This window comes from Candidatus Micropelagos thuwalensis (genome assembly GCF_000469155.1).
GTDB classification, from domain to species: Bacteria; Pseudomonadota; Alphaproteobacteria; order RS24; family RS24; genus Micropelagius; species Micropelagius thuwalensis.
In genome coordinates this window covers 690,902-736,154 of sequence record NZ_AWXE01000001.1, presented here as the reverse complement: position 1 = coordinate 736,154, position 45,253 = coordinate 690,902, and the positions used below count along the sequence as shown (strand labels likewise).

51 protein-coding genes and 1 tRNA gene (1 of these 52 only partly in view) are annotated in these 45,253 nt (G+C 42.7%); 28 read left to right on the top strand and 24 right to left on the bottom strand.

Features of this window, described 5'->3' with window-relative positions; all coding sequences use genetic code 11:
- From RS24_RS03550 to RS24_RS10050, 3 genes are all read left to right on the top strand, one after another.
- Positions 1–574, top strand: a 574-nt coding sequence (locus RS24_RS03550; protein WP_021776821.1) for a hypothetical protein, incomplete at its 5' end; no start/stop codon positions are given.
- Positions 575–599: 25 nt separating this feature from the next.
- On the top strand, positions 600–1,754 hold the full coding sequence (locus RS24_RS03545) for a mannose-1-phosphate guanylyltransferase (RefSeq protein ID WP_021776820.1): 1,155 nt from the start codon (positions 600–602) through the stop codon (positions 1,752–1,754).
- The gene (locus tag RS24_RS10050) at positions 1,700–2,020 is read left to right on the top strand and encodes a phosphomannose isomerase type II C-terminal cupin domain (RefSeq protein ID WP_021776819.1); all 321 of its coding nucleotides are present in this window, start codon (positions 1,700–1,702) and stop codon (positions 2,018–2,020) included. The genes RS24_RS03545 and RS24_RS10050 overlap by 55 nt, the downstream gene beginning before the upstream one ends.
- 58 nt (positions 2,021–2,078) lie before the next feature.
- Here the strand turns inward: RS24_RS10050 and fcl are convergent, their stop codons facing one another.
- Positions 2,079–3,017, bottom strand: coding sequence for a GDP-L-fucose synthase (gene fcl / locus RS24_RS03540; RefSeq protein WP_021776818.1), 939 nt, complete (start codon positions 3,015–3,017; stop codon positions 2,079–2,081).
- A gap of 83 nt (positions 3,018–3,100) precedes the next feature.
- On the opposite strand from fcl, the gene RS24_RS03535 reads away from it, so the two are divergent.
- Complete coding sequence (locus tag RS24_RS03535) at positions 3,101–3,451, top strand: VanZ family protein (protein WP_021776817.1); 351 nt, start codon at positions 3,101–3,103, stop codon at positions 3,449–3,451.
- A gap of 15 nt (positions 3,452–3,466) precedes the next feature.
- Here the strand turns inward: RS24_RS03535 and RS24_RS03530 are convergent, their stop codons facing one another.
- On the bottom strand, positions 3,467–4,528 hold the full coding sequence (locus tag RS24_RS03530) for an undecaprenyl-phosphate alpha-N-acetylglucosaminyl 1-phosphate transferase (RefSeq protein ID WP_021776816.1): 1,062 nt from the start codon (positions 4,526–4,528) through the stop codon (positions 3,467–3,469).
- Between the two features lie 124 nt (positions 4,529–4,652).
- Here RS24_RS03530 and RS24_RS03525 point away from each other — a divergent pair, with 124 nt between their 5' ends.
- The 9 genes from RS24_RS03525 (at position 4,653) to RS24_RS03490 (ending at position 12,355) form a co-directional block, all read left to right on the top strand.
- Complete coding sequence (locus RS24_RS03525; RefSeq protein ID WP_021776815.1) at positions 4,653–5,672, top strand: GDP-mannose 4,6-dehydratase; 1,020 nt, start codon at positions 4,653–4,655, stop codon at positions 5,670–5,672.
- A gap of 34 nt (positions 5,673–5,706) precedes the next feature.
- A complete protein-coding gene (locus RS24_RS03520; RefSeq protein WP_021776814.1) occupies positions 5,707–6,966 on the top strand; it encodes an MFS transporter in 1,260 nt (419 codons plus the stop codon).
- A 104-nt stretch (positions 6,967–7,070) separates the two neighbouring features.
- Entirely contained in the window at positions 7,071–7,196 is a 126-nt protein-coding gene (gene ykgO, locus RS24_RS03515) for a type B 50S ribosomal protein L36 (RefSeq protein ID WP_021776813.1), read from the top strand.
- A gap of 130 nt (positions 7,197–7,326) precedes the next feature.
- Positions 7,327–8,277 carry an alpha/beta fold hydrolase gene (locus tag RS24_RS03510; protein WP_204365697.1) on the top strand — a complete coding sequence of 317 codons (951 nt, stop codon included), beginning with the start codon at positions 7,327–7,329 and terminating at the stop codon, positions 8,275–8,277.
- Positions 8,277–9,101 carry an N-formylglutamate amidohydrolase gene (locus RS24_RS03505; RefSeq protein WP_021776811.1) on the top strand — a complete coding sequence of 275 codons (825 nt, stop codon included), beginning with the start codon at positions 8,277–8,279 and terminating at the stop codon, positions 9,099–9,101. Before RS24_RS03510 ends, RS24_RS03505 begins: the two co-directional genes overlap by 1 nt.
- 57 nt (positions 9,102–9,158) lie before the next feature.
- The gene (locus tag RS24_RS10145) at positions 9,159–9,311 is read left to right on the top strand and encodes an aa3-type cytochrome c oxidase subunit IV (protein ID WP_021776810.1); all 153 of its coding nucleotides are present in this window, start codon (positions 9,159–9,161) and stop codon (positions 9,309–9,311) included.
- 28 nt (positions 9,312–9,339) lie between these two features.
- Positions 9,340–10,614 carry a Re/Si-specific NAD(P)(+) transhydrogenase subunit alpha gene (locus tag RS24_RS03500; protein WP_021776809.1) on the top strand — a complete coding sequence of 425 codons (1,275 nt, stop codon included), beginning with the start codon at positions 9,340–9,342 and terminating at the stop codon, positions 10,612–10,614.
- A 5-nt stretch (positions 10,615–10,619) separates the two neighbouring features.
- Positions 10,620–10,931, top strand: coding sequence for a proton-translocating transhydrogenase family protein (locus tag RS24_RS03495; RefSeq protein ID WP_021776808.1), 312 nt, complete (start codon positions 10,620–10,622; stop codon positions 10,929–10,931).
- An 8-nt stretch (positions 10,932–10,939) separates the two neighbouring features.
- A complete protein-coding gene (locus RS24_RS03490; RefSeq protein WP_021776807.1) occupies positions 10,940–12,355 on the top strand; it encodes an NAD(P)(+) transhydrogenase (Re/Si-specific) subunit beta in 1,416 nt (471 codons plus the stop codon).
- A gap of 68 nt (positions 12,356–12,423) precedes the next feature.
- Here the strand turns inward: RS24_RS03490 and rpsU are convergent, their stop codons facing one another.
- Positions 12,424–12,648, bottom strand: coding sequence for a 30S ribosomal protein S21 (rpsU, locus tag RS24_RS03485; RefSeq protein ID WP_021776806.1), 225 nt, complete (start codon positions 12,646–12,648; stop codon positions 12,424–12,426).
- Between the two features lie 163 nt (positions 12,649–12,811).
- On the opposite strand from rpsU, the gene RS24_RS03480 reads away from it, so the two are divergent.
- Entirely contained in the window at positions 12,812–13,459 is a 648-nt protein-coding gene (locus RS24_RS03480) for a COQ9 family protein (RefSeq protein ID WP_021776805.1), read from the top strand.
- On the opposite strand, the gene RS24_RS03475 is transcribed toward RS24_RS03480, so the two are convergent.
- Complete coding sequence (locus tag RS24_RS03475; RefSeq protein WP_021776804.1) at positions 13,456–14,571, bottom strand: 5-(carboxyamino)imidazole ribonucleotide synthase; 1,116 nt, start codon at positions 14,569–14,571, stop codon at positions 13,456–13,458. The two genes, RS24_RS03480 and RS24_RS03475, sit on opposite strands and share 4 nt — an antisense overlap.
- On the bottom strand, positions 14,568–15,059 hold the full coding sequence (gene purE, locus RS24_RS03470) for a 5-(carboxyamino)imidazole ribonucleotide mutase (RefSeq protein WP_021776803.1): 492 nt from the start codon (positions 15,057–15,059) through the stop codon (positions 14,568–14,570). The genes RS24_RS03475 and purE overlap by 4 nt, the downstream gene beginning before the upstream one ends.
- A gap of 160 nt (positions 15,060–15,219) precedes the next feature.
- Here purE and RS24_RS09850 point away from each other — a divergent pair, with 160 nt between their 5' ends.
- Positions 15,220–15,384 carry a YdcH family protein gene (locus RS24_RS09850; RefSeq protein ID WP_021776802.1) on the top strand — a complete coding sequence of 55 codons (165 nt, stop codon included), beginning with the start codon at positions 15,220–15,222 and terminating at the stop codon, positions 15,382–15,384.
- Here the strand turns inward: RS24_RS09850 and RS24_RS03465 are convergent.
- On the bottom strand, positions 15,381–16,145 hold the full coding sequence (locus RS24_RS03465; RefSeq protein ID WP_038300641.1) for a DUF1013 domain-containing protein: 765 nt from the start codon (positions 16,143–16,145) through the stop codon (positions 15,381–15,383). The genes RS24_RS09850 and RS24_RS03465 overlap by 4 nt on opposite strands.
- 378 nt (positions 16,146–16,523) lie before the next feature.
- Between RS24_RS03465 and RS24_RS03460 the strand changes: the two genes are divergently transcribed.
- The 4 genes from RS24_RS03460 (at position 16,524) to RS24_RS03445 (ending at position 21,501) form a co-directional block, all read left to right on the top strand.
- A complete protein-coding gene (locus tag RS24_RS03460; protein WP_021776800.1) occupies positions 16,524–18,905 on the top strand; it encodes an ATP-binding protein in 2,382 nt (793 codons plus the stop codon).
- On the top strand, positions 18,905–19,810 hold the full coding sequence (locus RS24_RS03455) for a hypothetical protein (RefSeq protein ID WP_021776799.1): 906 nt from the start codon (positions 18,905–18,907) through the stop codon (positions 19,808–19,810). Before RS24_RS03460 ends, RS24_RS03455 begins: the two co-directional genes overlap by 1 nt.
- 17 nt (positions 19,811–19,827) lie before the next feature.
- Positions 19,828–20,970 (top strand): hypothetical protein, encoded by a 1,143-nt coding sequence (locus RS24_RS09680; protein ID WP_021776798.1) that lies wholly within the window; start codon positions 19,828–19,830, stop codon positions 20,968–20,970.
- Between the two features lie 339 nt (positions 20,971–21,309).
- Positions 21,310–21,501, top strand: coding sequence for a DUF1192 domain-containing protein (locus RS24_RS03445; protein WP_021776797.1), 192 nt, complete (start codon positions 21,310–21,312; stop codon positions 21,499–21,501).
- A gap of 21 nt (positions 21,502–21,522) precedes the next feature.
- On the opposite strand, the gene rpmE is transcribed toward RS24_RS03445, so the two are convergent.
- Positions 21,523–21,747, bottom strand: a complete 225-nt coding sequence (gene rpmE, locus RS24_RS03440; protein WP_021776796.1) for a 50S ribosomal protein L31 — start codon at positions 21,745–21,747, stop codon at positions 21,523–21,525.
- A 149-nt stretch (positions 21,748–21,896) separates the two neighbouring features.
- Between rpmE and RS24_RS03435 the strand changes: the two genes are divergently transcribed.
- A complete protein-coding gene (locus RS24_RS03435) occupies positions 21,897–23,726 on the top strand; it encodes an ABC transporter transmembrane domain-containing protein (protein WP_021776795.1) in 1,830 nt (609 codons plus the stop codon).
- Between the two features lie 8 nt (positions 23,727–23,734).
- Here the strand turns inward: RS24_RS03435 and RS24_RS03430 are convergent, their stop codons facing one another.
- From RS24_RS03430 to RS24_RS03405, 6 genes are all read right to left on the bottom strand, one after another.
- A complete protein-coding gene (locus tag RS24_RS03430; RefSeq protein WP_021776794.1) occupies positions 23,735–24,520 on the bottom strand; it encodes an inositol monophosphatase family protein in 786 nt (261 codons plus the stop codon).
- Positions 24,521–25,084 carry an elongation factor P gene (efp, locus tag RS24_RS03425; RefSeq protein WP_021776793.1) on the bottom strand — a complete coding sequence of 188 codons (564 nt, stop codon included), beginning with the start codon at positions 25,082–25,084 and terminating at the stop codon, positions 24,521–24,523. It abuts the gene before it with no gap.
- Between the two features lie 74 nt (positions 25,085–25,158).
- On the bottom strand, positions 25,159–25,806 hold the full coding sequence (gene thiE, locus RS24_RS03420; protein WP_021776792.1) for a thiamine phosphate synthase: 648 nt from the start codon (positions 25,804–25,806) through the stop codon (positions 25,159–25,161).
- A gap of 8 nt (positions 25,807–25,814) precedes the next feature.
- Positions 25,815–26,912: a chorismate synthase gene (gene aroC, locus RS24_RS03415; protein ID WP_021776791.1), complete on the bottom strand. Its 1,098-nt coding sequence runs from the start codon at positions 26,910–26,912 to the stop codon at positions 25,815–25,817.
- 52 nt (positions 26,913–26,964) lie between these two features.
- Positions 26,965–27,771 carry an enoyl-ACP reductase FabI gene (locus tag RS24_RS03410; protein WP_021776790.1) on the bottom strand — a complete coding sequence of 269 codons (807 nt, stop codon included), beginning with the start codon at positions 27,769–27,771 and terminating at the stop codon, positions 26,965–26,967.
- Between the two features lie 157 nt (positions 27,772–27,928).
- Positions 27,929–28,417 carry an RT0821/Lpp0805 family surface protein gene (locus RS24_RS03405; RefSeq protein ID WP_051295573.1) on the bottom strand — a complete coding sequence of 163 codons (489 nt, stop codon included), beginning with the start codon at positions 28,415–28,417 and terminating at the stop codon, positions 27,929–27,931.
- Positions 28,418–28,516: 99 nt separating this feature from the next.
- Here RS24_RS03405 and pdxH point away from each other — a divergent pair, with 99 nt between their 5' ends.
- Both pdxH and RS24_RS03395 read left to right on the top strand, forming a co-directional pair.
- Complete coding sequence (pdxH, locus tag RS24_RS03400) at positions 28,517–29,116, top strand: pyridoxamine 5'-phosphate oxidase (RefSeq protein WP_021776788.1); 600 nt, start codon at positions 28,517–28,519, stop codon at positions 29,114–29,116.
- A 131-nt stretch (positions 29,117–29,247) separates the two neighbouring features.
- Positions 29,248–30,885 (top strand): long-chain-fatty-acid--CoA ligase, encoded by a 1,638-nt coding sequence (locus RS24_RS03395; RefSeq protein ID WP_021776787.1) that lies wholly within the window; start codon positions 29,248–29,250, stop codon positions 30,883–30,885.
- A gap of 1 nt (position 30,886) precedes the next feature.
- Here RS24_RS03395 and RS24_RS03390 read toward each other — a convergent pair whose 3' ends face one another.
- Both RS24_RS03390 and RS24_RS03385 read right to left on the bottom strand, forming a co-directional pair.
- Positions 30,887–31,828 carry an MBL fold metallo-hydrolase gene (locus RS24_RS03390; protein WP_021776786.1) on the bottom strand — a complete coding sequence of 314 codons (942 nt, stop codon included), beginning with the start codon at positions 31,826–31,828 and terminating at the stop codon, positions 30,887–30,889.
- Positions 31,829–31,877: 49 nt separating this feature from the next.
- Entirely contained in the window at positions 31,878–32,372 is a 495-nt protein-coding gene (locus RS24_RS03385; protein ID WP_021776785.1) for a nuclear transport factor 2 family protein, read from the bottom strand.
- Between the two features lie 155 nt (positions 32,373–32,527).
- Here RS24_RS03385 and RS24_RS03380 point away from each other — a divergent pair, with 155 nt between their 5' ends.
- Both RS24_RS03380 and RS24_RS03375 read left to right on the top strand, forming a co-directional pair.
- Positions 32,528–33,628 (top strand): SMP-30/gluconolactonase/LRE family protein, encoded by a 1,101-nt coding sequence (locus RS24_RS03380; protein WP_038300636.1) that lies wholly within the window; start codon positions 32,528–32,530, stop codon positions 33,626–33,628.
- Between the two features lie 47 nt (positions 33,629–33,675).
- Positions 33,676–33,750 (top strand) — tRNA-Gln (locus RS24_RS03375).
- A gap of 137 nt (positions 33,751–33,887) precedes the next feature.
- On the opposite strand, the gene RS24_RS03370 is transcribed toward RS24_RS03375, so the two are convergent.
- From RS24_RS03370 to RS24_RS03350, 5 genes are all read right to left on the bottom strand, one after another.
- Complete coding sequence (locus tag RS24_RS03370) at positions 33,888–34,865, bottom strand: NAD(P)H-dependent flavin oxidoreductase (RefSeq protein ID WP_021776783.1); 978 nt, start codon at positions 34,863–34,865, stop codon at positions 33,888–33,890.
- A gap of 97 nt (positions 34,866–34,962) precedes the next feature.
- Entirely contained in the window at positions 34,963–36,198 is a 1,236-nt protein-coding gene (locus tag RS24_RS03365) for a serine hydrolase domain-containing protein (protein WP_021776782.1), read from the bottom strand.
- A 9-nt stretch (positions 36,199–36,207) separates the two neighbouring features.
- Positions 36,208–38,310 carry a S9 family peptidase gene (locus tag RS24_RS03360; RefSeq protein WP_021776781.1) on the bottom strand — a complete coding sequence of 701 codons (2,103 nt, stop codon included), beginning with the start codon at positions 38,308–38,310 and terminating at the stop codon, positions 36,208–36,210.
- A complete protein-coding gene (gene msrB, locus RS24_RS03355) occupies positions 38,303–38,731 on the bottom strand; it encodes a peptide-methionine (R)-S-oxide reductase MsrB (protein ID WP_021776780.1) in 429 nt (142 codons plus the stop codon). Before msrB ends, RS24_RS03360 begins: the two co-directional genes overlap by 8 nt.
- 142 nt (positions 38,732–38,873) lie before the next feature.
- Complete coding sequence (locus RS24_RS03350; RefSeq protein WP_021776779.1) at positions 38,874–39,290, bottom strand: SufE family protein; 417 nt, start codon at positions 39,288–39,290, stop codon at positions 38,874–38,876.
- 121 nt (positions 39,291–39,411) lie between these two features.
- Between RS24_RS03350 and RS24_RS03345 the strand changes: the two genes are divergently transcribed.
- The 4 genes from RS24_RS03345 to RS24_RS10095 are packed head-to-tail and all read left to right on the top strand — an operon-like array spanning position 39,412 to position 42,202.
- Positions 39,412–39,747: a DUF1491 family protein gene (locus RS24_RS03345; protein ID WP_021776778.1), complete on the top strand. Its 336-nt coding sequence runs from the start codon at positions 39,412–39,414 to the stop codon at positions 39,745–39,747.
- An 8-nt stretch (positions 39,748–39,755) separates the two neighbouring features.
- Positions 39,756–40,904 (top strand): mechanosensitive ion channel family protein, encoded by a 1,149-nt coding sequence (locus RS24_RS03340; RefSeq protein ID WP_021776777.1) that lies wholly within the window; start codon positions 39,756–39,758, stop codon positions 40,902–40,904.
- Between the two features lie 15 nt (positions 40,905–40,919).
- Positions 40,920–41,417: an FAD-dependent oxidoreductase gene (locus RS24_RS10100; protein ID WP_021776776.1), complete on the top strand. Its 498-nt coding sequence runs from the start codon at positions 40,920–40,922 to the stop codon at positions 41,415–41,417.
- A gap of 5 nt (positions 41,418–41,422) precedes the next feature.
- Positions 41,423–42,202 (top strand): FAD-dependent oxidoreductase, encoded by a 780-nt coding sequence (locus RS24_RS10095; RefSeq protein ID WP_021776775.1) that lies wholly within the window; start codon positions 41,423–41,425, stop codon positions 42,200–42,202.
- A gap of 3 nt (positions 42,203–42,205) precedes the next feature.
- On the opposite strand, the gene RS24_RS10040 is transcribed toward RS24_RS10095, so the two are convergent.
- The 4 genes from RS24_RS10040 to RS24_RS03315 form a co-directional block, all read right to left on the bottom strand.
- Entirely contained in the window at positions 42,206–42,730 is a 525-nt protein-coding gene (locus tag RS24_RS10040) for a DUF934 domain-containing protein (protein WP_021776774.1), read from the bottom strand.
- Positions 42,720–44,375 (bottom strand): nitrite/sulfite reductase, encoded by a 1,656-nt coding sequence (locus RS24_RS03325; protein WP_021776773.1) that lies wholly within the window; start codon positions 44,373–44,375, stop codon positions 42,720–42,722. Before RS24_RS03325 ends, RS24_RS10040 begins: the two co-directional genes overlap by 11 nt.
- Before the next feature lie 47 nt (positions 44,376–44,422).
- On the bottom strand, positions 44,423–44,743 hold the full coding sequence (locus RS24_RS03320; RefSeq protein WP_021776772.1) for a DUF2849 domain-containing protein: 321 nt from the start codon (positions 44,741–44,743) through the stop codon (positions 44,423–44,425).
- Between the two features lie 99 nt (positions 44,744–44,842).
- A protein-coding gene (locus RS24_RS03315; RefSeq protein WP_021776771.1) for an ABC transporter permease crosses the window boundary here: on the bottom strand, positions 44,843–45,253 show its 3' portion. It continues 351 nt past the right edge of the window; only the last 411 of its 762 coding nucleotides appear in the window; its start codon lies off the right edge, out of view; the stop codon is at positions 44,843–44,845.

The window sequence follows — 45,253 nt, the reverse complement described above, 5'->3', positions numbered from 1 at the left end:
TTCTTTTCTTAACAAAAAAGTGGAGGTCATTTACTTACCACATTCACCATTATTAAAATTTAACACCCCTATTTATTATAACAGAGTTATTTGCCATAGCGTAAATGAAATAGAAGAACGCCGACAGTGGTTAGCGGGACAAGGGATAAGTGATGTTGAGTTTACATTAATGGAAAACAATATATCAATTGGCAGCGGTACAGGTATATTAATAAAACCAGAGGATAAAGTGGCGGAAATAGAAAAGTTTATTAAAGAAATACAAGGCGATCTGTATCTTCGACCACACCCTATGATGTCAAATACTATGAAATGGAAAAATTTATCAAAAAAGCTGAACATTTCATTCTCTGACCCTATGTCAGAAACTACTGAACAGTTTCTGTCGAAAATCCAAATCGTGATAGGGCGCATAAGTGGTATGCATAAAGAAATATTAGATTTAGGAGGTTCAGCCTACATAGTAAGTCCCAAGGTTTTTACAGACAATTATGATATTTCGTCTCAAAATAATGCCATTATTATTAACAGTTGGGAAGAAGCCGCAGAAAGACATAATTCTTATAGGATTTAAATCTATTAGTGGGAAATTATAGATTGTGACTAAAATTATACCTATCATTCTATCAGGCGGGGTAGGGGCTCGTCTTTGGCCAGCCTCACGAGCGTTGTATCCAAAACCCTTTATGGAATTGGCGGGTAAACCTCTTATCGGGCATGTACTGGATAGGGCGACTCTAATCTCAGATGAGGCGCTGATTATAACTAATCAAGAACACTATTTCCTTACTAGTCATTTTATTTATAATAATAACTATCAAGCCAAATTATCTTACATTTTGGAACCAGAAGGGCGCAATACAGCTCCCGCAATTGCACTTGCAGTTCGACATATCCAAGAGACACATGGGGACGATACGAAATGCCTCGTTCTTGCCGCTGATCATCTAATCACTGGCGATGATGCTTTCAAGGAGGCAGTACAGCAAGCAGAGAAATACAGTGATCAACTTGTAGTCTTTGGTATTCGCCCAACTTCGCCCGAAACAGGGTATGGTTATATCCAAGTACCTACCCAAAGTAATAAGCCTCAAGCTTTGCAAAAATTTACAGAAAAACCCGAAAAATCAGAAGCTGAGCGTTATTTAGCTGATGGCTGTCATTATTGGAACAGTGGAATGTTCTTTTTCACGGCAAGCACTATGGCTAAGGCTATTGGGGAGCATGCTCCAGATGTTTGGGGTGCTTCATATAATGCTTTTGTTAAGAGTAATTTTTCAGAAGGTGTTAGGAGATTAGCTAAGAAAAGTTTTTGCGCCCAACCTGATATATCTATTGACTACGCAGTGATGGAAAAAGCCCAAAATATCTTTATGGTTCCTGCCGGATTTGGTTGGTCTGATGTTGGATGTTGGGACTCTGTAGCTAAAACAGCTAATAAAGATATAAATGGCAATAGCTATAGTGGAAATGACGAAGTTTGTTTCGTTGATACACGTAACAGTTATGTCCATACCACAAGTCATATAGACAAGTTGACTGCAACAATAGGTGTGGAAGATTTGTTGGTAATTGATATGCCTGATACTTTACTGGTTGCTCATCGAGAAAAGAGCCAAGAGGTAAAGTCTCTTGTTGAAAAGCTTAAAGCTAGCCCATTATCTGATTTTACTATATTACCTTCAACTGTGAGGAGGCCATGGGGTACTTACGAAATTTTAAAAAAGAAAATTACTATCAGGTTAAACGGATAACTCTGGATCCCGAACAAATGCTTAGCTTACAATATCATCACCATCGTTCTGAGTATTGGTTGGTGATTAAAGGAAACGCTCTTGTTCAGATAGGAGATAAAAATTATGAGACTGGGCCAGGCCAATATCGGCATATACCGCAAGGAGAGAAACATCGCCTTACTAATATCGGTTCAGAAGAACTTGTGCTAATTGAAGTTCAAATAGGTAACTATTTTGGTGAAGATGATATTGTTCGCCTTGAAGATATATATGGTCGAAAATGAAGAGTAAATTCTAAAGATTTATTTTAAGTTTGCAGAGAAGCTAGTTATTAAATTAAAATTATTTATGGTTCTCTAAATACCATTGGTATGTTGCTTTTAACCCTTTCTGAAGTGATATATTTGGTGACCAACCCAATGCCTGGATTTTTTCTGAGTTAAGAAGTTTGCGCGGCGTGCCATCAGGTTTTGAAGTATCAAATTCTGTTTCTCCCTTAAATCCGACAGCTGACTTTATCATTTCAATTAAATCCCCGATAGAAAGCTCTTGACCAGTACCAAGATTAACGTGCTCCATGTCAGAGTAATTCTCTAATAAAAAAATAATGCCATCAGCGCAGTCATCAACATGCATGAATTCTCTTAAGGGCTCACCAGTCCCCCAAACTATAATCTCATTTTGATTATTTAGTTTGGCTTCGTGTGTTTTTCTTATCAAGGCTGGAATAACATGGCTGGTTTCCAAATCAAAATTATCGTAAGGGCCATACAAGTTTGTGGGCATAGCGGAAATAAAATTTGAACCATATTGTTTTCTATATGCTTGGCACAACTTAATACCGGCGATTTTAGCCAATGCATACCATTCATTTGTATTTTCTAAGGGACTGGTGAGTAATGCGCTTTCTTTCATTGGTTGTGGAGCATGTTTTGGGTAAATACATGAGGATCCTAAAAAGAGTAGTTTACTGATTTCATTTGTATATGCAGCGTTGATAATATTGGCCTCAATCATGAGGTTTTGATAAATAAATTCAGCAGGGTATCTGTCATTCGCCAAAATACCGCCAACTTTGGCTGCGCATAAAATTACTGCGTCAGGTTTATTGTGGGCAAGCCAATTATTTACATCTTGTTGAATTGTTAAGTCGAGAGATTGGCGATCAATGGTTAAAATTTCGCAGTTTTTTTTTTCTAGTTGACGCACAACTGCTTTACCGACCATGCCATTGTGACCAGCCACCCATATTTTTTTTCCATGAATCTTAAAAATCGACATAATTGTATTATTTCTGACAATTTTACCAGGATTTCAATTTTACACTTAGTGTAAATGATGAAATTAATCTCTAGGGAGCATAAATGAGTTTTATAAAATTTAAAGGCCTTTATCTAACCCTTATACTCGCATTGCTTATTTTGTTTTTATCACTCAAACCGCCAAGTGAAGTTGATACAAAACTCTTGGTGTCAGATAAGCTGCTTCATTTATTTGCTTATTGTTTAATGGTTTTACCCGTTTCGCTGGAAAGGATATTTCCTCATTTCTCAGTCTTTTTATTTGCTTTGGCTTATGGAGGATGTATTGAGCTTATTCAGCCATTTACGGGACGGCAGGCAGATATTATGGATTTCTTGGCGAATGCTGCGGGTATCATCTTAGGGATTTTAGTTGCCCGGAGTCTCACATTGATTTTTAAGGTTCAATCTTAAAAATGTGCTGACAGCTTAATTAATCAATCGCCTAAAGAGTGAAGAAATGCGCCATATATTCTTGATAAATTTATAATACAAACCAATCATCACAAAAAATAAGATAATTGATGCGATTTCACCGAATAGCAGATAGGTCGAGATACCAATCAGATAACTGATTATTGATAACATGCAAATTATAGCCAGAGAGTGCAGTGGAGATAACCCTAATCGCAAGCAGATATGATGGAGGTGTTTTCTATCCGGACGAAATGGTGAGCGCCTCAATAATATGCGTCTTACGGAAAGAGCTAATGTATCCGCGACAGGAATAGCGACGACCCAGAGTGCGAGAGAGGGCGGGAGACCCTGTTTATTGGGGGTTTGGGTATAAGAAATCAGCATCCAGGCAATAAAGAAACCCAGCATCATGCTCCCCGCATCACCAAGAAATACTTTTGTTTTGGGCAATAGGTTCAGATTGGCGATTAGGAAGCCAAGAAGCGCCCCTAAAAGAAAAATGATAAAAATATCATTTGAAAATGTTGTCTTCAGAATAAACATAGAGGTGAATGTGAGGACTATAGATAAGATCGCCTGCGTCGCCGCAAGTCCATCAATACCGTCCATCATATTAAATGCGTTAATTAAGCCGACAACAGCGAACAATGTTATAAAATAGCCAAGCTCGGCAATATTTATGGTATGTCCACTGGGGAGATAGGCGATTGTTTGTATGAAATCACCTGTGCTGAACACCATGAGTATGGCTGCAATAATTTGGGCGCCGAGCTTATAAAGGGGTCTTATATCCCATAAATCATCAATTAATCCTATAATAATTAGAATTGAAGCAACCCCCAAAACCCATTTCCAATCATTATTAAAGTAGCCGGTGAAAACAGCAAATGTTCCTAAAACAAGAAAGATGCTGATGCCACCAATTAACGGAATCTCGCCGAGGTGTTTCTTGCGTCCTCCAGGTTTATCGACGAGACCAATCTTCTTTGCCATAGGTATAAGGCAGAAAATAGCGAAAAGAGTTAACACGCCTGTAAGGGCTGCAAGAAGCATCCAATTATTATCGTTACTCATTATGCCCCTGCAGAAGAGAATTTAAACAACTTTGGATTATTAGGTTATATTATTCTGATAATCAATTCTTTCATCTAAAGTTTTGTTTTATAGATATAGAACCTTTTCAAAAAGAAATGACAATATGGGTCGAACTGCAATCATTACAGGCATATCCGGACAGGACGGATCTTATCTCGCAAAATTATTACTCGGTAAAAATTACCGTGTCATCGGTATCCGCCGCCCGAATGCGCCAACTGATTTATGGCGGTTTTCTGAACTTGGTATTAGCCAAGATGTTGAGATGCTGGATTTAAATTTGCAGGATAAAGAGAAAATCATCTCTGCCTTGCAAAAAGTAAAACCTGATGAGATTTATAATCTTGGGGATCAATCTTCAGTACAGGCGAGTTTTTATTCTCCGGCAGATGCTGCACAATATTCAGGGTTTAATGCACTGCTTTTGCTTGAGGCCGTTAAAGAAACAGATCGGTCGATACGTTTTTATCAAGCCTCATCCTCGGAAATGTTTGGAGCATCCAAAATATCGCCACAAAATGAGCAGACCCCTTTTCAGCCTATCAGCCCTTATGGTGCCTCAAAATTAACAGCTCATTTAGGTGTCAGCAATTTTCGTAACACCTATGGTCTTCATGCTTCAGCGGGCATTATGTTTAACCATGAAAGCCCTATGAGGAGCTTAGAATTTGTTACCCGCAAAATAACTTATACGCTAGCTAATATTTCATGCGGGGCGGAGACAGTTCTTTCCTTAGGAAATATTGAGGCAAGGCGTGATTGGGGCTTTGCAGGGGATTATGTGGAGGCCATGTGGGCTATGTTGCAACAAGATGAGCCAGATGATTATGTGATTGCAACAGGGAATTCATACTCAGTAAAGTCATTTACAGAGAAGGCGGCAGACCTTTTGGGTTTCAAACTTATCTGGGAAGGATCGGCAGAAAAGATACATGGTTATGATAAATTATCTGGCAGATTACTTGTAAATATCGATACCGCCCTTTATAGACCAATAGACCCCGATGAAACGGTTGGTGATTTCAGTAAAGCCTTTAAAAAACTGAATTGGGAACCGCGTGTTGGCTTCGATGAACTCATAGGTCTCATGGTAGATGCTGATTTAAAACGGGTACAAATTTAAAAGTAAATACGTTTCCTCTAGCCGTTTGAGAAAAATGAAACAAACAGACTATAACCAGATAACATCTGATAGCGAGAAACAGAGAGGCATCAAAATTCTATTCATCAGCATTGTTGCTGTTGGTATGGGACAAACGCTTTTTTCTGCTCTGTTACCTCCGATTGCTCGTAATCTCGGTCTGAATGAGATGGAAGTCGGGTTGATGTTTACGCTTTCGGCAATTTGCTGGACGGTATTTAGTCCAATATGGGGGCGCATCAGCGACAATATCGGACGTAAGCCTGTCATAATGATTGGGATGTTGGCGTTTTCTTTCTCGACGGGGAGCTTTGGCTATTTGCTTCAATATGGGATTGAGAACGCGGTTTCAGTTATCGCACTTTATATTCTGCTTGTATTGAGCCGCGCGATTTATGGCGTCTTTGGATCGGGAACACCTGTAGCAGCGCAAGCCTATATTGCTGATAGAACCACCCGATCTGAACGATCAAAAGGGGTTGCGGCTATTGGGGCAGCTTTTGGTTTTGGCGCGATATTAGGTCCTGGATTTGCCGCCGTGCTTGCAGTTTATAGCCTTTTTCTTCCGTTTTATTTGTTAGCCATCATTGGTTTCTTAGGGATGATGTCTACCCTTGTATTCCTGACTGAGCGACGTCGGCCGGAGGTTTTTGAGAATATTCCAGAAACGCGTTTAAGATTAAACGACCAAAGGATTGGCGGTTTAATGCTTATCGGTGCAGGCACCAGCTTTGTTCAGGCTATCCTCCTGCAGATTTCTGCTTTCTTTGTATTGGACGTTTTACATCTCAACGCTCAAGAAACCACCAGTTTGGTTGGTATCGGCATGATGGGGATGGCGATTATGACGTTAATCAGTCAGCTTGTCGTGATTCCAAAACTCGATCCTTCAGTAAGAACCATGCTGATATCCGGTGCAGTACTTCTTGTTATTCCATTTTGTATGTTCTTGTTACCAATGTCGAAAATCTTACTGGTCGCGAGCATGGTGATTTCTGGTTTTGGCTTTGGTCTTATCAGGACAGGGACAGCGGCGGGAGCATCACTGGTTGTAGATCCTGAAGAGCAGGGGGCTGTTGCAGGGTTAATAGGTGCAACTGCAGCTATTGGAATTATATTTGTACCGGTAACAGCCATGGCACTTTATAGTTATGTCGATCCAACTGCTCCTTATATTTTGGGCCTTATCGTGTCTGCTTTCATGCTCTATCTGGTCACTGGTTCAGGTTTTCGCCATATGAACCGTGTTTTGTCGCAAGATACGCCGATACTTTAAGCTGTTTTAAGCATTCTGCGCGGCTTGACAGATACCTGTCTGTCGTATACTAAACGCGCTTATCAACCTTTGAAAGCCTCATAAATGGCTTGGAGCACGGGACCATGAAAGTTAAAAATTCTCTGAAATCGCTTCGCGATAGACATCAGAAAAATCAGGTCGTTCGCCGCCGTGGTCGTTTATTTGTTATCAACAAAGTTAACAAACGTTTTAAAGCACGTCAGGGCTAGACTGTATTTTAACTCATACTTTTCTCTAAGACCTTTTCTCTGAGAAAATCTGGATTAAATGGTGGTTATGTCTCGCATGTTGGCAATTTTCACATTCATAATTGTGGTTTTAGTAGGCCATGAGTTATTTATGGTTTCCCAGGTTGAACGCAAATATCCCCCAAAAGGGGAATTTGTTGATGTTGAAACGGCAAAATTCCATTTTTTAACCCGCAAAAAAGCTTCTGATATTGAAAACAAGGAAAATGCGCCAATCGTTTTGATACATGGGTCAAGCGGGTCATCAGCTGATATGGAGCTGGCTTTTTTTGAGGCTTTTCCCCCTGATATTGACTTATACGCGTTTGACCGCCCTGGTATCGGATGGAGCGAGACCAAACTTCACCCTCTTGAAATGTCAGATCCGATGAAGCAAGCGGAAGCCATTCATATGGCGGTAAATAAATTAAAGCTTAAAAAGCCGATAATTGTGGGTCACAGTTGGGGAGGTGCGGTTGCGATTGCTTATGCAAAGCAGTTCGGAGATGAAATTACTGGCGCTGTATCACTTGCCGGGGTTGCTTATCCTTGGGAAGGACCTTACGGGTGGTATGAAGTTTTGCTTACAACACCTGTGATTAATCATGTTTTCAGCCGTCTTTTTTTGAATAAAATAGGACAGCTTTATGTCCCGCTTTCAATCAAGTCTATTTTTGAACCCGAACCAGCCCGAGAAGATTACCGTGAGGGTGCTCAGGCAGAGATACTTTTGCGTCCGTCAAAGATAATTAATAACTCATATTACTCTTATAATTTACGCCGCCATCTGGAAACTATGTCCGAAGATTATGAGGACATTAAAACACCTTTCCTAATTGTTGCTGGTAACAGAGATTATATTGTGAATACTAAAAGACAGTCTGAACGTTTTCATAATGCGGTAGCTGACTCAGAATATATGCTGTTAAAGGGGGTAGGGCATATGCCGCATCATACCCAAACACAAATACTGGCTGACAAAATCGGGCGTATGTCAAAAGGTGAGGCTTTAACCCCCGGTAAGACAGAGCTTTTAGACATAAAATATGAAAAAGTACAATAATGCCAACGCCTTATACTGCACCTTATACAGTTCTAAATGAGGGGAATACGTCACGATTTCTACTTATCTGTGATCATGCAAGTAATGCTATACCGGAAGACTACGCGCAGCTTGGTTTACAGGAGCATGAATTAGAGCGTCATGTTGCATGGGATATGGGTGCGGCTGAGGTGACGCGGCATCTTGCTGACATTCTGGGGTGTCCGGCCATTTTAAGTGGTTTTTCAAGATTGTTGATTGACCCAAATCGCGGATTGGATGACCCAACACTGATTATGAAACTTTCTGACGGAAGTATTATCCCCGGCAATCTGGATGTTGATCGACATAATAATATTTCCGCTTGGCAGGAGAGAGTGGACAAGTTTTATATGCCTTATCATTTCGCGATTGCATCAACTCTTGAAAACTTAATAAATGACGGGCAGGTGCCGATTATTCTATCTGTACATTCATTTACTCCGAATTTTAGAGGGGTAAAAAGACCTTGGTCTGCAGCTGTGTTGTGGGATAAAGATGAAAGGCTGGCTAAACACTTATTTAGCTCGCTTTCAAAAAGTGAAAAATTAATCGGTAATAATCAGCCTTATTCAGGTAGACTTAAAAACGATTGCTTATTTAGGCATGGGACAGAGAAAGGTCTTCCGCATGCTTTAATAGAGTTGCGACAGGATTGTTTGCTACGTGATGTTGATTGTGAGTATTGGGTTCACTTTCTTGCAGATGCTTTGAAAACTGCTGAAAAAGACGCGGCATGTGCAGAAAGAAAATTTTTTGGGACATATACTGAAAATATTTTTAAAAATTGTAATGAAAACCAATAAGCAGGCTTTGCTTCAGAAGTCAGGCCTGATATAAAGCTAAAAATCAAGGGGAATGTAATGGAAAATACTCATGACACAGATGACTGGGGCGAGGAGATGGATAGCTCTGAACACAGTAATACCTATAATCTGTTTCTTGGACTTATTAAGTGGGGAAGCATAGCAGTCACAGCCGCTCTGCTCTTCCTTCTATTTTTTGTATATTTCTAGGCTGTTTTCCAATCAGGAGTAATTTGCAATGTCAACCAAATTGGCCGTTCTCAAGGATGGCAAAACCAATGAGACACGGGCGGCCGCGTCTCCCGAAACGGTAAAGAAACTTGTCTCACTGGGATGTAGCGTCACCATTGAGGCTGATGCTGGTAAAAAAGCCGGTTTCACCAATAAAGAGTACGAGGAAGCGGGAGCGGTGGTAGCTAAAACCGCAGCGTTCTTGAAAGAGTCTGACATTGTGCTTTCTGTCAATGCGCCTGCACCTATTAGGCTCAAAAGCTTTAAGAAGGGTGCAACTTTAATAGCCATGCTTAATCCGTATGATAATCAAAAAGCTTTGGATAGTTATGCCAAAGCAGGTATTGAAACCATGTCAATGGAACTCATGCCACGGATTACACGCGCACAATCTATGGATGTACTTTCTTCTCAATCCAATTTGGCTGGCTATAAGGCAGTACTCGATGCAACGGCTGAGTTTGGTCGTGCCTTACCGATGATGATGACTGCTGCTGGAACTATTGCTCCGGCGAAAGTTTTTGTTATGGGTGCTGGCGTTGCAGGATTGCAAGCGATTGCAACTGCGAAGCGCCTTGGTGCTGTTGTTAGTGCGACGGATGTTCGTGCCGCAGCGGGTGAGCAAGTTGAAAGTCTTGGCGCCAGTTTTGTTATGGTTGAGGCTGATGAAGGTGAGTCAGGCGAAACAGAAGGTGGTTACGCTAAGGAAATGAGTGAGGATTACCAGAAGCGTCAGGCTGAGCTCGTAGCCCAGCATATTGCTAAACAGGATATTGTTATCTGTACGGCGCTTATTCCTGGTAGGCCAGCTCCGGAACTCGTTTCCAAGGAAATGGTTACCAGAATGGCCCCAGGCTCTGTGATTGTTGATCTCGCGGTTGAACGCGGCGGGAACTGTCCTTTATCAAAGTTAGGTAAAACAGTTATTGCCAATGGTGTGAAGATTATCGGATATGACAATGTTCCCGGTCGCCTGCCTGCCAACGCAACCGAACTTTATGCGCGGAACCTTTATAACTTTGTTGAAGCGTTTTTCGATAGAGAAGCTAAAAAAGCAGTCTTTGATCGTAATGATGAAATCATTCAAGGGGTACAGTTGACCTATAAAGGGGCAATTGTTCATAGCGGGTTTGTTCAAGCAAAGACTTCATCTAAGAAGCCAGCGGCTAAAAAGCCAACAGCAAAGAAACCTGCGGCTAAAAAGCCAGCGGCGAAGAAACCTGTAGCCAAAAAACCAGCAAAGCGGAAAGCCGCAGCCAGTAAAACCGGATCGAAAGGATAGTCATTATGGATATCGAACCGATAATTTATCTTCTTAGTATTTTTGTCCTTGCCGTTTTCGTTGGATATTATGTGGTTTGGTCGGTAACTCCAGCTCTGCATACACCTCTCATGTCTGTGACGAATGCAATTTCTTCTGTGATTATTGTGGGCGCACTTATCGCACTTGGTGTTGACGATGGTGGCGCTGACGCCGTTCAAAACTCTGTGGCTCGTTGGTTGGGTTTTGGTGCGGTTGTTTTGGCCGCTATTAACATTTTCGGCGGATTTCTAGTAACCCAGCGCATGCTGGCAATGTATCGTAAAAAAGATAAGTGAGGCCGGAGATGGACGCTAATATTTCTGCAATTTTATATCTCGTCTCAGGCGTATTTTTCATAATGGCCCTGAGGGGGTTAAGTTCTCCCGAAACTTCCAGACAAGGAAATTATTTCGGTATTGTCGGCATGACCATCGCCGTCGCCACGACACTTCTTGATCCAAGTATCGATATGAGCAACCCGTCAATTGTTCAGCTGGTTGTTGCCGGTATTGTTATTGGTGGTGTAATCGGCAGCATAATTGCCAGACGCATATCCATGACAGCGATGCCTCAACTTGTAGCGGCCTTCCACTCTTTGGTTGGTCTTGCGGCTGTTCTCGTGGCTTGGGCTGCTTATCTGGCACCGGAAAGCTTTGGTATCGCGCCAGACGGGTATATTAAAACTGCCAGTCTGGTGGAGATGTCTCTTGGGGTTGCGATTGGTGCCATCACATTTTCGGGTTCCATTATCGCCTTTGCCAAGCTTCAAGGAACGATGTCCGGCGCGCCGATTATTCTGCCGCTGAGACATATGATTAATTTACTTTTATTTGTCGGCATTGTTGGCGGCATTACTATTCTCTGCTTGGACCCGTCTAATCAGACAGTTGGTTTGTTCTTACTCGTCACGCTCCTGTCTTTTATTATTGGGTTTTTGATTATTATACCTATTGGCGGGGCTGATATGCCGGTTGTTGTATCTATGCTGAACTCATATTCAGGCTGGGCGGCTGCTGGTATCGGCTTTACCTTGAACAATATGGCGCTGATTATCACGGGCTCCCTTGTCGGCTCTTCGGGTGCAATTCTCTCGTATATTATGTGTAAAGGTATGAACAGATCGTTCATTTCCGTTATTCTTGGTGGCTTTGGCGGGGACGGTGGCGCTGCTGAATCTGGTGGACAGGTAGAACAACGCCCAGTTAAGCAAGGTAGCGCGGATGATGCTGCCTTTATCATGAAAAATGCGAGTTCGGTGATTATTGTTCCCGGCTATGGTATGGCGGTTGCGCAAGCCCAACATGCGCTTCGTGAAATGGCAGATGCTTTGAAAGCTGAGGGTGTAAAGGTAACGTATGCCATTCACCCTGTTGCAGGCAGAATGCCAGGTCATATGAATGTGCTGTTGGCGGAAGCCAATGTGCCGTATGACGAAGTTTATGAGCTTGAGGATATCAATAGTGAATTTGCTCAAGCGGATGTCGCTTTTGTTATTGGTGCCAATGATGTGACTAACCCTGCGGCTAAAACTGACCCGCAAAGTCCAATTTTTGGTATGCCAATTCTGGAAGTCGAAAGAGCCGGAACTGTCTTGTTCATTAAGCGTGGTATGGGATCGGGTTATGCCGGTGTTGAGAATGAATTATTCTTCAGAGACAATACAATGATGCTATTTGCTGATGCCAAGAAAATGGTCGAGAACATCGTAAAAGCGATGTAATCAGTTAATCACCAATAAGAAAAACCCGCTCTTTGGAGCGGGTTTTTTTGTTTTGGATGATAAGGCGGTTAGCGCTTGCGTCGACCAGTAACTACACCTTCGCGCTGAGCGGCTTTACGTGCCAGTTTGCGAACACGGCGGATTGACTCAGCCTTTTCGCGTGCCTTTTTTTCCGAGGGTTTTTCATAATGATCCCGTAATTTCATTTCACGGAATACACCTTCACGCTGAAGTTTCTTCTTAAGAACCTTGTAAGCCTGATCTACGTTATTGTCTCGGACAGATACCTGCACCTATTTCACCCCATTTCAAGTGTTTGAATATGATGGGTGTGGATAGCAAATAACGCATCACCTGTCTAGTCTCAGGTGTAAAAAACAAGAAATCGTATTTTGTTTTAGCGGGCAGGGTTAATTTCATCTTGTCGGGACGCATGGTAAAGGCCATATATAGCTTATGGATCATCATAAGATATTAGAAACGGTTAAAGCAGATATTTTGCAAGCAGCATTGGCTGACATTGCTTTTGAAGGCTTTACAGATGCTGTGGTCAATAAAGCCGCGCAAACAGCACGTATTGAACCTGCTGAATTGGCACTTGCATTCCCACGTGGGGGGATAGATCTGGCAATTTATTTTGTGCGCCATGGTGTTGACCAAATGCAGACTAAACTGGCGTCACTTGATATTGAAAGTATGAAAATCCGTGAACGAATCAAAACTGCAGTTCAGATCAGATTAGAGGTTGACGCCGATCATAAAGAAATTGCCCGCCGTGCTTTTAATATGCTCGCATTACCAGGAAATACGAAAGATGCCAGTGCATGTCTCGCGCATACGGTAGATGTTATGTGGCGTTCAACCGGTGATAAAAGCACAGATTTTAATTTTTATACGAAGCGTGCAACACTTGCGGCTGTCTATAGTGCGACGCGATTGTTCTGGTTAAATGACGACAGCACTGATGCCCAAGATAGCTGGGCGTTTCTTGATCGCCGGATTGATAATGTGATGCAGATTGAAAAAGGAAAAGCTAAGTTTAGAGAACTTCAAGAAAAGCTTGGGAATCCTTTAGAGACGCTGGCTAAATTCCGTTACCGCTAGAATAATTTATACCCTTCACGATCTGGCCTATGCCCAACTTTGAATAGCCTGGAGACATGCCCCATTTTGCGGCCAGCTTTAGCTTCATGTTTCCCGTAAAAGTGAATTTTTGTCATTTCGTCTTCTGCCAGAGAGTCAATGTGGTTAATTTCTGTGCCTAGCAAGTTGGTCATAACGGCATCATATTGGCGGTTGGGTGAGCCAAGAGGCCACCCAGCTACGGCACGCATATGCTGCTCAAACTGATCGGTTGCACAGGCATCAATCGTCCAGTGACCGGAATTATGCACTCTTGGCGCAATCTCATTAATCAGTAATTTATCCTGACAAACAAAAATTTCTAATGTCAGCACGCCGACATAGTCGAGTTCCGTCAAGAGGAGACGCGCCATATCTGCAGCCTGTTGTTTCAAACTATCTGCTAGCCCAGTTGGGACAAAGCTGTGACGGAGGATATGGTTTTCATGGATATTTTCTGCCATATCAAACGTCGCTATCTGTCCTGATGTGCTGCGAGCCGCCACAACCGAAACCTCGCCATCAAATGGAATAAATGCCTCACAGATAGCTGGACGGTTGTCAATTTCGTTCAGCAAGGCCTTTAAATCTGTCTCAGGCGTCATTCGCCACTGGCCTTTGCCATCATATCCAAACCGACGGGTTTTAATAATGCCTTGACCGTCAAACCGCGCATGTACTTCTTGAAGGTCTTCATAAGTTTCGATGTTCTGAAAGCCGGCCACTGAAAGTCCGCACTCTTTAAGGAAGTTTTTTTCGGTCAGGCGATCCTGAGCGATGTCCAAGGCGCGAACCGGTGGGCGGACGGGCACAAATTGAGATAAAAAGTTTGCTGTTTCCTGGGGTACATTTTCAAACTCATAGGTCACCACTTCCACGGATTCAGCGAAATGTGTGAGAGCTGTTTCATCTCTATAATCAGCGGTTGTTGTTCGCCATGAGACTTCAGAGGCAGGGGCGTTTTCTTCTGGGCCATAAATATGTGTCTTAAACCCTAATTGCGCACCTGCGAGACTAAGCATGCGACCAAGCTGTCCAGTTCCTAAAATGCCTATAATACTGCCAGAGCGAAGGGGGGAGACTTGTTTTGTCATTTCTCGTCTGAAGGTTCTAGGGCAACCATATCTGTGCGTTCTTGGCGCCACGCATCGAGTTTGTTGGAGATTGTCTCATCTGATAACGACAAGACAGAGGCAGCTAGTAAAGCGGCGTTAATTGCCCCAGGCTTGCCGATAGCAAGTGTGCCGACGGGAATACCTGCAGGCATTTGAACAATTGAATAAAGAGAATCTTGTCCGCTAAGAGCTTTGCTTTCAACAGGAACACCAAAAACGGGGAGAGGTGTCATTGCCGCGGTCATACCTGGTAAATGTGCAGCCCCACCGGCACCCGCGATAATGACTTGGATACCCCTGTCTTTTGCCTGATGCGCGAAGTCATAAAGTCTTTGTGGTGTTCTATGCGCCGATACAATCTTGCTTTCATAGGGGATGCCGAGAGCTTCTAAAGTTTCGGCAGCATGTGACATTGTTGGCCAATCAGACTGACTGCCCATAATGATTGAAACAAGTGCTTGCGACATAATTTATCTCCGGTTCCAGAAGAAAGACGGAATTAACAGTATAATTTACTTTTTGGCAAGTTTTTCTCACCTGTCCTGCGAATGCATGGTTTATCCACAGCCCGTCTCGACAAGTGGGAGCGTCTCTGGCAGTCTGTTCACGTGAATAGGATGTTTGTAAATGACGAGTGAAGCACGTTTTTCAAAACTACATGAACGTCATGCAGAATTGGAAAGTAAAATCAAAAACGAAACAAATCGGCCAAATCCGGATCAGATGATACTAAGTGACTTGAAACTTAAGAAACTCCGCATCAAAGAAGAAATTGAACGACTAAAAGTCTAGTTTTCTTCATCCGTTGAGGTGCCGAAATTGCCGAAAACAGTTTCTGCGCTCGGAGCTTCTTCCTCTTCGGGCTGGCTGTCAGATGTCTGACTTTGACCGAAGACATCGGAAGGTTCTGCACTTGGTAGGGGCATATCCTCTTCATATGTCGGTATTTCGGGTTCCAGTATTGCATCTGCTGGCATAAGCGTGACATCCGATGCAGCTGTTTTGCTCAATTTTTTCTGTTGACGTGCGACACGCTTGGCAGCTTTTTCAACTTCTGTATCCAAGTCAATTTGTTTGCACAAGCCCAATGTAACCGGGTCTACAGGCTTAAGACTCCCCATGTTCCAGTGATCACGGTTACGGATAGACTGAATTGTCGGTTTAGTTGTGCCAATTAACCGGCTGATTTGGGCATCATTCAGTTCTGGGTGATTGCGCACGAGCCAGTAAATGGCGTCTGGGCGCTCTTGTCTTTTTGATAGAGGGGTGTATTTCGTGCCTTTTTTCTGTTTTGGTTCGGGGAGATTACTTCTACTTTCTGAGAGTTTCAGGCGCGATTCTGGGTCTTGCTGACACCTTTCCAGCTCATCGCGGGTTAGCTGACCGTTACTGATTGGGTCGAGACCTTTAATGCCTTGCGCGACATCGCCGTCTGCAATGCCTTTGACTTCCAGTGCGTGCAATCCGCAAAAATCAGCAATCTGGTCAAAACTGAGTGCTGTGTTATCTATTAGCCATACAGCCGTAGCTTTGGGCATAAGTGGAAAAGACATATTCATAATTTTGTAACCCCTTCAATTAAAACAGGTTTTTCGTTTTTGCGAAATCTTAGATACCCCTCAGATACCCCTTTTGTCGTCAAAGTGTTCCTCATGCGTAAACTGTATAGCCCATTACCATTGCGGATAAAACAACTAAAGACATAAACGCGCATAGCAATGGCATGATTATTATTTCAAAAAACCTTTTTTATTTTGCCATATTTTGCATCGTGGCTTTGATTTATAAATTCGTTTTAATGCTTTGAAAATAAAAACAAGTCAATTAAATCCCCATTTATTTTTAGATTTTTTATTAAACTCGGGAAACTTTTCCTATTCACAAGTTTATTTAAATTGTGATTAGATAATATTTTTTTCGGGGTGATATTTATGCGAATTATTGCCAGGCTAGCTGAAACTGCAAAAAACAAAGACCATCTTGGTTATTTAGATGCTGTTGCAGTTCAAAAGAAGTCCCCGGATATAGGCTTTGAACCAGCAACTCCTGAAAATATTCCCAAAGAGGGAGAAGTTTTTGTAAGGACTGGATGGTCTGATATCAAATCTCAGTTTTCTCGGCAGGAATTATTCCTAGTTGAAGTTACCGAAGTGGGATGGGAAGGAAAATGTGAGTATCAGACTATAAATAATTCATGGACGCCTTTATCCAATAGCAGCGGTATTTCTAACGTCATTAGGGTTCCAGAAATTATTGATTTCACAGATGTTGTTTCAATTGACAGCAACTTCAAGCCCTTAGGATTAGTTTTCCTGATATCCCTTGATGAAGAAAAAAATGAATTGCTCCAAGGTCCTTTCCAGTCTTTAAATTCTACTTTTGATATAAACAAACAAAAATGGAGTTCAACACTTACTCGCCCAACTGTTAGAACCCCAGAGTTTTCAAATTTGGATGATTATAGCATTTATGAAACTGAGATAGGGCTGCTGCCTAACTATTGCCTGACTGAAACAAAGTTAGGAAATCATTTTATTGGACATGAAATTTTAGAGTCTCTGAAGGCAATTGACGCTCCTCAAAAAAACATCATGTCAATAAATCAAGCAGTAAAACTGATTAATGACACTTTAAATCCGAGAGATAGGCTGGGCCGGAGAGGGAAAAAAGATTTCATTTCTCAAATTGAGTCCTCCACAAAATTACCAGATTTTACAAAAGAAAAATTAAAGGAAGTTCTTGAAGTTGCCGCCCTCTCTGAAGACAAATTAATTGAGCGTATTGGTGAGGCTCTATTAGACTCAGATATTCCTTCAATAGTTACCCGTTCTAAATTAGATGAGCAGGGAGAAATCACATTTGAGAATTCTTCAGAGCTTTTAGATGAAATTCAAACACTAAAGGCGGAAATGGATACAAAAAATCAAAAAATCAATAACTTAGAAAGAGAACTAAATCAACAAACCACAGTTGTTGAAGCTCTAACAATAGAAGTTGAAAGAAAGAATGAAGACACTAGTGCCAAAAGAATTCTGGAGTTAGAGGCGCAAATTTCTTCAATCGAAGAATTGGAAGATATCCAACAACAGGTGGTTAAACTAGAGGATCAGAAAAATAATTTTGAAGAAGAGGTTTTAACTTTAGAGCAGCAACGAGAGGGGTTAGAAGAAGCAGTTGCGTCTCTTAAATCGCGACTTACTTCGTCAGTCAGCGAGTTTAGAACAAAAGTTCTTGATGTAATTCCATTCTTCGAAATATTGAACACAGTTAATACTTCCCAGGGTCAAGTTAATTGGAAAAGACCAAAATGGGAAAATTTGGTAAGCCCCGAAGACCCCGTAAACGAAATTGCTAACAGAATAAAGAAACAAAATTTTTATGTTGAAGTTCCTGAATATGCAAAAGCAGTTTCTGCAATATTATTGTCAAATCGTTTTGTCTCTTTTTATTCTCCGCCTGGAAGTGGCAAGACCGCTTTAGCTAGAATTATTTCACGAGCGATATCTGGTAATCACAGGGTAGACCACTTTGTTCCAGTGGGACGAGGTTGGTCAAACCCCCAAGACTTTATTGGTTACAAAAATCCATTTACTAACAGTTTTGACTTTTCATCAGACTTTTGGAGATTGCTAACGCTTGAAAATGATAAAGATGAACCAGTAAAAACAGTGGTTTTTGATGAAGCTACTTTATCTCCACTAGAGCATTATCTCTCAGATTTTCTCTCATTTGAGTGTCTTCCTGCAGGTGAACATAGAAAAATTCATGTCCAAGGGGTGACCTTTAATATCCCGTCTACAACTCGCTTCATATTTACATTTAATTTTGACGTTTCAACTGAAGAAGTAACTGAACGCTTTATTGACCGAACACCTATTATCCCCCGGTCATTAATAGATACTGCTCCTCAAGGAGAAATTAAGTTTGATGATACATTTGTTGGGTTTTCTGCCGATTTCCTGAACGACTATATATTAGAAGTGAATGAAAAAACCAATAACACTAATCAAATGCGAGATGAGTTCGAAGATGAAATTGAGTTGTGGCAAACTTTACCTAGACTGAGTTTGAGTACAAGAAAACAGAAGCAAATTAATTTGTTTTTCCAGCTAATGGAGAATGAAGACGACAGTGAATATATTAAGGATTTTGCGGCATCAACATTTTTACTACCTTTAGTGAGAGGATATGGACAAGCATATGGAGAGGCCCTAAGTGAGATAATAAGTAAAACATCACTTCGCCGAACTAAAATGCGTCTCCAGGACGTAGCGGATAATGGTCAGTCATCAGCTAGCTATCGATATATTTGATGAAAATATTTTTTGAACAATATCGCGGTGACACATCAAAGATAATCCTTAATCACGACTTTTTAGACTCTGAATTAGCTGAAGTCGACCTGGATGAAACCGGTAATTATCTTATAAGCCTTGAGCTTGAGCAGGGTGAAAGAGTGCTCTCAGCTACTCTAAACCAGTTAGACCTCAATATTACTTCATGGGATAGACTTGTGGTTCTTGATTTGGAGGACTTCAACGACCCCCTATATAAATCTAAAAGCAAACCAAATGATTTTATTTTTTATACTTTCCGTAATCGAGCAGGCCGAGTTTTGCTTGAAATTGAATTAGAGGAAATTGTTTGCCGCGTTCATTGTCATGTTGAACCTAAATACAGTAACTACCTAGAGTGGTATAATACTGTTTTTTTACAGTTCCCCCTTATACAAAATCCCAGTAGTTTAGGTAGTGCGTCTTCAATTCGAAGCAGTCTTTTCTCAGATTACTTTTTCCCCAGCCGGTTCGACTTTCTCAATAAAGTTTCTAATGCAATAGAGCGTTTAAGTTCGGGAATTCATAGGCCTGGTTACCTGAAAAAAAAATATACTTTAGCTTCTATAGAAAAAGGGCTGGGGGGCAGGCCTGATAAAGCTATAAAACAGGTGCTGCAAAACAAGGTGACTTGGCAAAGAGCTCCGCTGACGTCCACTTCTTTAGCTAGAAGAGGTATTCAAAGTTTTGAGCCACAAATCTTCGCAAAGCAGACTACTTCAAATGATTTCAACAATACCGATAATCAACGATTTTTAAGGGTGGCACTTAAATGTGCTGAAAAAATTAGAAAACAAGCTGTAATCTTGAGAGAAAAAGAAGCTTACGTACATGATGTTCGTGCTGGCGGTGTTTCATCTTTTGAGACAAAAAAAATATTATAGACGAACATGCCTCCAGAATGTACGAGCTTGCAGATAGCCTCAATGTAATGGCCTCCAATCTAAAAAATCTTGGGGTTGGTATTTCCATGCGGGCGTTTTTGAGAGACTCTCGTTACGTTGAGATGCATGAAGACCTGGACGAGTTGGAGTTTTGGTTATCAGCAGTAGTCCAAAAATTTGGTAAAGGAGAGGTTTGGACGGGTCAGCCTGATTTATCACAATTGTTTGAGTTCTTTTGTTACTCTCAAATCATTCAAGCTTTTGAGGCTGAGGGTTTTGTAGTATCCGAAAGAGGAAGTGATTTACCTGTTCACTATTTTGTTCGTTTGCAGAACCCTTCTTCAAAAATACGAGCAACAATACTTTATGACCAAGAAATAGTTGGGGCTGACGAAATAAATGAAAATGATTATGCACCGATAGTCTGCAGCCTAAAAAATCGACCTGCAAATGGATGGTTTAGACCTGACTTTACAATAATTTTCGAGAAAGACGGCTACTCAGGTTTTGTATTCCTCGACTCAAAATATCAGTCCCATCAAAAAGCTCGCAAAGCAGTTTCCGCCCTAGCTACTAAGTATTTAACTAATCTTGTAGGGAATTTAAAAGATGGCAAGCCATGTATGTATATTGGTGTGATGTGTCTTCCAGACAGTAATGAAAAACCAGAGTCAAAAAGTCAAATGTCGGAGGAACTCTCGATTGGTGGTAACATGGAGCCATATTTTTCTCACGGTTACCATTTAATGTCTGCAAAAAATAATGCTCTATCGAGCTTAATCCCAAATCTAATAAATAAATTCGAAGGCCTGCTTGAGCAAAAAATTTTAGATCGGACAGAGCAGAACGGTGTCCCTGTGCGGCGTGTTCCAGAGCCGAGAAATTTGATTGTTAAGGCAAAACAAAATTTTATCAGAGAAAAGGGATATAGTAGATATACTAAGCACTTCGCGCCTACTGTAACAAATGAGATGGCAGCTAAAATCAAAGGGATGTTACTGCGAGGGGATAAACCTCAAGACATCGCATTGTATTTTGGTATAAATGGAGGCCGCGTCAGCGAGATTAAGTCGGGAGAAAAATTCTCTACCGTTCAACCTGAAACCTATAATAATTTGCCGCCTGAAGGGCCTTATCCGCCTTTATCTAATTTTATATAGAATGATGATTGTTTCGATTTGTGAATTGATTATGTCGCAACAATCGGGCTGTGTTTATTTAATAAATACTCTTCAGTAAATTGTATAATTTTCTATTTATATTTTAATTTATTATATTATTAGTCATCATCCCACGAACTAAAACTTGTTCAACTTATTAGTGTGGAAAAGACATATTTGCTCCTTTTTTAGAACCGATGGGCTCCAAAGATAAAAAATCCACAAAGTAGGGAATGCGTCTTTATAGGACAGTTTAAGATTTCAGAAAAGAGATTTATGCATTTGTCACACATGTTTGATGTATTGCCAGATTGTTCAATCAAATGATAGGCTTAGCTTATGATGGAAGAAGAAATTGCACCCAAAAGCGATACATTGTCGGCTCTAATCAATGAAGATTTGAGCCAATTAGGCCTGGAAGAGCTCGAAGAAAGAATAACGACTCTTAAGGCAGAAATTGAGCGGATTACAGCAGTTCTTGAAAGCAAAAAGGGTTCCCGCGCAGATGCAGAAGCCCTTTTTAAGGCCTAGAGGAGAATAAAAGATAATCCCTTATTCACCCAGGAAGCTGTCGAATTTCTTGTTAAAGCGGCTTACACGTCCACCACGGTCAACAATCTGAGTTGAGCCAGCTGTCCATGCAGGATGTGTAGATGGATCAATATCCAATGTCAGCGTATCTCCCTCAGAACCATAGGTTGAGCGGGTCTGAAAAGTGGAACCGTCTGTCATCACAACAGTAATCATGTGATAATCTGGATGAATATCTTTTTTCATAATCTAACCAATCAAATCGTAATTTAAGATGCCTTATACCGATTAGACACAGTCTATGCAAGCGTTGCGGGTTGAATAAAACAGTTTTTTCAAACATCAAATTGTTTAATAACAAACAAAATATTATATAACTCCTTTAAGGATTATTAATGTCAGACAGTGTTCATCCAGCCCAAACATTAGAAGAGCAGGCGCGTCGTAGGCAGAAGTCAAAAAACGTCCGGCCGCTCAAGGCTCTTATGCCCTTTATCTTGCAATATCCATGGCGGGTAATAGGTGCATTTGTTTCGCTGGTACTTGCGGCGGTATCCACCCTGACGCTACCAGTTGCGGTACGCTATGTCATAGATAATGGTTTCTCCGGAACGGATGCTACGGCGGTGGATATTTACTTCAAAGCTATGATGGGTGTCGCGGTGGTGATAGGCATTGCAAGTGCTTCACGATTTTACTTTGTTTCATGGTTGGGGGAGCGTGTGACTTCTGACCTCCGACTTGCGGTTTATTCGCATATTACAAAGCTCAGCCCATCCTTTTTTGAAGTAACAAAAACTGGAGAGGTGCTATCCCGGCTGACAGCGGATACAACATTAATTAAAACAGTCGTTGGCTCCTCTGCTTCAATCGCTTTACGGAATATTTTCATGTTTATCGGTGCAGCTATCATGCTGAGTGTGACCAGCCTGTCTCTAAGTAGTCTCGCAGTTCTAATTTTGCCGATGATTATTATACCTATGATTTTATTCGGGCGCATGGTGCGCCGTTTGTCCCGTGCCAGTCAGGATAGAATTGCCGATACAAGCGCGATGGCATCGGAAACCATTCAGTCTATTCAGGTGGTGCAAGCATTTACGCATGAGGAAGAAGATCGCCGCAAATTTTCAGATATTGTCGAAAACTCTTTTGCTACAGCAAAGATGCGTGTGATGGCACGGTCTTTCTTGACTGCATTGGCATTTACGCTGGTATTTGCTGGTGTGGTCGGGATTTTGTGGCTCGGTGCTCAAAAAGTGGTGACAGGAGAAATGTCCAGCGGCACGCTTGGGCAGTTTATTATTTATGCGATTTTATGTTCGACAGCGATTGCAGCGCTTTCTGAGGTGTGGGGGGATATTCAACTCGCGGCAGGAGCTACCGAACGCTTGGTGGAAATTCTTGAGGTTGAACCGCAAATCAAAGCGCCGCAAAATCCAGTTACTATGCCCGCACGGGTGGAAGGACATATTGAATTTAAGGATGTGACTTTTAATTATCCGACGCGACCACAAATTGCTGCGCTGGATGAGTTTTCTTTCTCTGTATCGCCTGGAGAAACTGTAGCTCTGGTCGGGCCGTCAGGTGCCGGTAAAAGTACTGTTTTTCAACTACTCATGCGTTTCTATGACCCGTCTGCCGGGACTGTCGGACTGGACGATGTAAACCTTCAGCAAGCCGACCCTTTGGATATTCGCCAGCAGATTTCTATTGTACCGCAGGAGACGGTGATTTTTGCTGATACGGTATATCAGAATATTCTTTTCGGACGTCCTTCAGCATCGGCAAATGAAGTTTATGCTGCGGCTGATAAAGCGTTGGCAGATGAATTTGTAAGACAATTGCCCGACGGCTATGACACTGTGCTCGGTGAACGCGGGGTTACATTGAGTGGTGGTCAGCGCCAGCGTATTGCTATAGCGCGTGCGATTTTAAGAAATGCACCTCTTCTCCTGTTGGACGAGGCAACTTCTGCGCTGGATGCCGAAAGTGAAAAAGTGGTTCAGATGGCATTGGAACGCTTAATGGAGGGGCGTACCACACTTGTCATTGCTCATCGGCTAGCCACAGTTCTTAAAGCTGACCGGATTATTGTCATGGACGCCGGAAAGGTCATCGCGACCGGTACTCACGCGCAACTACTCGAACAAGAAGGTCTGTACCAACGACTGGCCAATCTTCAATTCGGGGAAAGTAAGGGAAATCTTCAGGTCATCCAAAACTGAAGTGCAAATTAGCCAAGTTCGGGAAGTAGCCTGTCATGCAGGACATCATTGGCAGCTATGATGTCGCCTGTTTCGAGGAAATTCGAAGTGTTTTTGAGATCAGTTACTACACCGCCAGCCTCTCTTACGAGCACCACCCCTGCTGCCATATCCCATGAAGATAGCCCACGCTCCCAGAACCCGTCAACGCGTCCTGCAGCGACGTAAGCTAAATCTAATGCTGCTGCACCAAAGCGACGAACACCCGCTACTTTGGGAAGTAGTGTCTTAATTTCATTTGCAAAAGCGTCCTGCCCTGCGCGCTCACCGTGAGGAATACCGCAGGCTAATACGGCATCTGAAAGGCGGGATCGTCCGGCAACCCTCATGCGCTTATCATTGAAATAAGCGCCTGAACCTTTTTCTGCATAATACATTTCATCGGTAACAGGGTTATAAACAACACCGGCAACAAGCTGACCTTCACGTTCAAGCGCGATGGATATAGCAAAATGTGGAATGCCATGTAGAAAATTACTTGTGCCGTCCAACGGGTCGATAATCCAATTATGGGTTTTGTCTTTGCCTTCATGAACGCCACTTTCTTCCATGATAAAGCCATAGCCCGGTCTTGCATGTGAAAGTTCTTCAAAAATTGTTTTTTCTGCTTTCAGGTCGGCATTAGATACAAAATCACCGGGCCCTTTTTTTGAGACCTGAAGGTTTTCAACTTCTCCAAAATCACGACGTAAATCTCTGGCGGCTTTGCGGGCTGCCAGTATCATAACATTGAGAGTAGGAGAGGTTGCTGGCATCTAATCGGCACGCTTCAGGTAAGCGACTTCATTGGTTTCCACAACAATTTTGTCACCGGCTTCCACAAAGGGAGGCACCATGACCCTTATACCATTTTCTAAGATAGCAGGCTTGTTGGATGACGCCGCCGTTTGACCTTTAACGACAGGTTCAGTCTCGGAAACTTCCAGTGTTACCTGATCAGGTAGCCGGACACCAATTGGCTTGCCTTCATGGATTTCAACAACAACCATCATGCCATCTTGCAAAAAAGCAGCGCGCTCTCCGACAAAATCTGTTTGTAATTCTATTTGGTCGTAGGTTTCCGTGTCCATAAAGGTCAGCGCATTATCGGCTTCATAAAGAAACTGATAATCTCTTTGTTCTAGCCTGACGCGTTCAACCTTATCGGCGGAACGGAATCTTTCATTGAGTTTTGATCCGTTGAGAAGGTTTTTTAGTTCGACCTGGGCAAAGGCACCACCTTTACCAGGTTTAACATGTTGCAGTTTGACCGCGACCCATAATTCTCCATTATGTTGGATAACATTACCGGGGCGGATTTCATTGCCGTTGATTTTCATGCTGACTCCTCAAGATCTGAAAAATAAGATCAATCGTGTCGCACTGATAACACTTTCAGTTTCTAAAAAAAAGCCTAGCTTTCATCTGTTGAAACAAAAAGTGTGTTAAAGGCTCTTACAGCTTCCTCAGCTCCGTGAGCATAACCCCAAACACCGCCAGATACAGCTAGAAAGTCCGCCCCAGCTTTTACCAATGTTGGGGCATTTTCAGTTGTGATGCCACCGATGGCCACACAGGGCAACTCTGTGGTTTCTTGCCACCATGTCAGTAGCTCGGGGGTAGCTTGAGTAGACGAAGTTTTGGTGGATGTTGGAAAAAAAGCCCCAAAAGCTACATAGTCGGCGCCTTCTTCACCTGCAACCATAGCAAGGTGACGGCTATCATGGCAGGTTACGCCGATAATTGCATCCTGACCCAGTATTTGTCGCGCTTCAGCATAAGGCGTGTCGTCCTGACCGATATGCACACCATCTACGCCAGCCGTTAAGGCGAGGTCGGGGCGGTCATTAAGCAACAAACTCACATCATGTTTATGAGCTATTGGGAGGAGTGTTTCTGCTGCCTGTAGAATGAGAGCGTCAGCAACAGGTGTCTCATCGGCTTGTTTCAGACGTAATTGCAGACAAGCAACATCTCCGGCTGCGAGCGTTTTGTCTAATAGGTCGGGGAAGCTATCTAAATCGAGAGACGGCGGTGTAATCAAGTACAAACGACATTGCATGGAAAACTCTATCCGTTTTGTCCACGGTTTCTGAGGAAATGGTCGGCAAGAACTATAGCCATCATGGCCTCACCAACCGGCACAGCACGGATGCCTACACACGGGTCATGACGACCTTTGGTGATGATTTCGGTTTCTTCGCCAGATGTGGTGATGGTTTTACGAGGTGTCAAAATTGACGAGGTCGGCTTGACCGCAAAACGCAATGTGATGTCCTGACCGGTTGAGATACCGCCCAGAATACCTCCAGCATGATTGCTCGAAAACTCTGGTGTATTTTGACTATCTTTTTGGGACGCTGACATTTCATCGGCGTTCATTTCCCCAGACAAGGCTGCGGCAGCAAACCCTTCACCGATTTCAACACCTTTAACGGCATTAATACTCATCATAGCGCTGGCTAAATCAGCATCCAATTTGCCGTAAATAGGCGCACCAAGACCGACAGGTACATTTTTAGCGGTAACTTCAATGACCGCACCACACGATGATCCGGCTTTACGCACGCCGTCGAGGTAGTCCTCCCACATTGTGGCGGCTTCCTTATCGGGACACCAAAAAGGGTTTTTTTCTATTTCTGTATCATCCCAATTATCTCGATTGATTGAGTGCGGCCCCATTTGCACCAGTGAACCGACAATAGTGACCTCAGGCATGATTTTGCGCGCAATGGCTCCAGCAGCAACCCGCGTTGCTGTTTCGCGCGCGGATTGGCGTCCTCCACCTCTATAATCCCGAATGCCGTATTTTTCGGTATAGGTGAAATCTGCATGTCCTGGTCGATAGCTGTTCTTTATATCTGAATAATCTTTTGATCGTTGATCAGTATTTTCAATTAGAAGTGAAATTGGCGTGCCTGTTGTCACCTGCTCACCGGTTTCAGGGTCTTCAAAAATGCCTGACAAGATTTTGACTTCATCTGGTTCTTGCCTTTGCGTTGTGAAACGATTTTGCCCGGGCTTGCGTCGATCAAGAAAGTGTTGAATATCTTTTTCAAGCAAAGGAATGCGTGCGGGTGTGCCATCAACAACACAGCCTATTGCTGGTCCGTGGCTTTCACCCCAGCTTGTAAATTTAAAAAGATGACCAAACGAATTATGTGACATTTATTTCTGTTTCAAATCAAAAAGAGTTTTTAAGCGCATTGGCTCCTGAAGTTTATGCCGGTTTTTCACCCTTGAGGTTTTCAAATGCCGCCAAACCAATTGTATTATATCCGCAATCCACATAATGAATTTCACCAGTAACACCAGAACCCATATCAGATAACAGATAAAGAGCCGATTGACCGACTTGTTCTTGTGTCACATTTTGGCGTAATGGCGCATTAGCTTCATTCCATTTCAGCATTTCCTTAAAATCACCAATCCCTGCAGCGGCGAGCGTACGGATTGGGCCTGCAGAGATGCCATTCACGCGCAAGCCTTCTGGCCCTAAATCGCTTGCAAGGTAGCGAACACTTGCTTCAAGTGCCGCTTTGGCAACGCCCATCACATTGTAATGGGGAATGACTTTCTCTGCACCGTAATAGGATAGGGTGAGTAAAGACCCCCCTTCCGACATGAGTGGTTCAGCGTGGCGGCAAACTGCTGTAAAGGAATAGCAAGAGATATTAAGTGCCATATCAAATGCTTTTGAGCTGGTGTCGACATAGCGACCCATTAATTCTTCTTTACCGGCAAAAGCAATGGCGTGAACGACAAAATCCAGATGACCCCATTGGGTTTTGAGTTTTTCAAATAGTGCTGAAAGGCTGACTTCATCTGTTACATCGCAGGGTTCTATAATGTTTGCACCCACTGACTCAGCCAGTGGGAAAACACGTTTCTCAAGTGCTTCACCCTGATAGGTAAACGCGAGTTCCGCGCCAGCATCCGCACAGGCGCGAGCAATACCCCACGCAATGGAATTTTTGTTTGCCACGCCCATTATGAGGCCGCGTTTACCTTGCATCATACCTGACATTTCAGTTTTCCTTTTTTCTGCTTTAAAGCTTATCGAGACATACACCCCAAATGGCGTTGTCCTGACAATGCAACAAACGACTCAGCCATTATAGGTTGGATTACCCCCCCTCATAAACCAAGAAAAGGAAATATACAGGTTTTTTTAGTCTGTTGGCTCAGCTTAATGACCAAGATCCGTCTTTTTCACGGCAAGCTTGGCCTGTTTCTTGTTTGGTTTCGCCGCTAATGATAACTGTTTGCTTTATTTCGCGGCAATAATTTCCGTTTTCATCAGTGTAATCGCGGGTTGGCGTAACAGCCCCGGCAATATGAGGCCGATCACTTTGCCAGCGACTGGGTGTGCCTATTTTATTGTTATTCAATGCATCTGATGTTGCCCTGCCCATTTTCATTCTATCGGCTTCATCAAGGCGACGGCCAAGTTCGCTACCAGCAAGAGTGCCTAACAAAGCGCCAGTAACAATCGCGGCATTTCTGCCTTTACCATCGCCTATTTGTGAGCCGACAAGACCGCCGAGTAAAAGACCGGTCACAGCCCCAATCTCCTGTTGTCTGTTCGGATTTTCCGCACAGCCGACTTGAACCAATGAAATCACAACAATAGTTGCCCAAATAAGTGGGGTCTTTATAAAAAACAAAGTCATAACTCCTTTATATTTTTAATATGAGTAGTTTGTTTCGTTCCAGTTTTGAATATAAGAAAAATCGGTCTATTTTAAAAATGAAAAATTCGAAAGGTTTACATGAACTTTCAATCTCCGCCGGACAATCCCATTACAGCATTTGCTGAGTGGTTATCTGAAGCTGAAAAAACAGAACTTAATGATCCTAATGCCATGTCCGTTGCGACAGTGGACAGTTTCGGTATGCCAAATGTGCGGGTCGTGCTTCTTAAGGGAGTCAGCGATGAAGGGTTTGTGTTTTACACCAATCTGGAAAGCGCTAAGAGCCAGGAGCTTTCCTCGTCTGGCAAGGCGGCTTTATGTTTTCACTGGAAATCACTCAACCGTCAGGTGCGTGTGCGGGGTGATGTTGAACAAGTCAGTGATGATGAAGCGGATCAGTATTATGCGTCACGCGCTAGGGGCAGTCAGATTGGTGCTTGGGCGTCACAACAATCCACCCCTCTATCGGATAGAGAAACGCTGGAGGCGCGCGTCAAGAAATTCGAAGAAAAGTTTGCTGACCAAGATGTGCCTCGTCCAGCGCATTGGTCTGGCTGGTTGATAAAACCGCAACAAATAGAATTTTGGCAGGATGGTGAGTTCAGACTGCATGATAGAATTGTCTATCGCCGTGACGGTGAAATGTTGGACTGGGCGATTACAAGATTATTTCCCTGATTATACGATAGTTATTCCTCTTGCATGGTCGTTATTGAATTACACGACCAGTAGGTCTATTTTAAATTTCTTTGTGACTGTATAGAGTCATCAAAGATAGTTAAGCGTCAAGTTAAGTTAGTGGGGGAAACATGCTTGGAAGAATGCAGACATCGGCATTGCTGGTTAATGATATTCTTGATCATGCGAATATTTATCATTCAGATGTTGAAATCGTTTCTCGATTGGTTGGAGGCAAAATCCATAGGGAAACCTATTCTGAAGCACATTTAAGAGCCAGAAAAATGTCACAGGCCCTCCAGTCGCTTGGACTGGATAAGGGAGATGTTGTTGCTACCTTGGCTTGGAATAATCATAGACATTTCGAGAGTTGGTACGCAATTACCGGGATAGGTGGCGTTTATCATACTCTCAATCCAAGATTATTTGCTGATCAACTTATTTATATTATCAACCATGCGGAAGATAAGTATATTTTTGTCGATCTGACATTCGTACCTATTCTTGAGGGGCTTCAAGACAAGCTCAATACCGTCAAAGGGTTCATCATTTATTGCGATGAAGATGAAATGCCTCAAACAACATTTGATAATGTCCATTGTTATGAGACACTTATAAATGCACATGATGGTGATTTCAGTTGGGTACAGCTTGATGAAAATGACGCCTGTGGCATTTGTTACACCTCGGGTACAACGGGAAACCCAAAAGGTGTCATTTATTCTCATCGCTCTAATGTTTTACATTCTTTGGTTGCTGTCAGCCAAGATGTTATGGGGCTGAGCAGTAAATCTGTTGTGATGCCTGTTGTTCCAATGTTCCATGCCAATGCATGGGGGCTGGTTTTTACGTGTCCGATGGTTGGCGCCGCCATGGTTAACCCAGGCCCTCAAATGGATGGGGCGAGTATATTTGAGCTTCTTGATGCAGAGCAGGTGAGTTTTACTGCTGCCGTACCTACGGTCTGGCTTATGTTGCTGCAACATCTTGAAGAACAAAATCTCAAACTGCCTTATCTAGATACAGTCGTGATTGGCGGGTCGGCGGCACCGCGCATGATGATTGAGAAATTTGAAAAAGATTATGAAGTAGATGTGAACCATGCATGGGGCATGACCGAATTGTCACCTTTGGGGACGATGGGTGTTTTAAAAGGAAAAATGCATGATCTTTCCTTTGATGAACGTGTCGATATAAAAGTGAAGCAGGGGCGTCCGCCTTATCTTGTTCAGATGAAAATTACCGATGATGATGGAAACGAATTACCACGTGACGGCAAAACTTTCGGGAATTTAAAGGTCAAGGGGCCTTTTATAATAGAAACTTATATGAAGGATGATGGCGGCGAAATACTCGATGCAGAGGGGTATTTCGATACAGGTGATGTGGCCACCCTGGATGCTGACGGGTTTATGCAAATTACGGATCGTTCAAAAGATGTTGTGAAGTCAGGGGGGGAGTGGATTTCTTCCATTGAGCTTGAGAATATTGCCGTCGGGCATCCTGATATTGTTGAGGCTGCAGTCATTGGGGTGGCACATCCGAAATGGGATGAACGTCCAATTCTTATTGTGATTAAAAAAGAAGATGCGGATTTGTCTCGTGAGGATGTATTGGGCTTTATGGAAGGTAAGATTGCCAAATGGTGGATGCCGGACGATGTGGTTTTTGTTGAAGAAATTCCTCATACAGCGACTGGAAAAATTCAGAAGTTGGCACTGCGCGAGCAATTCAAAGATTATGTGCTGCCAACGGCAAATGACGCCTAATTTATTTTAATCGAAAATCTGAAGACAATTTTATCTCATCTTTGCAGATAACTTTGCCGGTTTGCACAAGCCCTTCGAGATGCGCCAGAACAGACATAGCGGCAGCAGGATAAAGCCGTTTGTCGGTGTCGGCATATAGCACTGGAATCATATCTTGAATTTTTGTTGTTCCTTTGGCGAGTTGGCCAAGAATCTGTTCTTCACGCTTTTGTCGATGGGTTATGTAGGCTTGGATGAAAGCTTTGGGGTTTTCAATCGCTGGGCCATGAGTAGGACGTAAGATTTCGATGTCGTAACTCAATAAACGCTCCAGAGAGTCCATATAATCTGCCATGTTGCCATCTGGTGGAACGATTACGCTGGTCGCCCAGCCCATAATATGGTCTCCGGTGAACACTGTCTTTTCTTCATGCAGTAAAAAACATAAATGGTTATTTATGTGTCCGGGCGTATATAACGCCTCAAGTGTCCAGTCTGGCCCGTTCAGAATATCTTGATGTTGAAGTGGGATGTCTGGGTTGAAATCTCGCTGGATTGCCTCTTCCATTTCAACGAAATTCGCATCTTCTATAGCGACTTTTGTATCAATCCTGCTTTTGTTAATTAGTCGGTTTTTATTTATTTCTGCAAAACCACATATCTTGGCGCCTGTTCTCTCTTTAAGGGCATTTGCTAAAGGCGAGTGATCACTGTGTGTATGCGTGACCAAAATATGACTTACGACTTCACTTGGGCCTAAAGCTGAAAAAATTGCATCTAAATGTGTATAATTTTTCGGGCCGGGGTCAATTATGGCGACAACCCCATTTCCAACAATGAAGGTGGTGGTTCCGGTATAGGTGAAAGGGCCGGGATTGTTACAAATGACACGTCTGATGAGTGGGGTTAGGCGTTTGCATACCCCATGTTCAATTTCATCTTCAAATACATAAGGTATCGCCAAGCTAAACCCCTTTCGCTTTTTCGCGGTTCTGAAGAAACCAGTTGCGTTACTATATTGAGAACTCGCCTTTAACCACGCCACCCCCAAGTTGGTAATGGGTAAGATTATGGTTATCCTGCAGGAAGACCTGTTCATAAACGCGTGTATATACTGATTGCTTGATTTGCCAGACTCCGTCAGTATTTTTCACATAGTCATCGACATATTCAGCGCCACCGACAGTAACTTTATTGTCTTCAGCCAGATTCATTGCATAATCTAGCAAGCGCCATTGGCCTTTGGCGGTGGTTTCGCCTGTTATTTCAATGACGGGCATATGAACGGTATGGCAAGATACAAGCTTGTCATGAAACGCAAATTTCATAGCTGTGAGGATATTCTCTTTACCCTCGGCTTCAAAAGTATAGCTTCCACCCTGATAATTAATGCGGGCATCTTCTGTAAAGACGCGCCCAAGCTCTTCAATATTACAGCTATCAATACCTCTGCAATATCTGTATTTAAGTTGTTTAATTTGTTCGATATTTTCGTAATCGTAAGACATGTTATCCCTCATAAATTCATGCTGTCTTTATGGATATTTTTATTTCGTTCTAAAATTTATACCTGTTGACAGAAATATTGCCAATAGAGGGAATTTATCGGGGTTACACAAAGACGGCCAAAATGTATGGTAATTTTAATCAAGGGGAGAGGTTATTGACATTTAAAGCAAAAAATATTTTTGGGGCGATATTGATATTGGTGTCTTTGCCAATTGGTTATTTATTTTTCTGGCCAGTAGGGATTTCGCCTGAAGTCTGGACGCCAGAGAAAAATCCAGCTGGTATGTTCCCCTTTGAAAGAAATAACCGCCTTGCAGATGCGCGATTAATCGAGCTTGATGGATACGGACCTGAGGGGAGTGCGATTGCAGATAATGGGTTTATTTTTTCAGGTCTTTCAGACGGGCGGATAATTGCGATTGACCCCAAAACCAACGATTTTACAGATATCCTCAATACGGGTGGACGTCCGCTGGCAATGCAATTTGCGCGTGAAACTATCACAGGTGTGCAAAGTGATTTAATTATTTGTGACGCCCCTTTGGGTTTGTTGGCATTTACCCAAACAGGGGAATTAAAAACACTTACCAATGAGGTGTATGGGACACCTATTCGTTTTGCTGATGATCTTGATATTTCAAGCGATGGTGTTGTCTGGTTTTCCGATGCCTCTACACGTCATGGAATTCACGATATGGTTTATGAAGGGATGGAAACACCAGCCGCCGGTCGATTGCTTACTTATGATATTAAAACAGGTAAAACCGAGATTGTGTTGGATGGTTTGCATTTTGCTAATGGTGTGGCCCTTGCTGAAGATGAGAGCTTTGTTCTTATTGCCGAGACATATCGATACAGGGTTCAAAAATACTGGATAAGTGGCCCGAAAGCAGGGCAGGCAGAGATATTTGCGGAGAATCTACCCGGGTATCCCGACAATATTACAAGGGCGCCTGATGGAGGCTTCTGGATTGCGCTGGTGAATGGTCGCGATAAAACCTTGGATAAATTGATGCCATCATCTTTTATGCGGAAACTCGTTTTCAGGATTATGAAGCTCATTGAATTTGAACCCTTATGGGAAGAAACATGGGCTTTATATCTGGATCAAAACGGGAAGGTGGTGCATGCGCTGGATGCTCGTCACTCAGATATTTATGCAGTTACCAATGTTAAAGAAAAAAATGGGTTGTTATTTTTGTCGAGTTTGCAAAATAACGCGTTAGGTATTATACCCTCTCCAACAAGCCCATAATTGCACTAGACCAAGTTAACGGCTCAGGTTATAAAACGCAGGAATATTGGGGTGTGGCCAAGTGGTAAGGCAGCGGTTTTTGGTATCGCCATGCGCAGGTTCGAATCCTGCCACCCCAGCCACCTCTACACATGCTCTTTGTAAACGCATAACTTTTTATCTAAATGCTGATACTATTCCCCGTGCATTTCATAGATTGGTTCAGTTACTGTAGGGTAAAGCGTTCAGATTTATAAAAAATACTGGTTGGAAGAAAAGTCTAACCTAGCAATCTTTCTTTGTTATGCAACTCAGCAACGGCTTCTTTGTATTCAGCCTCAAGGCTATCAACAACATCACCAATTGTTTCTACGCTTTCAATGTTGCCAATGCCCTGGCCGCAACCCCATATGTCTTTCCAAGCTTTTGCATCAGTATTTCCGCCAGAACCGAAGTTCATGGCGGTTTTATCGGCTTCTGGTAAATTATCAGGATCAAAACCGGCTTTGCTAACTGATGGCTTTAGGTAATTTCCATGTACGCCGGTAAACAAGGATGAGTAGACAATGTCATCTGCAGCTGAATCCACCAACATTTGTTTATATTCTTCTTCTGCATTCGCCTCTTTGGTGGCGATAAAGCGGGAGCCGATATAGGCCAAATCTGCACCCATAGCTAGCGCTGAAGCTACACAAAATCCGTCGCCAATTGCACCGGACAGTAGAATCGTTCCGTCGAACCATTTTTTAACTTCGCGAACAATTGCGAATGGGCTCAACGTGCCTGCATGACCACCTGCGCCTGCCGCGACAAGAATTAGGCCATCTACACCTTCCTCTGCTGCTTTACGGGCATGGCGCATGTTAATGACATCATGATAGACCAGCCCACCATAGCTATGCGCTGCGTCGACAATTTCTTGAGGTGGACGAAGGCTGGTGATGATAATAGGCACCTTTTCTTCTACACATGTTTCCATATCGGGAATGAGGCGGTCATTAGTAATGTGACAAATCTGATTGACCGCAAAGGGGGCAACTTTTGCTTTAGGATTTTCTTCCTTATATGCAGCTAGATCATCTTTAATTTGTCTAATCCAATCTTTCAGCAGTGGTTGTGGTCGGGCATTAAGTGCTGGGAAAGAGCCTACAATACCCGCCTTGCACTGAGCCGTTACTAGCGTTGGATTTGAAACTATGAACATTGGCGATCCAATGACTGGAATGCGTAAATTATCTTTTAAAATATCTGGTAACATTTTTAATTCCCATACAATATAAAAAGTAACATAATCAGTGAAACCTAGCTGGCAACAAAAAATTAACAGTTAGATATCGTTAATTTAGTGCGCGATTTTACTTTAGGGATTTATAGATGATTTCTTTTAATTCCGTGCGGATGGGATAGATACCATAAGGAACAATCTGAGCCATCAAAATTACGCTGATTTTTTCGATAGGGTCTATGAAAAAATAGGTGTTGCCCAAACCGCCCCAAGAATAAGTACCTCTGGAAGTATAATTCCCTTCCGTTGTTGGGTCTGTAGTGATTGACCAACTGATACCGAAGCCAGTGCCTTCCATATTACTTTCACTGAAATTGCAGGCGGCCTTTTCTTTCATGGTTGCTCCGCCGGGCAATTGATTGGAGCGCATGATATCCAATGTTTTTTTGGATAAAAGAGTGGTGCCATTAACTGTGCCGTTACTTTCAAGCATATGACAAAATTTATAATAATCTGTCAGGGTAGATAGCAGGCCGCCACCACCGCCTAACATTTCTGCGGGTTTTAAAAAAGTTGTTTCCCTTCCGCGATCAATGCAACGAATAAGGCCTTTTCGATGATCCTTAAAATAAAGATGTGTCATACGGTCGGCTTTATCAGCAGGAAGGGTGAAACCGGTGTCTTTCATATTGAGAGGTTCAAAAACCTCTTCGTGTAAAATTTTATCGAGCGTTTTTCCGCCTACTACTTCCATGATGCGTCCAACGACATCCAGAGAGAAAGAATAATTCCATTTTTCTCCAGGGGTAAATAAAAGAGGCATTGCCGCAATTTCATTTACAAATTCTTCAACTGAAGGTCTGCAAGCCCTGCCTCCGGTAAGTTGTTTGCGCCGATAAAGTGCATCTATTGGATGCTCTCCTAAAAAATCATAAGTCAGGCCTGATTGATGGGTTAAAAGGTCAAAGACGCTAATATCTTTTTCTGATTGCCGTGTGGTGAAGTCTCTTGTGTCGCCCGATACCCAAATTTGAGGGTTACTAAATGCTGGAATGTAATTCTTTATTTTATCATCAAGTTTAATCTGCCCGCGTTCGACATAGCGCATCATAGCAAAAGCCGTTATCGGTTTGGACATAGAGTAGATACGATAAATGCTGTCTTCTTTAAGGGGGAAGGCGGCTTCTTTTTCATCGCCCATAGCACTGAAGCCAGTGTGATAAATACCTGCAATATTGCTGTTTCTAGCTATTAAGACTGAAAATCCAGAAAGTTTGCCGCTATCAACATATTTTGTTGAAAGATTATCAAGAGCGCGGATAAGAAATTCAGGGTCAAATCCATAATGGGAGATATTTTCAAGCATGGAGGTTTATTAGTTGCTTATTTGATGGATTGAAAGCACAAATCCATAAACCATTGCAAGCTCTTCGAGTTGGTTAAACCTTCCGGCCTTCCCGCCATGCCCAGCAGACATTTCGGTCCGCAATAGAGTTAAACCATCATCTGAGCGGTTGTCGCGTAATCTGGCAACCCATTTTGCTGGTTCCCAATAAGTAACACGCGGATCGGTCAGACCTGCCGTCGCAAGTATATGTGGATATGCTTTTTTCGAGATGTTTTCATAGGGCGCATATTCTGCAATCATTTGATAATCAGTGGCGTTTAAAATCGGGTTTCCCCATTCGGGCCATTCAGGGGGTGTAAGGGGTAAGGTATCATCAAGCATTGTGTTCAGAACATCCACAAAAGGTACTTCAGCGACCGCGCCGCGGAATAAATCTGGTTTTAAGTTTAACGTTGCACCAACCAGAAGCCCCCCAGCGCTCCCGCCATGAATGGTGATATTGCCTTTTTGCGTGAGGTTATTATCGATGAGATACTCTGCGGCGGCGGCAAAATCTTTGAAGCTATTAATTTTGTTTTCTTTGCGTCCCTGCAGAAACCAATCAAACCCCATTTCCTTACCGCCCCGAATATGGGCAATGGCATAAATAAATCCACGATCTACTAGAGATAGGCGATTGCCCGAAAAACTTGCTGGAATAGAAATTCCATAAGCACCATATCCGTAAAGCAAAACAGGTGCGGAGCCATCTAATGGAGTGTCCTTATGATACAGTATGGTGATTGGGATTTCTTGATCTACACCCTCAATAGGTGCCCATAGGCGTTTTGTAATATAATCCTGCGCGTTATGACCGGATGGCACAGATTGCTCATAAACCATATTCCTTTTGCCGGTTGACATCTCATGATCGAATATCTGTCTGGGTGTTGTCATGGAGGTATAGATGAACCTCACCATATTCGTATTATACTCAAGCCCCATGTCCAGTGATAAATCATAGGCTTCTTCTTTAAATGCGATTTCAGTCACCAAATTTGTCTCAGTAGATAAAATATTAATCTTTGGAAGAGCTTTTTCTCGATATAGCCAGACAATAAAATTTTCATAAGTCGCAACTTTTAGGATAAGCGTGCCTTTTTTATGAGGAACCAGTTCGTGCCACTTATCAGGTGTCTCAATATTTGCCCACATAAGGCGAAAATCAACCGCATCCTTATTCGTCAGAATGATAAGTCGGTTGCGTTGAGCGTCATGGCTGACTTCATATTCTATATGGGGCTCTCTGGGAGCAATGGTAACAGGTTTCTGTTCCGGATCCGCCGCATTAATCATATGAACCTCTGAGGTTTCATGGTCGTGAGCCGAAATGAATATTAAACTCTCGCTTCTAGATTGGGAAAGCGAAACGAAAAACCCGGCATCTTCCTCTTCATAAACCAAGACATCATCTGCTTGACTGGTGCCGATTTTATGACGCATGACTTTGCTGGGTCTGTGATTTTCATTCAGTAAAATATAAAAAATAAACCGCGCATTAAGCGACCAAGCTATTACACTGGATGTGTTAGTAAGGATATCCGATAAATCTTTACCTGTAGCAATTTCTCTGATTTTAATAGTAAAATATTCCGATCCTTTGGCATCATGAGACCAAGCCAAATATTCTTGACTTGGGCTAATGGCAGTTTCGCCTAATTTAAAATAATCCAGTCCTGAAGCTTCTTTGTTTGCATCCAGAATAATCTCAGGGTTTTTTTTCGTTTGAGTTGATGTCCTTTTTTGGCGGCAAATTTGCTGATGCTCTTGGCCTGTCTCATATTTCGAAAACCATGCCCAGTCGCCTTTGGGTAAAGGAGGTGAGGTGTCATTTTCATTAACTCGTCCGCGCATTTCATTGTAGATTTTGTCGCGGAGTGATGCGCTGGTTTTTAGAACCTCATCTGTGTAGCTGTTTTCAGCTTTTAAATGGTCATGAATATCTGGACGAAGTTTGTCCGGATTGCGAAGTACATCTTGCCAGTTATCATCCCGCATCCATGCATATTCATCATGTCTAGTAATCTTGTGCCGCGTATTGGTGGTATTGATTTTTTTTGCAACCGGCGGGCGGGGTTGCGGTTTATTCATCGTTTTGACTACTCGTTTTTTTATCAAGTGCTGTGCCATTAATGCAGTATCGGAGACCTGTTGGTTTGGGTCCATCGGGAAAGACATGCCCAAGATGTGCGCCACATTGGCTGCATAATACCTCAGTTCGTGTCATGCCATGCGATGTATCAGTATTTTCAGCAATATTTTGCGAATTAACGGGCTGAAAGAAACTCGGCCAGCCAGTGCCACTATCAAATTTGGATTGTGATGAAAAAAGCGGTGTACCGCAGCAAACACAATGAAAAGTACATTCTGATTTATCATCAAGGTACGGCCCTTTAAAGGGCATTTCAGTGCCAGCTTCTCGCGTTACATAATACTGCTCTGGAGAGAGTTTCTCCAACCATTCTTCGCGGGTTTTATGTATAGGCCATTTTTTATGGGTGTCTGATGTCATGATTTTATAATGTCATACATTGAAGCTGAGAGGGATAATTTTTGGTATTTTACGGATCATAAATTAATTTAAGTTTCTGCTTGTTTTATAAGCTGTATTGTTTAGGAAAGTTTGAACTTAATTTGAGGCGTTTTCAAAAGTATTATGGATTTCTGCATTCGTCAAAGGCTTCAGCATCAGCTCGAATCTTTGAAACCATTGCATAGAATCCGTTTGATCTTTGCGGGGTTAAATGATCTTTAAGGCCGAGTTTCTCAAAAATGGCCTGTGCATTGATTTCCATTATTTCATGAGCAGATTTTCCGGAAAAAATAGAAAGCAAAATCGCAACAAGCCCTTTTACAATATGTGCGTCGCTATCTCCTCTGAATTGGATATTATCTGATGAACCCTCAGATACAAGCCAAACTTGACTGACACATCCTGGGACTTTGTTAATCTCATTGTGTTCTTCATCTGATAGAGGCTCAAGACCGGCGCCAAGCTCAATTATAAACTTGTACCTATCTTCCCAATTATCAAAAAGCGCAAAATCTTCAAGTAAGTTTTCCAATGACATGATTTACCTTTTTCTGTATTCGAAACATGAATTAATTCCGAAATGCCCTTCGGGCAAGTTTTGACGCATATTTCGTCATTATGTTATGCGTCAGAAGATATATAATGCAGCAAGGTTTTACATGCGATTAAAAACCGAAATTTGGGTGCAGGCACTTATTATGCGGGCATCTGTTGGTGGTGCGATGGCAACTGTTTTTAACCGTGGGGATAAGGATGCTGGGGATTGTCTTGTTCGGGTGAATAATCTGGATGGGTCATCAAGCCTTTTTTCACCCATTCTTGGGCCTGAAGGTCAACGTATTTGGCAAGAACGGGTGGAAAGTGGAACAGATAATCAAACGATAGATACCTTGATTGAACAGGATTTGTGCATTGATCCGGATTTATGGGTTGTTGAAATAGAAGATCGCCTCGGCCGACATTTTTTGGAGGAAACGGTTAAAAAATTCCGTTAAATGAATTTATGGAAACCTTATTAAGCTTTATTGAACTGATTGTAGATGTTTGGAAAACCAGTAGCTTTGGTATTGGTATGGAAAAAATGTTGGTCGCATTTTTGATATTCTTATCATTTGCTTTTTTGCGTGGCCTCTTTTCAAGATTTGTTTTACAGCGGATTAATCGACTGGCTGCTAAGACGGAAACGCAAATTGACGATTTGCTGATTGTTGCACTTGAACGCCCATTAAAATTCTTTTTTCTGGTTATTGGATTATTTTTCGCTGTTCAGTATCTCCAATTAGGGGGACTACCTGCTGTAATAGCAGAAATGCTCCTTAAAAGTTTTGTAGCCATTGGGCTGTTTTGGTTTTTCTATGCAGCTATTACCCCGCTTTCTTATACACTCCATAATCTCGAAAATATTTTATCAAAAGAAATTGTGAATTGGTTGGTTACTGTATCGCATTGGGGGGTTATTCTCACAGGTCTTGCGACAGTATTGCAAATTTGGGGTATTCAAATTGGGCCAATCATTGCTGGTTTTGGTTTGTTCGGCGTTGCCGTAGCACTTGGTGCACAAGATTTATTTAAAAACCTACTGGGCGGGATTTCTATTTTGGTAGAAAGGCGCTTTGCCATTGGGGACTGGATTGAAGTTGATGGTGTTGTTTCCGGCACGATTGAGCAGATTGGCTTTCGGTCAACGCGGGTAAGGCGATTTGATCTCGTTCCGGTGATTGTGCCAAATAATATGTTTTCCGATCATGCTTTGGTTAATTATTCACAAATGACGCACCGCCGTATTTATTGGAAAGTCGGGTTGGAATATCGCACAACTTCTATGCAACTCCGAAAGGTGAGAGATCAAATTCTAAAATGGTTGAAAGATGACGATGCGTTTCTTTCAGGGCCTCAGCCGCCATGTTTTGTATATATTGATAGTTTTAATGATTGCTCCATAGATTTGATAATTTATTGCTTTACTGTTGAGACAGATTGGGAGACATGGCTGGCGCATAAGGATAGGCTGACGATTGCTATCAAAGAAATTGTTGAAAATGCTGGAACCGCGTTTGCGTTTCCGAGTGTTTCAATTTACCAAGAGGTGCAAGCTCAGGGAATGGTTGCTAACCCGCCCGTAGACATGACCGTAAATAAAGAAGAAACCTAACCATATGTGCATCTCATGAGCAGAGTTATAGTAATTGGCGGCGGTATTGTCGGCGTTACCTCTGCCTGGGCATTAGTAAATGATGGTCATGAGGTCACTCTTCTAGAGGCGGGGCAGGATATAGCTGGTCAGACAAGCTATGCTAATGGTGGACAAATTGCAGTGTCTGATAGTGCGCCATGGGCCACGCCTTCTGTTCCATTTAAGGTGATGCGTTGGTTAGGACGTAATGATGCGCCGTTTCGACTCCGCCCCAGATTAGACATTACGCAGTGGCATTGGCTTTATTTGTTTCTTCTCAATTGTAGAGGGCGGGCTTTATCTGCCGGTACAGAGAGAAATCTGCGTCTTGCAACTTACAGTTTATCGCGATTGCAGCAGACCAGATCTACCCTCGGTAATGAATTCTCATATGATGATAGTCAAAAAGGAATAATAAGATTAATCGACAGTCAAAAAGAGGCTGATGCGGCACGTCATTATTTTGCAAAAAATCATAAAAACGAAAATTAATTTGGATGGAGCCTTCTGAATTAGCGGCAAAAGACCCGGCATTTATGTCTGCCGTAGAGAGAAATTTGATCGCGGGCGCTGTTATGTGCGCCTCGGATGAAAGTGGGGACGCGCGTATTTTTGCAAAGAAACTTGCTGCAGAATTGGAAAATCGCGGTGTTGAAATACACACTGATTGTAAGGTTACGGATTTTGTGTCTCAGCGTGGATGTGTGAAGGGGGTATCGACGGAAAAGGGAGGCTTTTCTGCTGATCGGGTGGTTTTGTCATCCGGGGTAGCAAGCAGGGCGCTTGCCAGAAAAATTGGGATGACTATTCCGGTTTTGCCAGTCAAAGGTTATTCGGTCACGGTTCCGATTATTGACGAGAACCGAGTGCCAATAGCGTCATGTACCGACTTGAAGCACCGGCTTGTGATTAGTCGTCTTGGGATGCGTTTGCGGGTCGCAGGTTTCGCAGAAATAGGGAGTGATGAAGTCTGTGATACCAGTCGAGCCGCTGCGGCACGCGACCGTCTTGAAGAGTTGTTCCCCAATGCAGCTGATTATCAATCATTTGAGAATTGGACAGGCTTTAGACCTATGACGCCTGATGGCGCGCCAATTATCGGGGAAGCTGAGACCCTAAAAAATGTCTGGTTCAACACAGGCCACGGCACATTAGGGTGGACTTTATCTCATGGTACGGCACAGCTGTTAACCGATATGATAGCAGGCCGGGAGACAGCGTTGGATGTAAAGCCCTATAAAATTAAGAGATCATATGTGAGTGATCGCCTCGGCTAAAATCTACAAGCCGTGACGGCGCCACAAGACACCACGCTGATTGTCGACGGCGGGCTGATAAGCTTCAGAGAGTTCGTTTAAGGCCTTATTAAAAGTGTCAATTGGAATACTGGCGTCAACTTCAAATGTGTTAAAGCCGCATCGTGCCATAAATGACCACTGGTCATAAAGTACCTCTCCAATCGCGCGTAACTCTCCATCAAACCCCATTTCTTCTCGTAATTTGCGGGCATCGGAATAGCCTCGTCCATTTCGGTAGACGGGAAAATCAATAACAATGGTGCTGAGCATGTCCAAATATGGTGAAAGTTCACGCACATCCTCGCCGAGTTTGGTTTTACCTTGTGTATCGGTGCGTATCACAACGCCCAGCTCTGCATTGCGTGATCGTAAGGTGTCAGCTTCTGCCTTCAATCTTTCTAGTGAGATGATTGATGGCGTATCCTCTAGAGGTGTTTCATCATCAATGAACACCCATATGTCTTGGATAATAGCACCATTGGAAATGAGGTGAGTCTCAGTCGGCATATAATTGCTCCTTGAAGGGAGCCATTCCGACTCGTTTGTAAGTGTCCAGAAAACGTTCTTCCGGTTCTCTTAGACTCAGATAGGTTTCAACAATTGTGTCGATGGCACCAACCACCTTATCTTCAGTAAAGGCTTGACCGGTTATATCACCGAGGCTGGCCTGTTCGTCTGCCGATCCGCCAAGTGAAATTTGATAAAACTCTGTACCCTTTTTATCCACACCAAGAATACCAATATGACCGACATGGTGATGACCGCAGGCATTGATGCATCCGGAGATTTTAATTTTAAGTTCGCCAATATCATATTGTTTATCAAGGTCGGCAAAATGGGTGGAAATTTCCTGTGCTAACGGAATTGAGCGCGCATTGGCAAGGTTACAATAATCTAGACCCGGGCAAGCGATGCTGTCAGAAATGAGACCGATATTCGGTGTGGCGAGGTTATGCGCGCAAAGAATGTCATAAACGTCTTTGAGGTCATCGAGTTTCACATGCGGTAAGACAAGATTTTGTTCGTGCGTCACACGAACCTCATCAGCTGCGTAACGCTCGGCTAAATCAGCAATAACATCCATTTGGGCATCTGTGGCATCTCCAGGAATACCGCCAATAGGTTTCAATGAGATATTCACAATTCCATAGCCGGGGGTTTTATGGGGTACAAGATTGGTTTTTACCCAGTGATTAAAATCTGTGTCGTTTTCTTTTGCTGCTTCAAAACTATCGCTTTGCGCCGGTAAGTTTTCATAATTTGGGGGAGCGAAATATGCGGAGATGCGTTCCAGTTCTGCTTCCGGCAAGCTAAGCATTTTGCTTGCGTCTATTTTTTTAAACTCTTCCTCTATCAGTCGTCGCATTTCAGCTTCGCCGGTTTCATGAACGAGTATTTTAATACGGGCTTTATAGGAATTGTCTCGCCGTCCCAGCATATTGTAAACCCGCATTACCGCTTCAAGATATGCGAGCAATTTTTCAGCCGGAACAAAATCTGTCATCTTCTTGGCAATGAAAGGTGATCGCCCCTGACCGCCGCCGACATGAACTTCATAACCGATTTCTCCTTTATCGTTCTTGACGATAACAATACCGATATCATGAAGCTTAATTGCGGCACGGTCATTTTTGTGACCCGTCACGGCAATTTTAAACTTGCGCGGGAGATAAGAAAACTCAGGATGAAAAGTCGACCACTGGCGAATAATTTCGGAAATTATTCTTGGGTCTTCAATCTCATCAGCGATCGCACCTGCATATTGGTCAGAGGTAACATTTCGAATGCAATTGCCGGAAGTTTGAATGGCATGCATTTCTACACTGGCAAGTTCCTCCAGAAGGTCAGGAATACAGTCTAAAGAAGGCCAGTTATACTGAATATTTTGTCGGGTCGTGAAGTGACCATAACCGCGGTCATATTTACGTGCGATATGTGCCAACATCCTCATCTGTTTTGAGGATAGAGTGCCATAGGGAATAGCCACCCGAAGCATATAGGCATGCAATTGAAGATAGACGCCATTCATGAGTCTAAGAGGTTTAAAGGCATCTTCGGATAGCTCACCACTTACGCGGCGATTAACCTGTCCGCGAAACTGGTTTACTCTGTCAGTGACAATTTTGTGATCAAATTCATCGTAACGATACATCAGCTATCCTTGATTTTTTTCATGTTTCATTCGGGTGCAAAGCAATCTCATTGCGCTTCTGCCTGTTTCCCCAAATCTGTGCGCACTGTTGGCCCATTGGCACGAATATTTTCGCGAACACTTACCGGCTTGAAACCATTATCACACTCAGCAACCTCAAATAGATAGGGATCGAGAATAAATGCTTCCATATTGTCAGGGCAGGCTCGCGACAAAAGTGCCTCGGCAGCTTCTTGACCATCAGCAATTTCGGCTTCGGCAAAATTTTCAATCCAGTCATTATCTTTAAAATATACGACTTCACCATCATTCAGCCTGTTTGCCGTGACAGCCTGAAAACGTGCGCCTTTTGAACTATGTTGAGCCATTGGGGTTTCCGCTTATGATTTGTTGCCGCATATTGCCTTTTTTTATATAAAACTTCAAGAAGATGTAAAATAATTTATTATACATAAATAATTTGTACATTAATTAAAACTCTCATGCCACCTTCTTAGCAATATCCACTCTACAAGACTATGAGCATAATAAATAACGATGCCAAGAATGGATAGAAGTGTCAGGGCAGCAAACATAGTTGCGATTTCCAACCGATTGCCTGCTTCGATAATACGCCATGCAAGCCCAGTAGATGTACCGGAACCTGCCACAAATTCAGCCACGACCGCACCGATGAGGGCAAGGCCGCCGGAAATCTTGGCACCTGTGAGAATAGAGGGTAGGGCTGCGGGTAGTTCGAGGTAAATAAGTGTCTGCCACCATTTCGCACCACTGAGTTGCATAATCTGATGTAAGCCATTATCGACACTTCTTATGCCTTGTAGGGTATTGGTTAAAATAGGAAAGAAAGCAACAATCCAGGCAATGATAATCATGGC

Excerpts from the sequence above, each read along its gene's own strand:
- RS24_RS03505 (WP_021776811.1), top strand. The coding sequence starts at position 8,277 with ATGCCAACGCCTTATACTGCACCTTATACAGTTCTAAATGAGGGGAAT.
- thiE (WP_021776792.1), bottom strand. The coding sequence starts at position 25,806 with ATGCAATGTCGTTTGTACTTGATTACACCGCCGTCTCTCGATTTAGAT.
- RS24_RS03320 (WP_021776772.1), bottom strand. The coding sequence starts at position 44,743 with ATGGCTCAACATAGTTCAAAAGGCGCACGTTTTCAGGCTGTCACGGCA.
- aroC (WP_021776791.1), bottom strand. The coding sequence starts at position 26,912 with ATGTCACATAATTCGTTTGGTCATCTTTTTAAATTTACAAGCTGGGGT.
- RS24_RS03495 (WP_021776808.1), top strand. The coding sequence starts at position 10,620 with ATGGATATCGAACCGATAATTTATCTTCTTAGTATTTTTGTCCTTGCC.
- RS24_RS10100 (WP_021776776.1), top strand. The coding sequence starts at position 40,920 with ATGAGCAGAGTTATAGTAATTGGCGGCGGTATTGTCGGCGTTACCTCT.
- RS24_RS03430 (WP_021776794.1), bottom strand. The coding sequence starts at position 24,520 with ATGCCAGCAACCTCTCCTACTCTCAATGTTATGATACTGGCAGCCCGC.
- RS24_RS03475 (WP_021776804.1), bottom strand. The coding sequence starts at position 14,571 with ATGACAAAACAAGTCTCCCCCCTTCGCTCTGGCAGTATTATAGGCATT.
- rpmE (WP_021776796.1), bottom strand. The coding sequence starts at position 21,747 with ATGAAAAAAGATATTCATCCAGATTATCACATGATTACTGTTGTGATG.
- RS24_RS03480 (WP_021776805.1), top strand. The coding sequence starts at position 12,812 with ATGGATCATCATAAGATATTAGAAACGGTTAAAGCAGATATTTTGCAA.
- RS24_RS03350 (WP_021776779.1), bottom strand. The coding sequence starts at position 39,290 with ATGTCATTGGAAAACTTACTTGAAGATTTTGCGCTTTTTGATAATTGG.
- RS24_RS03490 (WP_021776807.1), top strand. The coding sequence starts at position 10,940 with ATGGACGCTAATATTTCTGCAATTTTATATCTCGTCTCAGGCGTATTT.
- RS24_RS03510 (WP_204365697.1), top strand. The coding sequence starts at position 7,327 with ATGGTTTCCCAGGTTGAACGCAAATATCCCCCAAAAGGGGAATTTGTT.
- RS24_RS10050 (WP_021776819.1), top strand. The coding sequence starts at position 1,700 with ATGGGGTACTTACGAAATTTTAAAAAAGAAAATTACTATCAGGTTAAA.
- RS24_RS03455 (WP_021776799.1), top strand. The coding sequence starts at position 18,905 with ATGAAAATATTTTTTGAACAATATCGCGGTGACACATCAAAGATAATC.
- RS24_RS03460 (WP_021776800.1), top strand. The coding sequence starts at position 16,524 with ATGCGAATTATTGCCAGGCTAGCTGAAACTGCAAAAAACAAAGACCAT.
- RS24_RS03535 (WP_021776817.1), top strand. The coding sequence starts at position 3,101 with ATGAGTTTTATAAAATTTAAAGGCCTTTATCTAACCCTTATACTCGCA.
- RS24_RS03345 (WP_021776778.1), top strand. The coding sequence starts at position 39,412 with ATGCGATTAAAAACCGAAATTTGGGTGCAGGCACTTATTATGCGGGCA.
- RS24_RS10095 (WP_021776775.1), top strand. The coding sequence starts at position 41,423 with ATGGAGCCTTCTGAATTAGCGGCAAAAGACCCGGCATTTATGTCTGCC.
- RS24_RS03410 (WP_021776790.1), bottom strand. The coding sequence starts at position 27,771 with ATGTCAGGTATGATGCAAGGTAAACGCGGCCTCATAATGGGCGTGGCA.
- RS24_RS03500 (WP_021776809.1), top strand. The coding sequence starts at position 9,340 with ATGTCAACCAAATTGGCCGTTCTCAAGGATGGCAAAACCAATGAGACA.
- pdxH (WP_021776788.1), top strand. The coding sequence starts at position 28,517 with ATGAACTTTCAATCTCCGCCGGACAATCCCATTACAGCATTTGCTGAG.
- RS24_RS09850 (WP_021776802.1), top strand. The coding sequence starts at position 15,220 with ATGACGAGTGAAGCACGTTTTTCAAAACTACATGAACGTCATGCAGAA.
- RS24_RS09680 (WP_021776798.1), top strand. The coding sequence starts at position 19,828 with ATGTACGAGCTTGCAGATAGCCTCAATGTAATGGCCTCCAATCTAAAA.
- RS24_RS10040 (WP_021776774.1), bottom strand. The coding sequence starts at position 42,730 with ATGCCGACTGAGACTCACCTCATTTCCAATGGTGCTATTATCCAAGAC.
- fcl (WP_021776818.1), bottom strand. The coding sequence starts at position 3,017 with ATGTCGATTTTTAAGATTCATGGAAAAAAAATATGGGTGGCTGGTCAC.
- RS24_RS03395 (WP_021776787.1), top strand. The coding sequence starts at position 29,248 with ATGCTTGGAAGAATGCAGACATCGGCATTGCTGGTTAATGATATTCTT.
- efp (WP_021776793.1), bottom strand. The coding sequence starts at position 25,084 with ATGAAAATCAACGGCAATGAAATCCGCCCCGGTAATGTTATCCAACAT.
- RS24_RS03360 (WP_021776781.1), bottom strand. The coding sequence starts at position 38,310 with ATGAATAAACCGCAACCCCGCCCGCCGGTTGCAAAAAAAATCAATACC.
- RS24_RS10145 (WP_021776810.1), top strand. The coding sequence starts at position 9,159 with ATGGAAAATACTCATGACACAGATGACTGGGGCGAGGAGATGGATAGC.
- RS24_RS03465 (WP_038300641.1), bottom strand. The coding sequence starts at position 16,145 with ATGTCTTTTCCACTTATGCCCAAAGCTACGGCTGTATGGCTAATAGAT.
- RS24_RS03370 (WP_021776783.1), bottom strand. The coding sequence starts at position 34,865 with ATGTTACCAGATATTTTAAAAGATAATTTACGCATTCCAGTCATTGGA.
- RS24_RS03340 (WP_021776777.1), top strand. The coding sequence starts at position 39,756 with ATGGAAACCTTATTAAGCTTTATTGAACTGATTGTAGATGTTTGGAAA.
- RS24_RS03435 (WP_021776795.1), top strand. The coding sequence starts at position 21,897 with ATGTCAGACAGTGTTCATCCAGCCCAAACATTAGAAGAGCAGGCGCGT.
- RS24_RS03525 (WP_021776815.1), top strand. The coding sequence starts at position 4,653 with ATGGGTCGAACTGCAATCATTACAGGCATATCCGGACAGGACGGATCT.
- RS24_RS03405 (WP_051295573.1), bottom strand. The coding sequence starts at position 28,417 with ATGACTTTGTTTTTTATAAAGACCCCACTTATTTGGGCAACTATTGTT.
- RS24_RS03385 (WP_021776785.1), bottom strand. The coding sequence starts at position 32,372 with ATGTCTTACGATTACGAAAATATCGAACAAATTAAACAACTTAAATAC.
- purE (WP_021776803.1), bottom strand. The coding sequence starts at position 15,059 with ATGTCGCAAGCACTTGTTTCAATCATTATGGGCAGTCAGTCTGATTGG.
- RS24_RS03445 (WP_021776797.1), top strand. The coding sequence starts at position 21,310 with ATGATGGAAGAAGAAATTGCACCCAAAAGCGATACATTGTCGGCTCTA.
- msrB (WP_021776780.1), bottom strand. The coding sequence starts at position 38,731 with ATGACATCAGACACCCATAAAAAATGGCCTATACATAAAACCCGCGAA.
- RS24_RS03365 (WP_021776782.1), bottom strand. The coding sequence starts at position 36,198 with ATGCTTGAAAATATCTCCCATTATGGATTTGACCCTGAATTTCTTATC.
- RS24_RS03325 (WP_021776773.1), bottom strand. The coding sequence starts at position 44,375 with ATGTATCGTTACGATGAATTTGATCACAAAATTGTCACTGACAGAGTA.
- RS24_RS03520 (WP_021776814.1), top strand. The coding sequence starts at position 5,707 with ATGAAACAAACAGACTATAACCAGATAACATCTGATAGCGAGAAACAG.
- RS24_RS03530 (WP_021776816.1), bottom strand. The coding sequence starts at position 4,528 with ATGAGTAACGATAATAATTGGATGCTTCTTGCAGCCCTTACAGGCGTG.
- ykgO (WP_021776813.1), top strand. The coding sequence starts at position 7,071 with ATGAAAGTTAAAAATTCTCTGAAATCGCTTCGCGATAGACATCAGAAA.